Genomic DNA, 57,671 nt, shown 5'->3' with positions numbered 1-57,671 from the left:
CGCGCTACTCCGACCGCACCGGCGAGCGGCGTAATGTGGCGGCATTCACCCTGCTGGCGGCGGCAATTGGCATTGCGATCTCCGGGCTGGTGTCGCCGGTGCTGGCGATTATCGCGCTGTGCGTTGCCGCCGTCGGCGTCATTGCCGTGCAGCCGGTCTTCTGGACCATGCCGACGCAGCTGTTGTCCGGTACGGCGCTGGCCGCTGGCATCGGCTTTGTGAACCTGTTCGGCGCTATCGGCGGGTTTCTGGCGCCCATTATCCGCGTCCAGGCTGAAACCATGTTCGCCAGTGATTCTGCCGGATTAGTGACGCTCGCCTGCGTGGCGATTGTCGGGGTGGTTATTATCTTTTCACTGCGCGTGAACCGCGCCGTGCCGCAGGCTGGCAGCGTACAGCATTAATGTAAGGGAGAACTATGAACGCAATTTTATCGAACCCATTTAAAGCGGGATTATTACAAGGGGAAGCGCAAATTGGCCTGTGGCTGAGCTCGACCTCTTCTTATATGGCTGAGATTGCCGCCACCTCGGGTTACGACTGGCTGCTGATTGACGGTGAACATGCGCCCAATACCATCCAGGATCTTTATCATCAGCTGCAGGCCATTGCGCCCTACGCCAGCCAGCCGGTCATTCGCCCGGTAGAGGGCAATCGCAGCCTGATTAAACAGGTGCTGGATATCGGCGCCAGAACGCTGCTGATCCCCATGGTCGATACCGCCGAACAGGCGCGGGAGATTGTCTCGGCTACCCGCTACCCGCCGCTGGGTACCCGCGGGGTGGGGGCCGGAGTGGCCCGCGCCGCGCGCTGGGGACGGGTCGAAAACTATATGGCGCAGGCCAACGATGAGCTGTGCCTGTTGATTCAGGTAGAGAGTAAAACGGCCCTCGATAATCTGGATGCGATCCTTGAAGTGGAGGGCATTGACGGCGTGTTTATCGGCCCGGCGGACCTGTCGGCCTCGCTGGGCTACCCGGATAACGCCGGTCATCCTGAAGTGCAGCGGGTTATTGAACAGAGCATCCGCCGCATTCGCGCGGCGGGTAAGGCGGCCGGATTCCTTGCCGTCGATCCGGAGATGGCGCACAAAGCGCTGGCGTGGGGGGCGAATTTTGTTGCCGTTGGCGTCGATACCAACCTTTACACCAGCGCGCTGGATAAACGGCTGGCGATGTTCAAGCCGGTAGCCGAACAGGCGGAGGGAAAGGGGAGCTACTAGCCCCCCGGTGTTGGCGCTGGCGTCAGGCCAGCGCCTGTGCCAGCAGGGTGATGGGGTGTTCGCAGCGTTTGCTGGTGGACATCTCTATCTGCCATTTGCAGGTTTCACAGTCGGTCACCACCAGATCCGCGCCGCTCTCCTCAATTTGCCGGAACAGCGGCGCGCCCATCGCCTGCGATGAGTCGTAGTTCTCCGCCTTGAAGCCGTATGTGCCGGCAATACCGCAGCATTGCGAGTCGAGTACCTCCAGCTGCAAGCCGGGGATCAGCCGCAATAGCTCAAGGGTATACAGCGACCAGCCCATTTTTTCCATATGGCAGGGCGTGTGATAGACCACCTTCAGCGGCAGCGTTTTTAGCTTCAGAGGCCGCCCATTATCCAGCTGACGCCATAGCCAGCGAGTCGCCAGCTCAATCCGGTCGCGGATATCGTGATTATCGATATCAAGGAGATGCGGATATTCATCGCGCAGCGTAAAGGTGCAGGTCGATGAAGTCGCAATAATGGGCAGACTATTTTCCCGCATCGCGATGACGTTGCTCAGCGCCTGCTTGCGCGCTTTCGCAAAAAAACCGTTGGCAATCAGCGGTACGCCGCAGCATTTCTCTTTGCTCAATAACTGCACCCCGATGCCCATGGCGTTGAACACGCGGATAAGATCTTTGCCCAGCTGCGGATTGTTGTAGTTCACATAGCAGCCGTGAAAAAACGCCACCTGCTCGGCGTACTGCCCCTGCCGGGCGGCCAGCTGATGATACGCGCGGCGAAAGGTACCAAAGCCATATTTCGGCAGCGTGCGGCGGTGATCGATTTTAAGCGCGGCATCAAGGATTTGGCGTACCGGCCTCAGCCCGGTGGCGGCGTTGACCAGCGGGGCAAACGGCGTGGAGAGGGTGCCCATCAGGTCGGTATGGCTGAGGATCGCATCGCGCAGCGTGGGCTTTTGCCGACCGTGCTCCATGCGTGCTCGCTGGATAATATCGCCAATTTTGACGTCCGAAGGGCAGGCAACTTCGCAGCGTTTACAGTTGATGCAGTATTTCAATGCCTCGTCGTAGAGCGCGCCGTCTTTCAGGCGCAGGCGTTCGCCGTCCGGCCCGGCCTGTTTTGGCCCCGGATAGCGCGGATTAACCCGGCTGACCGGGCAGGCGGTGGTGCAAACGGTGCATTTTATACAGTGTTCAAAGCGCGTGTCGTTCATGATTCACCTCCGGCAAGCTCGCCGATTAACCCAGCGGCATGCAGCGCGGTCACCGCGCAAACGCCGCCGCCGCATCCCAGCGCGATGGCGTCAAAACCACCGAGGATCGCGCCTACGGCGAACAGATTTTCCAGCGTCTGTCCCTGAAGCTGCGGGCGCAGATCCGCATCGGTTTTCAGGCCGAAACGCTGCCAGGGCTGAGAGGCAAAAAAGTCCTGCTGATACCAGCGCTCGCGCGGCAGCGTCTGCTGCAGGTCAAGGCCGAGGATCGGCTCGCGCACGCCGCTGCGCTCGGCGACCAGCCCGTTGCTGAAAAAGCTGCCGCTGGCCAGCACCGCGAAGCGCGGGCGCAGCGGGATATCGCCGTGATTGCGCGTCCAGATCGCGTTAACGCTACCGTTGCGGTGGCTGATATCGATGACTTCATCCCCGGTCAGCCAGGTCCCGCCGCTGCGGATAAATTGCCGCTGCAGCTGGGCGTGCAGGCGCATCCCCGGCACCGACGGCGGCAGCGTAGGCAGCAGGCGCAGCGGGCAGGGCAGGCGCTGCTGCAGCCACTGGTACAGGCGATCGTTGGCGAGGCCAAAGCAGGCGGGCATAATCAGTAAATTATGCCGCTGCGCCAGCGGGCGCAGCGCCGCCAGCAGGGCCGGCCAGTGCGCTTCATCGTCCAGCAGGCGGGCAATATTGGCGGCACGAAATTCGGATGGGCTATCGCGCAGCACATCGAGGAGGGGTAAATCTATCTCATGGGCTTCGGCGGTCACGCCGTGCTGGTTCAAAGAGGCGGCGGCAAGATGCGGCTGGAAGTCGCCGAATCCGCTGATGCCGACTACGCCGACGCCGCTGGCGGGCAGCGGCGCGGTGGCGATTTCCTGCGGCGATAGCCAAGCCGCGCGTAAGGTTCCCAGCGGCGTCACGCGCAGATGCGGCTGGCTGGCGTCACCTTGCATGGCGATACCGCAGTCGGCAAACAACGCCTGACTCTGGCGGGCGTAATCCATCACCCGTTCGGCGCCGAGCCTGGCATAGGGATGTTCGGGAAGCTGGCGGGCCAGTTGGCCGATGCCGTGAGCGACATCGGTAACGGTGTCGCCATTCGGCAGCGTGGTAAGTAAATCCAGCGAGGCGGAAGAGAAGTGCAGGGCGCTTTGGCCGCGGCTGATAATCACGCTGCGCAGGCCGCGCTGGTTGAGCGCCAGCCCGCAGAGCAGTCCGGCGAGGCCGCCGCCGATGATGGCGCAATCAAACTTCATCCTGATGCTCCTTTTGTAATCCGCACAGGCCGAGATAGACCCAGCGGGTGAACTCGCTTTCGCGCAGCGCGTCCCCCCAGGCCACCGGCTGGACGCCTTTCCAGCGTTCGTTCAAAAATTGAGACAGCTGGGTAAGGGATCGAGCGGAAGTGGTGACGTTAAAACGCGCGAGCAGCCCGGCGGCGCGGCAGGCGCACAGTTCGCCCTGACAGGTTCCCATGCCGACGCGGGTGCGGCGGCGCAGGTCGAGCAGGTTTTTCACCGCCAGGTTTTCGACCGCGTACTGAACCTCGCCGGCGGTCACCGCCTCGCATTCGCAGACCAGGCTGCGGTGCTGGCGGCTATCGCCAAGCCAGGCCGGGGTGCGATCGCCGTGGCGATAGATGGCCGACCCGCGCAGCGACGCAGGTAAAGAGATGATTTTGCGTAGCGTGGCTTCCGCCGGCTCCTGCGAGCCCGGCAGCGGCGTATCGGCGGTCGTACAGGGGACGGTATTTCCGAGCTTGCGGCAGAGCGCATCCGTGGCCCACTCCGCCATCAGACGATAGGTCATCAGCTTACCGCCGGTGATGGTGATAAAGCCCTCCAGTCCGTCGCGCCGGGCGTGGTCGAGCAGCACAATACCGCGACTGACGCTGCGCCCGCTGGGATCGTCATCGCTGGCGACCAGCGGACGTATGCCGGAGTAGGCGCGCAGTACCCGCGTCCGCCCCATGATCGGCGCCAGCTTTTCCCCTTCGCGCAGCAGCGTTTCGACCTCCTCGGCCGTTACCCGGTTGTCGTCAATTTCGTCATAGGGAATATGCATCGAAGTAGTGCCAATCAGCGAAATAGTATCGCCGGGCACCAGGATATCGGCGTCAGCCGGTTTGCGGCAGCGGTTGATAACCTGACGGTTAATGCGGTGGTCGAGGATTAACAGCGATCCTTTTGCCGGAAACATCGAGATGCGCAGGTCGGCATACTCTGCGATGCGCTGCCCCCAGATCCCGGCGGCGTTGACCACCACCTGCGCGCGCAGCGTGCGCGATTCACGGAGCTGATGGTTGTAGATCGTGACGCCATGGACGCGATCGCCCTGACGCAGCAGGCCGGTGACTTCGCAGCCGGTGAGGATAGCGGCGCCATGTTCGCGGGCATCGAGCATATTTGCGGCGGTGAGGCGGAAAGGATCGACGGTGCCGTCGGGGACCTGCACCGCGCCGAGCAGCGCCGGGTTAACCGCAGGCTCAATGCGCAGCGCCTCGGCGGGCGTCAGAGGCTGGGCCTCAATACCCGCCTGCTGGCAGGCGGTGATAAAGGTGTGCTGATATGCCGGATCGTCTTCCGGCAAGGTAATAAACAGGCCGCTGGTGGGCTCAATGCAGTGCCGGGCGATGCGGCGTAAGATGCGGTTTTCGCTGATACACTCCCGCGCCGATTCGCTATCGGTTACCGCATAGCGCGCGCCGCTGTGCAGCAGGCCGTGGTTGCGGCCGGTCGCCCCGGTGGCGATATCGTAGCGCTCAACCAGCGCCGCCTTCAGCCCGCGCAGCGCGCAGTCGCGCGCGATCCCGGCGCCGGTGGCGCCGCCGCCAATAATAATGACGTCATATTCACGACTATCGGCCATCTCCCTGTCCTCTGTGTTCGTTTTACATCATTTAGCCATATCGACCGCGTTTAATGTTTGATTTCGAGCATATTTGCGCGTAATTCGAGCGTTTGTTGTGACTTTATGCGCATATTGGAAAGTTCTGTCATATTTCTGTAACAAAGTGTGCGACATTTCACAGTATTAGATTTACGCTTTGCCTACTATCGCGACCAAATCAGAAGTCAGTGAATAAATTACGTTTTTTTGCGACGACGTCAGAAGAACAGCAATGGCCACGGAGGCTGATATGTTAAGTATATTTAAACCCGCAGCGCATAAAGCGCGTTTGCCAACGGCGGAAATCGATCCGCTATATCGTCGATTACGCTGGCAGATCTTTATCGGTATCTTCTTCGGATATGCCGCTTACTATTTGGTTCGTAAGAACTTTGCTTTGGCGATGCCCTATCTTATCGAGCAGGGGTTCTCCCGCGGCGATCTCGGCTTTGCGCTTTCCGGTATCTCTATCGCCTACGGATTTTCGAAATTCATCATGGGCTCGGTTTCTGACCGTTCGAATCCGCGCATTTTTTTACCGGCAGGCCTGATCCTTGCCGCGCTGGTGATGCTGGTGATGGGCTTCGTCCCCTGGGCGACCTCCAGCATTATGGTGATGTTCGTCCTGCTGTTCCTGTGCGGCTGGTTCCAGGGAATGGGCTGGCCGCCGTGCGGACGTACGATGGTGCACTGGTGGTCGCAGAAAGAGCGCGGCGGTATTGTTTCGGTATGGAACTGCGCGCACAACGTCGGCGGCGGGATCCCGCCGCTGCTGTTTCTGCTGGGTATGGCGTGGTTTAACGACTGGCACGCGGCGCTGTATATGCCGGCTTTCGGCGCGATCCTGCTGGCGATTTTCGCCTTCGCGATGATGCGCGATACTCCGCAGTCCTGCGGCCTGCCGCCGATCGAAGAGTACAAAAACGATTATCCTGACGACTACAGCGAGAAGCACGAAGAAGAGCTGACCGCAAAGCAGATCTTTATGCAGTACATCCTGCCGAACAAGCTGCTGTGGTACATCGCCGTCGCCAACGTGTTTGTTTATCTGCTGCGCTACGGCATTCTTGACTGGTCGCCGACCTACCTGAAAGAGGTTAAGCACTTCGCGCTGGATAAATCGTCCTGGGCCTACTTTCTTTATGAATACGCGGGGATCCCGGGCACCCTGCTGTGCGGCTGGATGTCGGATAAAGTGTTTAAAGGCAACCGCGGCGCGACCGGCGTCTTCTTTATGACCCTGGTCACCATCGCCACCGTCGTCTACTGGCTGAACCCGCCGGGTAACCCGGGCGTGGATATGGCCTGTATGATCATCATCGGCTTCCTGATTTACGGTCCGGTGATGCTGATTGGCCTGCATGCGCTGGAGCTGGCGCCGAAAAAAGCCGCCGGCACCGCCGCGGGCTTCACCGGCCTGTTTGGCTATCTCGGCGGCTCCGTGGCCGCGAGCGCCATCGTTGGCTATACCGTCGATTTCTTCGGCTGGGACGGCGGCTTTATGGTGATGATCGGCGGCAGCGTGCTGGCGGTCCTGCTGCTGATTATCGTGATGCTGGGTGAACGACGCCATCACCAACAGATGAAACAAGCTTAAGGAGCGGCGATGAAAAGCACATTAACCACCCTGATGAGCGGAATGCTGCTGGCCGCGACGGCGCTCTCTTTCAGCGCCGTCGCGGGGGAGAAAATCGTTATCGCCCACCGCGGCGCCAGCGGCTATCTGCCGGAACATACCCTGCCGGCGAAAGCGATGGCCTACGCGCAGGGGGCGGACTACCTCGAGCAAGACCTGGTGATGACGAAAGACGACCGGCTGGTGGTGCTGCATGACCACTATCTGGATCGGGTGACCGACGTGGCCCAGCGTTTCCCGCAGCGGGCGCGTCAAGATGGCCGCTTCTACGCCATCGACTTTACCCTCGCCGAGATAAAGTCGCTGAAGTTTACCGAAGGGTTTGAGCCGAAAGATGGCAAGAACGTGCAAACTTATCCGGGCCGTTTCCCGATGGGTAAATCTGATTTCCGTATTCATACCTTTGAAGAGGAGATTGAGTTTGTGCAGGGGCTGAACCATTCGACCGGCAAAAACATCGGCATCTACCCGGAGATCAAAGCGCCGTGGTTCCACCATCAGGAAGGCAAGGACATTGCCGCCAGCACGCTGAACGTGCTGAAGAAATATGGCTATACCGGCAAGCAGGATAAGGTTTATCTGCAGTGCTTTGACGCCAACGAGCTCAAGCGCATCAAACAGGAGCTGGAGCCGAAAATGGGGATGGATCTCAATCTGGTGCAGCTTATCGCCTATACCGACTGGAATGAGACCCAGCAGCGGCAGGCCGACGGCAAGTGGGTGAACTACAGCTATGACTGGATGTTCAAACCGGGGGCGATGGCGCAGATCGCGCAGTACGCTGACGGCATTGGCCCGGACTACCATATGCTGGTGGCGGAAGGCTCGACGCCGGGTCACGTGAAGCTGACGGCGATGGTGAAAGAAGCCCATGCCAGCAAGCTGCAGGTGCATCCGTATACGGTCCGCGCGGATCAGCTGCCAGCGTATGCAGCGGACGTGAATCAGCTTTACGACGTTCTGTATAACCAGGCGGACGTGGACGGGTTGTTTACGGATTTCCCGGATAAGGCGGTGAAGTTCCTCAATAAAAACTAAGCCATTAATCAGGGGCGCTTGCGCCCCTGTTCCAGAGGGGCAGCAGCCCGGCCAGTCGTAACTGTTTTTCCCACTCTGGCTCTGGCCCCAGCTTTTCCGCAACCTCGTTGACCAGCGCCTGAATCACTGGCGAGGCGCGACGCGTCTGGCGATACAGCGCCACAATGTTGCCACCCTCCGGCTGCCAGTCGGGTAAAACAATTTTTAGCTCTCCCCGCATTATCGCTTCAGCGCCTAAAAATAGCGGCATGACCACAATCCCAAGCCCCATTCTGGCGGCCTCCAGCAGGCTGAAGGCGTTATCCGAACGCAGACGATTTTTGACCCGCCAGGTCTGACGCTGCCCGTTATGCAGCAACTGCCAGCAGCCGCCCGGCGCGCGATGGGTATATAGCAGCCCGTCGTGCTGCTCCAGTTCAACAGGATGCAAAGGCGTGCCCCGTTGCGACAGATAGTCCGGGCTGGCGCAGAGCCAGGTCAGGTTGCGCGCCAGCGTTCGGGCGATGAGCGTTGAGTCCGGGACGAGACCGAGGCGGATGGCGATATCAAAGTCGGGCTGGTGCATATTGATCTGCCGGTCCTCCGTCGCGATATCGAGAGACAACCCCGGATGGTCGCGGATAAAACCGGCCAGAATTGTCGATAGATGGGTGGTCATAAACGTATGCGAGGTGGCAATCCGCAGCCCGCCCCGAAGCTCGCTGCGTGACGGGGCCACCGCCTCTTCTGCCAGCGTGACTTCGTCAAGCAGCCGTACGCACTCCTGATAAAATAGCAGGCCCGCCTCCGTGAGGCTAAGCCGTGGCCCGCGCTCCAGTAAGCTGGCGCCAAGCCGTTTCTCCAGCATCTTGACGCGCTGGCTGACTACCGATTTTGATGTCCCCAATTTTGCCGCCGCGCCGACAAAGCTCAGAGACTCAACAACCGAAACAAACGTGCTCATCTCCACGAACTTGTTCACACAGGCGCTCCTTTTTCGGGTCTTGCGGTTGACTATGCCTCGTTCTATGCGCCAGAAAAACGGCTGGCGAGATATTCTGCCGCCATGATCGCATCCGGATTGGTCGCCTGAGAGGGAACGTCCGGGAACAGCGAGGCATCGACGACAAACAGCCCGGCAATACCGAAAACTTTCCCGCAGGCGTCCACGACGGCGATGGGATCGCTTTCGTTCCCCATCGGCGCGGTCGCGCTGAGGTGCAGGTTACTTTTCACCGTCTTACGCTGTTCTTCTGCTATCTGCTGGTCAGTTTCTGCCAGTGTACCGCCTTTTACCATCGGGACTTCGCCAATCACCAGCGTCTGTAGCGGACCTTCCTGCACCAGCGCCCGGGATAATTTCACCGCTTCGACCATTCGCGTGACGTCGCGCTCGTCGCCCAGTAAATTGAGATCGATACGGGGGCCGAGCAGCGGGTTGCGGCTCGCCAAAGTCAGACGCCCGCGGGCAAAGGGGCGCGCCACGGTGAAAAAGAGCTGGAAACCCGCACCATATGGAAATAGTTCAGGATCGACGAAGTGGTTATTGCTGATATAGAGATCCAGTTCGTTGGCTGCCGCCAGCGAAGATTGCGTCCAGAGCGTTGTGCCTATAGGGGGATAACTGGCATGCTCAGCGGACGTTGCCAGCATGATCCCGTTCACGGGTTGTTCCTGCAAGTTGCGCCCAACGGGGAGATCCTGTTTCACCGTGATCTCCAGATGGCGTAAATCGTCCGCAGGGCCAATGCCGGAGCGCAACAGAATCGCTGGCGTACCGGCCGCGCCGGCGCACAGGAATACGTTGTCGGTAGCGATCTGTGTTCCGTCCGCCAGCTGTACGCCGTTCACGCGCGAACCTTCAATCAACGCTTTATCCACGACCGTCATGCCGACAATCGACAGATTCTTGCGCGCGCGAACGTCTGCCGTCAGGTAGACCATGGCGGTATTTTGCCGGATGCCGTTGACAACATTGACCGGGTAGACCGCGACGCCGTGCTGCTGCGCGCCGTTGATATCGTCAACGGCGGCGAAGCCGTGAGCGCGGCAAGCATGATAAAACGCCTGGCTCGCCGGGCTGAGCGTTTCCAGCGCCGGTAACCGCACCGGAACCGGGCCGTGGCGACCATGCCAGCGATCGTCGCCATAGTCGGCGTTTTCAAGTCGTTTGAACCAGGGTAAGACCTTATCGAACGACCAGTCGCTCAGGCCGCGCTTGACCCAACGGTCAAAATCAGATTTGGGGGCGCGAACAAACGCGCCGGCATTGATCGTTGACCCGCCGCCAAGTACTTTTGCCCGCAGGTGACCGGCCGTGTGATCGGTTCCCGTTGCTACCCCGCGCTCCCAGACGTAATCGCCGCCACCAACAGAGTGGCTTTGCGCCAGCTCGTCCGGCCAGGCATCAGGGGCAAAAACGGGGCCGCCTTCCAGCAGCGCTACCTGGCAATCGGGGTTCTCGCTCAGACGTGCGGCGAGTACTGCACCCGCAGAACCCCCGCCGACCACGATGACGTCGTATGCTTTTTTCAGTCCGTTGGCGCAGTTTTCCTGTTTGACGGAAGCCATTTTTTCTCTCCTCATGAATGTCGTGACGCAGAGCATCAGCCAGCGTTGCTGCGACCATTGCTGATGGCCTTATCCGGTGGCTTATACAGGTAGAGTAGGCGGAGTGGGGGGAGGTGAACAGGGAAAGGAAGACGAACCCAGGGTTCGTAAAAAACGAACCCTGTAAAGAATGGGAATGCGTTTCAGACTGGCTTACATCTCAATTTCGATATCGCCTTTTGCCCGGCAGCAGCAGGGCAGAATCTCTCCCGGCTGGACAAACGCCAGCGGTTCGGTGAGCCAGTCAACCTGCCCCGAAACCAGCCGTAGACGGCAGGAGCCGCAGTAGCCTTCGCGGCACTGATACTCCACGTCGATATTGTGCGATTCCAGAGCCGCCAGCAGGGAGGGATGTTCATCCTGACACTCAAGGCGAGTGTCAGAAATCTTCAAAAAAATGCGTTTCATCAGAGCTGGAAGTTGCTCAGATCGTCGGCGTCGACTTCGGAATCGATCTGTCCGACGAGGTAAGAACTGACTTCCACTTCCTGCGGCGCGACCTGCACGTTATCGGACACCAGCCAGGTGTTGATCCACGGGATCGGGTTGGAGCGGGTCTGGAACGGCAGATCGAGACCTACCGCCTGCATGCGGATGTTGGTAATGTACTCAACGTACTGGCAGAGAATATCTTTGTTCAGGCCGATCATCGAACCGTCGCGGAACAGATAATCCGCCCACTCTTTTTCCTGCTGCGCCGCCTGCACGAACAGGTCGTAGCACGCCTGTTTGCACTCTTCGGCGATTGAAGCCATCTCCGGATCGTCGACGCCGGAACGCAGCAGGTTCAGCATGTGCTGAGTGCCGGTCAGGTGCAGCGCTTCGTCGCGAGCGATCAGACGGATAATCTTGGCGTTACCTTCCATCAGCTTGCGCTCGGCAAAGGCGAAAGAGCAGGCGAAGCTGACGTAAAAACGGATGGCTTCCAGCGCGTTCACGCTCATCAGGCACAGGTAGAGTTTCTTTTTCAGCTCGCGCAGGTTCACGGTAATGGTTTTACCGTTCACGCTGTGGGTGCCTTCGCCCAGCAGATGCCAGTAGCTGGTCAGCTCAATCAATTCATCGTAATAGCTGGAAATGCCTTCCGCGCGTTTCTGAATCTGCTCGTTGGTGACGATATCGTCAAACACCATCGCCGGATCGTTAACGATATTGCGGATGATATGGGTGTAGGAGCGCGAATGTATGGTCTCCGAGAACGCCCAGGTTTCCACCCAGGTTTCCAGCTCCGGAATTGAAATCAGCGGCAGCAGGGCGACGTTCGGGCTGCGGCCCTGGATGGAGTCCAGCAGCGTCTGATATTTCAGGTTACTGATAAAAATGTGTTTTTCGTGTTCCGGCAGCGCCTGATAGTCGATACGGTCGCGGGAAACGTCAACTTCTTCCGGACGCCAGAAGAAGGAGAGCTGTTTTTCAATCAGCTTTTCGAAGATGTCATATTTTTGCTGATCGTAGCGGGCGACGTTCACCGGCTGACCGAAGAACATCGGCTCTTTGAGCTGGTCATTTTTCGTCTGTGAAAAGGTGGTGTATGCCATGAGTGGGGATCCTGTCCTGGAATTATACGCCGGGCGGCGCTTCGCTAGCCCGACCTACATTAGACCGTAGGCCCGGCAGGCAACGCGCCGCCGGGCAATATTATCAAATCTTACATGCGCCGCTTTCGCAGCCGTCGTCCTGGATGGACGGCGCCAGGTCATCCTGGGCATCTTCCGCGCCATCGCGCGTGTTGTGATAGTACAGCGTTTTGACGCCGAACTTATAGGCATTGAGCAAGTCTTTCAGCAGCTGCTGCATCGGCACTTTGCCAGACGGGAAGCGCGTCGGATCGTAGTTGGTGTTAGCGGAAATCGACTGGTCGATAAACTTCTGCATAATACCGACCAACTGCAAGTAACCGTCGTTGTTCGGCATTTCCCACAGCAGCTCGTAGCCGTTCTGCAGTTTTTCGTAATCCGGCACCACCTGGCGCAGGATACCGTCTTTTGACGCTTTGATGCTGACGTGACCGCGCGGCGGCTCAATGCCGTTGGTGGCGTTGGAGATCTGCGAAGAGGTCTCGGACGGCATCAGCGCGGAGAGCGTGGAGTTACGCAGACCGTGCGTTTTGATCGACTCGCGAAGCTGCTCCCAGTCGTAATGCAGGGATTCGCTGACGATAGCGTCCAGGTCTTTTTTGTAGGTATCGATCGGCAGAATGCCTTTCGCATAGGTGGTTTCGTTAAACCACGGGCACGCGCCTTGCTCGATAGCCAGCTCGTTAGAGGCTTTCAGCAGGTAGTACTGAATCGCTTCGAACGTTTTATGCGTCAGGTTGTTAGCGCTGCCGTCAGAGTAGCGTTTACCGTGCTTCGCCAGATAGTAGGCAAAGTTAATCACCCCAATACCCAGCGTACGACGGCCCATCGCGCCGCGTTTGGCCGCCGGGATCGGGTAGTCCTGGTAATCCAGCAGGGCATCCAGCGCGCGAACGGCCAGCACCGCCAGCTCTTCCAGCTCATCAAGGCTATCGATAACGCCGAGGTTGAAAGCGGACAGGGTACACAGCGCAATTTCACCGTTTTCGTCGTTTACATCTTCCAGCGGCTTGGTCGGCAGGGCGATTTCCAGGCACAGGTTGGACTGGCGCACCGGCGCGACAACCGGGTCAAACGGGCTGTGGGTGTTGCAGTGGTCCACGTTCTGGATGTAGATACGGCCGGTGGAGGCGCGCTCCTGCATCATCAGCGAGAACAGTTCTACCGCTTTAATGCGCTGCTTGCGGATGCTGTCGTCCTGCTCGTATTGGGTGTACAGGCGCTCAAACTCGTCCTGGTCGGCGAAGAACGCATCGTACAGGCCCGGGACGTCGGACGGGCTGAACAGGGTGATATCGCCGCCTTTCAGCAGACGGGTGTACATCAGCTTGTTGATCTGTACGCCGTAGTCCATGTGACGAACGCGGTTGGCGTCGGTACCGCGGTTGTTTTTCAGCACCAGCAGGCTTTCGACTTCCAGATGCCACATCGGGTAGAAGAGGGTCGCCGCACCGCCGCGGACGCCGCCCTGGGAGCAGGATTTCACCGCCGTCTGGAAGTGCTTATAGAACGGGATACAGCCGGTATGGAAAGCTTCACCGCCGCGAATCGGGCTACCCAGCGCGCGGATGCGGCCGGCGTTGATGCCGATACCGGCGCGCTGAGAGACGTATTTCACAATGGCGCTGGAGGTGGCGTTAATAGAGTCCAGGCTGTCGCCGCACTCGATCAGCACGCAGGAGCTGAACTGACGGGTCGGGGTACGCACGCCGGACATAATCGGCGTCGGCAGCGAAATTTTGAACGTCGACACCGCGTCATAGAAACGCTTGATGTAGTCCAGACGCGTCTCGCGCGGGTAGTTGGAGAACAGGCAGGCGGCAACCAGAATGTACAGGAACTGGGCGCTTTCATAGATCTCACCGGTGACGCGGTTCTGCACCAGATATTTGCCTTCGAGCTGCTTAACCGCAGCGTAGGAGAAGGTCATATCGCGATCGTGCTCGATGAACGAGTCCATCTGCTTGAACTCTTCTTCCGTGTAGTCTTCCAGCAGATGAGTATCGTATTTGCCGTTTTTCACCATTTTCGACACGTGGTCGAACAGCGCTGGCGGCTCAAACTGGCCGTAGGCTTTTTTACGCAGGTGGAAAATCGCCAGACGGGCGGCGAGATACTGGTAATCCGGCGCCTCGCGGGAGATAAGGTCCGCGGCGGCTTTGATAATGGTTTCGTGAATGTCGGCGGTTTTAATGCCGTCATAGAACTGAATGTGGGAACGCAGTTCTACCTGGGAGATGGATACGTTATTCAGCCCTTCTGCCGCCCAATCCAGCACGCGGTGGATTTTATCGAGATTGATGCGCTCGGTGCTACCGTCACGCTTTGTCACCAGCAGACTCTGATTCATGTGGATTATACCTGTCCGTGAAAGAAAATATCCCCCACTTATCCACAGAACGCCGTTGTGACTAACTCTGTGGATAAATACTATATGTAGGGGGTGGTCGATAAAAGAAACGCTATATGGTGAGTATTCTAGTAAGGATTCTTTTGAGTACAAGAGTTGATTTTGACGTTAAATTGAGGTTGCGGAAGGGTAATAATCGCCAAGTCCACGCCACATAAGGCCTGGAGAAGATGTCAATAAATCAGAAAAAAAAATGAAAATTTGATCGAGTGCTGATTTCTTCATCGGAAGAAAAAATCACGCGGCTTGATGCCGCGCAATCATCATAGGAAATACAGCTGACGTTATGCTTTTTTCGCCGTTGTATGCAACATATAGTTAACATCCACCCCTGGCGCCAGCTTGAAGGTATTGGTCAACGGATTGTAATGAAGACCGGTAATATGCTGCTCTTTCAGAATTGTCTCATCTACCCAGCCGATCAGCTCCGCGGGCTTGATGAATTTCTTCACGTCGTGGGTTCCCTTCGGCACCATTTTCATGATGTATTCGGCGCCGACGACCGCCATCAGCCACGCTTTACCGTTGCGGTTAATGGTTGAGAAGAACACCTGACCGCCAGGTTTGACCAGCCGCGCGCAGGCGTGGACGACCGACTGCGGATCCGGGACGTGCTCCAGCATCTCCATGCAGGTAACGACGTCGTACTCTCCGGCATGCTTCGCCGCGTGCTCTTCAACGGTTTCCTGGACATATTCGACCTGAATCCCGCTCTCCAGGGCGTGCAGTTTCGCCACCTGTAGCGGTTCGAAGCCCATATCCAGACCGGTCACCGCTGCGCCTTCCCGGGCCATGCTTTCCGCCAGGATGCCGCCGCCGCAGCCGACATCAAGTACTTTTTTGCCAAACAGGCCGCCGGAGCGCTCCGCGATATAGCCGAGGCGTAGAGGATTGATGCGATGTAACGGCTTGAATTCGCCCTCTAAATCCCACCAGCGCGAGGCGACGGCTTCAAATTTAGCGATTTCATTATGATCAACATTGTGGGCCACCGACGGTTTTTCGGCATTCATGGGCGCTTTTACTCCTGTTCAGTTCAGACCCGCGAGTATATCAGGCCTCAGGGATGAATAAACCGTCTATCCCTGTCGCCTTTCGCCGCGCGAAAATCATTGGGTATAGGTTTACCCGTATCACCGCGGCTGTGTTATAATTTGCGACCTTTGAATCCGGGATACAGTAGAGGGATAGCGGTTAGATGAGCGACCTTGCGAGAGAAATTACACCGGTCAACATTGAGGAAGAGCTGAAGAGCTCCTATCTGGATTATGCGATGTCGGTCATTGTTGGCCGTGCGCTGCCGGATGTCCGAGATGGCCTGAAGCCGGTACACCGTCGCGTACTATACGCCATGAACGTATTGGGCAATGACTGGAACAAAGCCTATAAAAAATCTGCCCGTGTCGTTGGTGACGTAATCGGTAAATACCACCCTCATGGTGATATTGCCGTGTACGACACCATTGTACGTATGGCGCAGCCATTCTCCCTGCGCTATATGCTGGTAGATGGCCAGGGTAACTTTGGTTCGGTCGACGGCGACTCCGCCGCAGCGATGCGTTATACGGAAATCCGTATGTCGAAGATCGCCCATGAGCTGATGGCCGACCTCGAAAAAGAGACGGTGGATTTCGTCGATAACTATGACGGCACGGAAAAGATCCCTGACGTTATGCCGACTAAAATCCCGAACCTGTTAGTCAACGGTTCGTCAGGTATCGCGGTAGGTATGGCGACGAATATTCCGCCGCACAACCTCACCGAAGTGATCAACGGCTGTCTGGCCTACGTTGAAAATGAAGACATCAGCATTGAAGGGCTGATGGAACACATCCCAGGTCCGGACTTCCCGACCGCCGCGATCATCAACGGTCGCCGCGGTATTGAAGAGGCCTATCGTACCGGTCGCGGTAAAGTGTACATTCGCGCGCGCGCGGAAGTGGAAGCTGACGCGAAAACCGGCCGCGAAACCATCATCGTGCATGAAATTCCGTATCAGGTGAACAAAGCGCGCCTGATTGAGAAAATCGCCGAGCTGGTCAAAGACAAACGCGTCGAAGGCATCAGCGCGCTGCGCGACGAGTCCGATAAAGACGGTATGCGCATCGTGATTGAAGTGAAGCGCGATGCGGTGGGTGAGGTGGTGCTGAACAACCTCTATTCGCAGACCCAGCTCCAGGTCTCCTTCGGTATCAACATGGTTGCCCTGCACCATGGTCAGCCGAAGATTATGAACCTGAAAGAAATTATTGCCGCGTTCGTGCGCCATCGCCGCGAAGTGGTGACCCGTCGTACGATTTTTGAACTGCGTAAAGCCCGCGATCGCGCGCACATCCTCGAAGCGCTGGCGATTGCCCTGGCCAACATCGATCCGATTATCGAACTGATTCGCCGCGCGCCGACCCCGGCGGAAGCGAAGGCCGCCTTAATCGCCCGTTCATGGGATCTGGGCAACGTTTCCGCGATGCTGGAACGCGCAGGCGATGACGCCGCCCGTCCGGAATGGCTGGAGCCCGAGTTCGGCGTACGCGACGGCCAGTACTACCTGACCGAACAGCAGGCGCAGGCGATTCTGGATCTGCGTTTGCAGAAGCTGACCGGCCTTGAGCATGAAAAACTGCTCGATGAATACAAAGAGCTGCTGGAACAGATCGCGGAACTGCTGCACATTCTGGGCAGCGCCGATCGCCTGATGGAAGTTATTCGCGAAGAGCTGGAGCTGGTCCGTGAACAGTTCGGCGACGCGCGCCGTACCGAGATCACCGCTAACAGCGCGGATATCAACATTGAAGACCTGATCAACCAGGAAGATGTTGTCGTGACCCTTTCGCATCAGGGCTACGTGAAGTATCAGCCGCTGACCGACTACGAAGCCCAGCGTCGTGGCGGTAAAGGTAAATCTGCGGCGCGTATCAAAGAAGAAGACTTTATCGACCGCCTGCTGGTGGCCAACACCCACGATACGATCCTCTGCTTCTCCAGCCGCGGTCGTCTCTACTGGATGAAGGTTTATCAGCTGCCGGAAGCGAGCCGCGGCGCGCGCGGCCGTCCGATCGTCAACCTGCTGCCGCTGGAAGCCAACGAGCGTATTACCGCGATCCTGCCGGTCCGCGAATATGAAGAGGGCGTGAACGTCTTTATGGCGACCGCCAGCGGTACCGTGAAGAAAACGGCGCTGACTGAATTCAGCCGTCCGCGTTCCGCCGGTATTATCGCGGTTAACCTCAACGAAGGCGACGAGCTGATTGGCGTCGATCTGACCTCCGGTCAGGACGAAGTCATGCTGTTCTCCGCCGCCGGTAAAGTGGTGCGCTTTAAAGAGGACGCCGTCCGCGCGATGGGCCGTACCGCCACCGGCGTGCGCGGCATCAAGCTGGCCGGCGAGGACAAAGTGGTTTCTCTGATCGTTCCGCGCGGTGAAGGTGCCATCCTGACCGTCACGCAGAATGGCTACGGTAAACGCACCGCAGCTGAAGAGTATCCCACTAAGTCGCGTGCGACCCAGGGCGTTATCTCAATCAAAGTGACCGAACGCAACGGTTCCGTTGTGGGCGCGGTGCAGGTTGATGACTGCGACCAGATTATGATGATCACCGACGCGGGCACGCTGGTACGAACCCGCGTATCTGAAGTGAGCATTGTCGGTCGTAACACTCAGGGCGTGATCCTGATTCGTACTGCGGAAGATGAAAACGTAGTCGGCCTGCAGCGCGTGGCTGAGCCGGTTGATGACGAAGAGCTGGATGCCATCGACGGCAGCGCGGCGGAAGGCGACGAAGATATCGCGCCGGAAGCGGATACTGACGATGACATCGCCGAAGACGAAGAGTAATTCTCTGCGGTAATTGTCTGAAAGGGTCGGGGCTTCCCCCGGCCCTTTTTGTTTTCCCGTTGCGGGACCGTTGTTTTATCGTTACCTTAACGCCATTCTGTTGAGCCCCTGACGGCCGAGCATCGCCACATTGAAATATCTAGCTTCTTTCCATAACACGTTAAAGGTTTCACGCTATCTGTTCAGAGCGCTGGCGATACTGCTGTGGGTGCTGGTCGCTTTTGTTTCGGTGTTTTACATCGTCAATGCGTTGCACGATCGCGAATCGGAAATTCGCCAGGAATTTAACCTCAATGCCGATCAGGCGCAGCGCTACATACAGCGTACGGCCGATGTGATCAAAGAGCTGAAATACGTTGCCGGCAACCGGCCGATGGACGGCAGCGAAGGCGGCGATACGCCGGTGCAGCGCGGCGATATTACGATCCCTAATTTTGAACCGCTCTACCCGGATTCCGACTGCGCGCTGATGAGTACGACCTGGCGTAACTCGCTGCAGTCACTGGCGTGGTTTATGCGCTACTGGCGCGACAATTTCTCAACGGCCTACGACCTCAATCGTATTTTTATGATTGGCAGCGACAATCTGTGTATGGCCAACTTCGGCCTGCGCGATATTCCGCTGGAGCGGGACCAGGCGTTAAAAGTGCTGCATCAGCGCATTGAGCAGTATCGCGACGCGCCGCAAAACGAGCGCGGTAACAATCTGTTCTGGATAAGCCAGGGCGTGCGTCCGGGCGTTGGCTATTTCTATGCGCTGACCCCAATCTATGTGGCGAACCGCCTGCAGGCCATGCTCGGCGTAGAGCAAACCATCCGCATGGAAAGCTTCTTTACCCCAGGCAGTCTGCCGATGAACGTGACGATTCTCGACGATAACGGACAGACGCTGATCTCGCTTGCCGGGTCGGACAGCAATATTAAACCGGATGCGAAGTGGATGCAGGAGCGTCTGTGGTTCGGCTATACCGCCGGTTTTCGCGAGCTGGCGATGAAAAAAAGCCTGCCGCCGTCATCGTTAAGCATTGTCTATTCGGTGCCGGTGGATCAGGTACTGGAACGCATCCGGATGCTGATACTGAACGCCGTGGTGCTCAATCTGCTTACCGGCGGGCTCCTTTTTGCGCTTGCCCGCATGTATGAACGGCGGATTTTTATTCCGGCTGAAAACGACGCCCAGCGCCTCGAAGAGCACGAGCAGTTCAACCGAAAAATCGTTGCCTCCGCGCCGGTGGGGATCTGTATTTTACGTACGATCGACGGCACCAATATCCTGAGTAACGAGCTGGCGCATAACTATCTCAATATGCTAACCCATGAGGATCGGCAGCGGCTGACGCAAATTATCTGCGGCCAGCAGGTGAACTTTGTCGATGTGCTGACCAGCAACAATACCAATTTGCAAATCAGCTTTGTCCACTCGCGCTACCGTAACGAGAACGTGGCGATTTGCGTGCTGGTGGATGTCTCGGCGCGCGTCAAAATGGAGGAGTCGCTGCAGGAGATGGCCCAGGCCGCCGAGCAGGCCAGCCAGTCGAAATCGATGTTCCTTGCCACCGTCAGCCACGAACTGCGAACGCCGCTGTACGGGATTATCGGTAACCTCGATTTATTGCAGACCAAAGAGCTACCGAAGGGCGTCGATCGTCTGGTGACGGCGATGAACAACTCTTCCAGCCTGCTGCTGAAAATTATTAGCGATATCCTCGATTTCTCGAAAATTGAGTCCGAACAGCTCAAAATTGAGCCGCGGGAGTTTTCGCCGCGCGAGGTCATGAACCATATTTCCGCCAACTATCTGCCGCTGGTGGTGCGGAAACATCTCGGGCTGTACTGCTTTATTGAACCTGACGTACCGCAGCTGATGTCCGGCGATCCGATGCGCCTGCAGCAGGTTATTTCAAACCTGCTGAGTAACGCGATTAAGTTTACCGATACCGGCTGCATTATCCTGCACGTAGAGCGGGCGGAGGATTATCTGCGCATCAGCGTGCGCGATACCGGGGAAGGGATCCCGGCGAAAGAGGTCGTACGCCTGTTTGACCCGTTCTTCCAGGTGGGGACCGGCGTGCAGCGCAATTTCCAGGGGACCGGACTCGGTCTGGCGATTTGTGAAAAGCTTATCAGCATGATGGATGGCGATATTGCCGTTGAAACCGAGCCAGGTATGGGCAGCCGCTTCACTATTCGTATCCCGCTTTATGGCGTACAAAATACGCCGTCGCCGAATATTGATGGCCTGGCGGAAAAATGCTGCTGGCTGGCGATTGATAACAGCTCGCTGGCGCTGTTCGTCGAGCAGTTGCTGAAATATCACGGTATTCCGGTCCGTCATTTTGACGGGCAAGCGCCGGGCGCGGAGGATATTCTGTTGACCGATAGCGAGACGCATGACGCCTGGGACGGCGGCGCGATGGTGATCTTCTCTCGTCGGCATATCGGTATTCCACAGGAGCGGGCGCCCGGCGAGTGGCTGCATAGCGTGGCCACGCCGCACGAGCTGCTGCCGCTGCTGGCCCGCATCTTCCATATTGCCATGGCCAGTACGGAAAACGGCCCTGCGCTATCCGCGGCGGATGCGCAAACCGCCAGCAATGATGACATGATGATTCTGGTGGTGGACGATCATCCGATTAACCGACGTCTGCTGGCCGATCAGCTGGGATCGCTGGGCTATCAGTGCGTGACGGCAAATGACGGGGTCGATGCGCTGAATGTCCTGAGCAAGCAGCATATTGATATCGTGCTCAGCGACGTCAACATGCCGAATATGGATGGTTATCGCCTGACCCTGCGCATTCGCCAGCTAGGGCTTACGCTGCCGGTTATTGGGGTGACCGCCAACGCGCTGGCGGAGGAGAAGCAGCGCTGCCTGGAGTCCGGTATGGACAGCTGCCTTTCAAAACCGGTCACTCTGGATATTATCAAGCAGACTCTGACGGTCTACGCCGCGCGGGTACGTAAGGGCAGGGAATAAAAGACGTTTCCCGGATAGCGCCGCGCTATCCGGGAAGAGAGACGTTAGTCTTTGTCCGTTGAGCTCAGGGAAACGGAAGAGAGGTAGTTGAGCAGGGCGATATCGTTTTCCACGCCGAGCTTCATCATCGCCGATTTTTTCTGGCTACTGATGGTTTTGATACTGCGGTTGAGCTTTTTGGCTATCTCGGTGACCAGGAAGCCTTCGGCGAACAGACGCAGCACTTCACTCTCTTTGGGCGACAAACGTTTGTCACCGTAACCGCCGGCGCTGATTTTTTCCAGCAGGCGCGAAACGCTTTCCGGGGTGAATTTTTTGCCTTTTTGCAGCGCGGCGAGCGCCTTAGGCAGATCGGTCGGCGCACCCTGTTTCAGGACGATCCCTTCGATGTCCAGATCCAGAACCGCGCTCAGGATCGCCGGGTTGTTGTTCATTGTCAGTACAATGATTGACAGGTCCGGGAAATGACGCTTGATGTATTTAATAAGCGTAATGCCATCGCCGTATTTATCACCGGGCATCGATAAATCGGTAATCAGGACGTGTGCGTCCAGTTTAGGCAGATTGTTGATTAATGCGGTGGAGTCTTCAAACTCGCCAACAACGTTCACCCACTCAATTTGTTCAAGTGACTTACGAATACCGAACAGTACGATCGGATGGTCATCGGCAATAATTACGTTCATATTGTTCATGTATTAGGCTACCTTGCTACAGCAAGCTCTTGACGTAAACGTCAATGTCGCTGATATATTTTTCTATGCCTTGCGCATCTTTTTCACGAATCAGATGCTCAAGCGTTTCACATAACTGCTTGCCGGGTACCAGATTTAGCATAGCAAATGCCCCTTTGAGGCGGTGGGCGGTTTGCGCCAGCGCGGCGAAATCGCCCGTCGCCAGTTCATTATACAGCCTCTTAACATCATCTGGTACCGTGTCAGCAAACAGCGTGTAATAGCCGCTGGCATGCAGTTCGGCGTTACTTTCGTTCCCGGGAGAGGATGGCTGCTCCTCTTCCTCAGCAAGCTGCTGCTCAATCAATTGCAGGATAGCTTCCTGCAGCGCAGCGCTGATATTAAAGTTTACGCGGAGCTGACCAGGACCAATCTTATGAACCCGGGCTTCATCATCGCTTAAAAGCAAGCCCGAAGCAGTAAGATTAGACGGATTATCCGTTAAAAAGAGATCATATTGTTGACTTGTGATTCTGTCATCGGGGGTGATGCAGGTTGCTCCCCAGCTCTCCAGCTGACGGGTCACGATACGGCGGACTTCATTGGCGGTCACATCAAGCATAATCACCACTTCATCCAGCAGATGTTCACCCGAATCACTCTCCTCCGCGCTGGCGGCCATTTTTAGATGCAGGGAGTAGCGGGTACCCAGCGATTCGCGCGCTTTGATATTGAGCTGTCCGCCGAGCTTGCGCGTCAGGCGATCGCAGAGCCAGAAGGTGAGGGCGTTGGCTTTGCCGTAAAGGTCTGCCTGCGTATCGTTGAGGAACGGGAAGTGCATATTGTCGATTTCGTTCGCCGAAACGCCGTTGCCGGTATCCAGAATACGGAAGGTCAGACGATCGTCCGCGGATTCATCTTTACTGACTTCCAGGGTTATTTTGCCAATAGACGTGGTGGTCACCGAGTACTGAATCAGCAGTAAAAGGGTGCGGCGCAGGGCGTCGCGATCGCCGTAGCGCTGCTCATTGGCCGGTAGCGAGTTGTTAATCAGCAGCTGCAGACCTTTGCGTTTGATGATGGGCAGGACTTCAGGTACCACTTCATCGATCAATTCCTGAATTGAGAACAGGTCCTGAACGCTCTTCCAGCTATCGCTCTCCAGCAGATTTGCCAGCTCTATTTCATCAACCAGCTGTACCAGTTCATCGGCATGCTGGGCCAGCCTGCGGCTTTCGGCCATGCCGAGCGCCGCAGCTTCTTCCGCCAGCGTTTGCGCCGGCTGTTTCAGCGCCGCGCCGATATGCTGCATAAACGCCGTACGGCCCTGCTGGTTTTTCTCATACAGGCGCTGGGCCTGCTTGAGTTTCTTATTCACCAGCACCTCGCGGTCCTGATCGCGAATAATAAAGATTTGCGTGCGCGGCGACACCTGGCTGCGGAACTGACGGATTTCATACAGTTCATTGTTCACCGTCGCCTGAATCACGCCCTGGTGCTGATCGGCCATGTTGATGATGTTTTGCAGATTCAGATGCGGCAGCAGATGATCGGCAATCGGATTGCTGATCACCGTCCGGTTAGCTTCCTGATCGTGCACCAGCAGCCCCAGCGGCAGCAGAGAAACAATCTCTTCATGAATGGCGCGCTGGGCGCGTAATTCACTATTGGCGGCCGAGGAAACGGCCGTCCCTACGATGCTTTTGCGGCCGCTGTAGTGACGGAAGGTGGTAAATCCGAACAGCGCCAGCGCCAGCAGGCCAATGTTCAGCAGCAGCGGCAGTAAAATACTCTGCAAGGACTCCAGAATCAGCTCGCTAAAGGGCACCATCCAGACCAGGCGCATACCGGTGGTATTAATTGTGGTGATAATTTCAATCTGCGGGCCGTTAAAGTTAATGCTGACGATGTCGGCGGTTTCTTTATCCGGATTGGCGCTGACGTTCTGCGACGGATCGGGCTCCAGGCGGAAACTCTCCAGCGACATACTGGGAGGGATGAGATCGTTAATGGGCAGATCGAAGGCCACAACGGTCGCCAGGTGGCCGGGCTGGTTAAAGGTGGTGCGTAAGGTGAAGTAGTAGCCGTTTTGCCAGGCGAGGTGGCGCAGCGACGAAAACGTCTCGCGTTCATCTAACGTGTTGGCCTGCAGCAGCATTTCTGCCCGTCGTGATTCAACGACGCTGCTGATGGTCGACTCTTTGAAGCTGGAGGAGAGATCTTTTAACGGCAGCGTTGAAACCAGAATCAGGCTGTTATCCAGGCCGTTAAGGTAATACATCGACCAGGGAATGGTTTCGGCGCCCCACAGGATATCGAGATAGTTGGAGATTTTTTGCGTCATTTCCAGCGTTGAGCTGTCATGAGAGCCAAAAATCAGCGCTTCAGTTTTGCGCCGGGGTTTCTCAAGGTAGTAAACGTCCTGCTTTAAACGCGTCTCTTGTAACCCTGTTTCTGCGGCTGAACTGGACGAGGTCGCGGCAATATTGTCATAAATTTGCCAGGTGGCGTAGCGCCAGGTATCAATGCGTTTATGTAAGTCGTAGCTGACATCGACAACCTGATAGCTTTTATCTTTTAGCCAGGTGTTAACGGCGCTTTGGATCATGACCCCCATCGTCGCCAGCAGGACGATGACCATGAGAATAAAGAAGCGGGTAATGTTGCCGGGTATCAGGGAAAATTTTTTCGGGGTCATCGTGTGAGAGTACGACTCATCAGTATGTGTAAACGGACTGTTGCACCAAGTTAACCGGGGGCAGCGCAGATGCTATGAACAGTATAAAGGTTAACGCCCAAAATCCATACATCTGAATACTATACAACGACTTTTTTGCCTTGAGACTTATCCCAAACCCGCGCGGCGAGCAAAGATGTACGGCCCGAGTGATTTTGTACAATTACTTACGGATTGACTAACGGAAATAGCACTAAATAACAAGAAATTATATAAACAGCTTTGAGTTTATTCGCAAGCTGTTTGATTAATAACCGTTATTTTTTTTCGCCGGTAGCATGGAATAATTAAAGATGTGTAAAGAAGGGTAAAAAAAACCGGATGCGAGGCATCCGGTTGAAATAGGGGTAAACAGACATTCAGAACTGAATGACGGTAATAAATAAAGTTAATGATGATAGCGAGGGTAATTTTAGTCGCAGACGAGAGTTTTGTTTTACCATTCAGTGCTATAGATATGTAACCGTGTAACTCATTGACAGGGATTAAAAATTTTTATTTTTTGATTATTAGTGCTTATTTCGCTACCCATTTAGGGCCGAAAAAAAGTTCCCTCATATTTACAAATTGAAACATCTTGTGGGTATTTTGAAACATCTTAGAAGTTTTAGTATCATATTCTTGTTGGATTATTCCTCGTTTTGCAGCACAATGAAACAGCCGACTGATTAGAAGGGTAATCAGTAAGCAGTGGCAATAATAAAAGGCATATAACAAACAGAGGGTTAATAACATGAAAGTTAAAGTACTGTCCCTCCTGGTACCGGCACTGCTGGTAGCAGGCGCAGCGAATGCGGCTGAAGTCTATAACAAAGATGGCAACAAATTAGACCTGTACGGTAAAATCGACGGTCTGCACTATTTCTCTGACGACAAATCTTCCGATGGCGACCAGACCTACATGCGTCTGGGCATCAAAGGCGAAACTCAGATCAACGACCAGCTGACCGGTTACGGCCAGTGGGAATACAACGTTCAGGCAAACAACACCGAGAGCTCCAGCGATCAGGCGTGGACTCGTCTGGCATTTGCTGGTCTGAAATTCGGCGACGCGGGTTCTTTCGACTACGGTCGTAACTACGGCGTTGTCTACGACGTAACTTCCTGGACTGACGTTCTGCCGGAATTCGGCGGCGACACCTACGGTTCTGACAACTTCCTGCAGTCTCGCGCTAACGGCGTGGCAACCTACCGTAACTCTGACTTCTTCGGTCTGGTTGACGGCCTGAACTTTGCTCTGCAGTATCAGGGTAAAAACGGCAGCGTAAGCGGTGAAGGTTCGACTAACAACGGTCGTGGTTGGAGCAAACAGAACGGCGACGGTTACGGTACCGCTTTGACTTATGATATCTGGGAAGGTATCAGCGCTGGTTTCGCGTACTCTCACTCTAAACGTACCAGCGATCAGAACACAGTTCCTGCTCTGGGCCGCGGCGACAACGCTGAAACCTACACCGGTGGTCTGAAATATGACGCCAACAACATCTACCTGGCGACTCAGTACACCCAGACCTACAACGCAACTCGCGCTGGCAACCAGGGTTTTGCTAACAAAGCGCAGAACTTTGAAGTAGTTGCTCAGTACCAGTTCGACTTCGGTCTGCGTCCGTCCGTGGCTTACCTGCAGTCCAAAGGTAAGGATCTGGAAGGCTACGGCGACCAGGATCTGCTGAAATATGTTGATGTAGGCGCTACCTACTACTTCAACAAAAACATGTCCACCTACGTTGACTACAAAATCAACCTGCTGGACGACAACAGCTTCACTCGTAACGCCGGTGTTTCTACCGACGACATCGTTGCTCTGGGCCTGGTTTACCAGTTCTAAGCACGCTGAAGTTTGAAAAAAGGCGCCGATGGCGCCTTTTTTTATGCCCGGTTTAACCTTGCTGGTGTACTCTTTGCGCCTTAGCCAGAGGAAGCCAATTTTATGGATATCACTTTTTTCCGCGCCGCCCTGTTCGGCGCCTGCGTATTACTTTCAGGCTGTGATTCAGCCACCACTCCCCAGACGCCAAAATCCGCCGCCACCGTGCTGGAAGGTAAAACCATGGGCACATTCTGGCGGGTTAGCGTCATCAACGTTGATGAGGCGAAGGCCGAGGCGCTGCGCCAGAAAGTTCAGGCTCAGCTGGATGCCGACGACCGTCTGCTTTCCACCTGGAAGAACGATTCAGCGCTGATGCGCTTTAACCATTCGCCGGGCACTTCGCCGTGGCCAGTCAGCGAGGCGATGGCGGATATCGTGACGATGTCGCTGCGCATTGGCGCAAAAACCCATGGCGCCATGGATATCACCGTCGGGCCGCTGGTCAATTTATGGGGCTTTGGCCCGGATAAACAGCCGGTCAAAACGCCGGATGCGCAGCAGATTGCCGCGGCAAAAGCGCGCAGCGGATTACAGCATCTGACGGTGATCAACCAGGCCGGCAAGCAGTTTCTGCAAAAAGATATTCCGGATCTGTTTGTCGATCTCTCTACCGTAGGTGAAGGCTACGCCGCCGATCATCTGGCGCGCCTGATGGAGCAGGAGGGGATCTCGCGCTACCTGGTCTCGGTGGGCGGCGCGCTGGCGAGCCGGGGAATGAATGCGGAAGGGCAGCCGTGGCGGGTGGCGATCCAGAAGCCAACCGATCGCGAAAACGCGGTACAGGCGATCGTTGATATCAACGGCCACGGCATCAGCACCTCCGGCAGCTATCGCAACTACTATGAGCTGGACGGTAAGCGCATCTCGCACGTTATCGATCCGCAAACCGGGCGGCCTATCGATCATAAACTGGTTTCGATGACCGTTATCGCCCCGACGGCGCTGGAAGCCGACGGCTGGGATACCGGGCTGATGGTGCTGGGGCCGGAAAAAGCGCGGGACGTGGTACGCGAACAGGGGCTGGCGGTCTATATGATTATCAAAGACGGGGATGGGTTTAAAACCTGGATGTCGCCGCAGTTCCGCACTTTCCTCGTTGGCGAGAAAAATTAAAGCGCAAGATTTCGGGTTTTTGATGACGGACTTCGGCCCACACTGAAGATACACTTACAGCAGGAGTCCGTGATGAAAACGATAATGATTGATACCGATGAGCGCCGCTGGCAGGCGGTATGCGAACGCGATGCCAGCGCCGATGGTCAGTTTGTCTTTGCCGTGCTGACCACCGGCGTCTGCTGCCGCCCCTCCTGCCGCTCGCGCCGCGCGCTGCGGGAAAATGTTCGCTTTTATCCTGATGTGGCAAGCGCGCAGGCGGCAGGCTTTCGTCCGTGCAAACGTTGCCAGCCGGAAAAAACCGATCCGCAGCAGCAGAAGGTAGAGAAAGTGGCTGCCGCGTGCCGTCTGCTGGAGCAGGAGACGCCGATAACGCTGGAAGCGCTGGCACGCCAGCTTGCGGTCAGCCCCTTTCATTTTCACCGCCTCTTTAAATCCGTCACCGGAATGACCCCTAAAGCCTGGCAACAGGCGTGGCGCGCTCGCCGTTTACGCGAAGCGCTAGGGCAGGGGGAGAAAATTACCGATGCGGCGCTCTCTGCCGGTTTTCCGGATAGTAGCAGCTACTACCAGCAGGCTGATGCGGCGCTGGGAATGACCGGCCGCCAGTTTCGCCGCGGCGGGGGGGATATCGATATTACCTGGGTATGCGGCGACGGTCCGCTGGGGCGCTGTCTGGTGGCTGAGAGTGAGCGGGGCGTGTGCGCCGTGCTGCCCGGAGAGGACGACGCCTTGCTTTGTGCGGAATTAGCCAGCCTGTTCCCCAATGCGCGGCTGCATCCGGGCGACGAGATTTTTCGTCAGCGGGTGGCGCAGGTATTTTCCCATCTTGATGACCACCGGCAGCCGTTTTCCCTGCCGTTGGATCTGCGCGGCACGGCGTTTCAGCTTCAGGTCTGGCAGGCGCTGCGTCAGATCCCGGCGGGGGAGACCCGCAGCTATCGCCAGGTGGCGCAAAGTATTGGTCGCCCCCGCGCGGTGAGGGCGGTGGCAAGCGCCTGCGCTGCGAATAAACTGGCGCTGGTTATTCCCTGTCATCGGGTCGTTCGCGAGGATGGGGCGCTATCCGGCTATCGTTGGGGGACGGCGCGCAAGGCGCTGCTGCTGGCGCGAGAATCGTCATCCGAGGAGAAATAATGCTCGATCTTTTTGCCGATACGCCGCCCTGGCAGGAGCCGCTGGCTCCGGGGGCGATAATTTTGCGCCGCTACGCCCGAGAGCGCGCGCCGGCGCTTTTGCAGGCAATCAGCGAGATTGCCTGTCGTTCGCCTTTTCGCCAGATGGTTACCCCCGGCGGCTATACGATGTCGGTGGCGATGACCAACTGCGGCGAGCTGGGCTGGACCACCAACCAGCACGGCTATCTTTATGCTGCCGACGATCCGCTGACGGGCAAGCGCTGGCCGCAGATGCCGCCGCTTTTCCGCGAACTGGCCGCAGAAGCGGCGGCGGCGAGCGGCTATGCGCGCTTTACCCCGGATGCGTGTCTTATCAACCGCTATCAGCCGGGAACGAAGCTGTCGCTGCATCAGGATAAAGACGAGCAAAACCTGCGAGCGCCGATTGTCTCCGTCTCTCTGGGGCTTCCGGCGATATTTCAGTTTGGCGGCCTGCGGCGTAACGATCCGCTGCAGCGGGTGCTGCTGGAGCACGGCGACGTGGTGGTCTGGGGCGGCGAATCGCGGCTGTTTTACCACGGTATTCAACCGCTGAAAGAGGGCATCCATCCGGCTACCGGCGGCTGTCGTTACAATCTCACTTTCCGCCTGGCGGGTAATAAAGAATAAAAATAAGAATTATTCTTGCTGTCATCGTCGAGCAGTTTAAACTGCTGGCTGTTTTTGCTTGCCCGGATTACGCGTTATGGAACTTCTTCTTCTTGTCTGGCGCCAGTATCGCTGGCCGTTTATCTCCGTCATTGCCCTGAGCCTGCTGAGCGCGGCGCTGGGTATTGGGCTTATCGCCTTCATTAACCTGCGCCTGATAACCCTTGTCGATACCTCCCTGACGGTCCTGCCGGAGTTTCTCGGGCTGCTATTGCTGTTGATGGCGGTCACCCTCGGCTCGCAGCTGGCGCTGACCACGCTCGGCCACCATTTCGTTTATCGCCTACGCGGCGAATTTATTAAGCGCATTCTGGATACGCAAATCGAGAAGATCGAGAAAATCGGCAGCGCGTCGCTGCTGGCCGGGCTAACCAGCGATATCCGCAATATCACCATTGCCTTCGTACGCCTGCCGGAGCTGGTGCAGGGGATTATTCTGACCTTTGGCTCCGCCGCTTATCTGGCCTGGCTGTCAGGAAAAATGATGCTGGTTACCGCCCTGTGGCTGGCGTTGACCATCTGGGGCGGATTTATGCTGGTATCGCGGGTTTATAAGCATATGGCGTCGCTACGCGAAAGCGAAGATAAGCTGTATCACGACTACCAGACGGTGCTCGAAGGTCGCAAAGAGCTCACTCTCAACCGCGAGCGCGCCGAATATGTGTTTAATCAGCTCTATCTGCCGGATGCGCGAGAATACCGGCACCATATTGTTCGCGCCGATACCTTTCATCTGAGCGCGGTCAACTGGTCGAATATTATGATGCTGGGCGCGATTGGCCTGGTCTTCTGGATGGCCAACAGCCTGGGCTGGGCCGATACGGCGGTGGCGGCGACCTACTCGTTGACCCTATTATTCCTGCGCACGCCGCTGCTCTCGGCGGTAGGCGCGCTGCCCACTCTGCTCAGCGCGCAGGTGGCATTCAACAAGCTGAATAAGTTTTCGCTCGCGCCGTACCGCGCTGAGTTCCCGCAGCCGCAGGCGCATCCCCACTGGCAGACGCTCGAGCTGCGCGACATCACCTTCCATTATCCTGACAACAGCTTTGCGGTCGGGCCGATCAACATGACCCTCAAGCGCGGCGAACTGGTCTTTCTCATCGGCGGTAACGGTAGCGGGAAATCGACGCTGGCTATGCTGTTGACCGGTTTGTATCAGCCCCTTTCCGGGCAGATCCTGGTCGACGGGCAGCCGATGGCGGCGGATAAGCCGGAAGATTACCGCAAGCTGTTCTCGGCGGTGTTTACCGACGTCTGGCTGTTTGACAGACTGCTGGGGCCGGAAGGGAAGGCGGCTGACCCGGCGCTGGTGGAGAAGTGGCTGGGTTATCTGCAGATGAACCATAAGCTACGGCTCGACGATGGCAAAATCCTCGACCTGAAGCTGTCAAAAGGGCAGAAAAAGCGCGTGGCGCTGCTGCTGGCGTTAGCGGAAGATAGAGATATCATCATGCTGGATGAATGGGCGGCGGATCAGGACCCCCATTTCCGCCGTGAGTTCTATCAGGTGCTGCTGCCGCTGATGAAGGAGATGGGTAAAACCCTCTTTGCTATAAGCCATGACGATCACTACTTTCAGCACGCCGACAGGCTGCTGGAAATGCGCGGCGGCCAGCTGTCTGAGCTGACCGGAAATGAGCGCGAGCTGGCGACCCGCGACGCGGTCGCCCGTACCGCCTGATCGCTTTACGCCGTCCCGGAGGCGCCAGCCGACCTCCGGGCTTCCCGCAGGCTGCTGTTTTTTCCGTCGACTGAATTCATAGCGGTTATTATTTCCGCCTCCTCGCGCTATGCTTAAGACTTCCGGCCTGCTGGTCTGACAGATATTTTTACAAGGATTGCCTGACCGATGTCCGTTTTGCATAAAAAAAGCGCCAGATTGCGTGACGAAGAGCGCGCCCGCCTCATTTGGCTCCTGAGCACCGATAAAGCCGTCACATCCTCGCTGCTGGGTAAATTAACCCTCGCTGAACGTTACGATGACAGCACGCTTGCCGACGATCTGGCTGAAGTGGAGATGCTGGTTTCCCACCTGCCGCCTCCGGACCTTGCCGATGCGCTCGAAGCGCTGCCTTACGATGCGCGCAACGCGCTCTGGCGGCTGGTCGCTGACGATAAGCGCGGTGAAGTGCTGCTGGAGGCATCGGAAAGCGTCTGGGGCGACCTCATCGAGGAGATGAGCGATCACGACCTGCTGTTCGCGCTGCAAAATCTCGATATTGATGAACAGGTCTACCTGCTGCAGCACCTGCCGCGCGATCTGACCGGACGTTTGCTGGCCACGCTGCCCGCGGATAAACGCGCGCGTATTCGCCAGATGATGCGCTACGCCGACAATACCGTCGGCGCGATCATGGAGTTCGAGGTCATTACCGTTCGTCCGGAAGCCACTCTCGCGGCGGTACAGCGCTATCTGCGGCGACTCGGGAAAATGCCGGAGAACACCGACAAACTGTTTGTGACCACCCGCAATAAGCTGCTGCTCGGCGAACTCGAGCTGCAAACCATTCTGCTCAACGATGCGCAGAAGCGGGTGGGGGAAGTGATGGAAGGCGATCCGGTGACCTTCCAGCCGCACGAGGACGCGGAAAAAGTCGCGCGTACCTTTGAACGTGATGACTTACTCAGCGCGGCGGTGATTGATGCCGACGGCAAGCTGATGGGGCGTTTAACCATCGATGAGATCGTTGACGTGGTCTATGAGGAGACGGATAACGATCTACGCCGGATGGGCGGCCTGAGCAACGATGACGATGTGTTTGCCCCGGTGAGCAAAGCGGTGAAGACCCGCTGGGCCTGGCTGGCGGTCAATCTGTGCACCGCCTTTATCGCCTCCCGCGTTATCGATGGTTTCGAGCACACCATTTCCCAACTGGTGGCGCTGGCCTCGCTGATGCCGATTGTCGCCGGAATCGGCGGTAACACCGGCAACCAGACGATCACCATGATCGTGCGGGCGATGGCGTTACAGCATATTCAGCCGGGAAGCTTTTCGTTCCTGATCCTGCGTGAGATGGGCGTCGCGCTGATCAATGGGATCGTCTGGGGCGGGATTATGGGGGCGATCACCTGGTGGCTGTACGACGATCCGCAGCTGGGCGGCGTAATGACGCTGGCGATGATGCTCAACCTGTTGATGGCGGCGATGATGGGGGTGATTATCCCGATGGTGATGGTCAAGCTGGGACGCGACCCGGCGGTCGGCTCCAGCGTGATGATTACCGCTATTACCGACACCGGGGGATTCTTTATTTTTCTTGGGCTGGCGACGCTTTTTCTGATGTAGCCTGCGCTTGAGTGCGCAGACGGCGAGGGATCAGGGCCATTGAGAGCAGGCCTGCCAGAACGCCGATTGCCAGATTGCTGGTGCCGACGGTCGCGCCGACGGTCACCAGCATCACCAGCGTTTCCGGCCACGGATTGCGCGCCAGCTCCGCAGGACGAATGCTGTGCCAGCTAAAGGTTTTTACCGCCACTATCACCATCACGCCGGCGAGCACGGCCATCGGGATTCTCGCCATCACTTCGCTTAACGCGGTTACCAGCAATAGCAGTACCAGGCCTGCGGCAACGGTCGAGACGCGGCTGCGCGCTTTGCCCATTTCAACGTTAACGATGGTCTGACCGATCATCGCACACCCGGCGATGCCGCCGTAAAACCCGGCGAGAATGTTGGCGACGCCCAGACCGGCGCTCTCGCGCGCCTTACTGGAAGGGGTATGGGTCAAATCATCGACCAGCTTCGCCGTCAAAAGCGACTCCATCAGGCCGACAAAAGCGATGCTCAGCGCGCAGGGCCAGATGATGCGCAGCGTGGTTAAGTCGAGGGGCACCATCAGGCTGGTTAACCCCGGCAGTCCGCCGCTCATGGAGCCTTCGTCGCCGACGGTCGGCAGCAGCTGGCCGCTGAAAACGGTAAACAGCGTCAGCAGAACGATAGCAATCAGCGGAGAAGGGATCGCTTTAATAAAGCGCGGCGCCCACAGGACAATCAGCAGCGTCAACACGAACAGGCCGATAATCAGCGGCTGCTTGCTCCAGAAATGCGGTACCTGAGCAAAAAAGATGAGAATACCCAGCGCGTTAACAAAACCGGTCATCACCGGCTGCGGGATAAAGCGCATCAGGCGCGCCATGCCGCATAGGCCAAACAAAATTTGAATAACGCCTGCCAGCACGACCGCCGGCAGAATGTAGCCGACGCCGTATTGGTGCACCATGGGCCCGATAACCAGCGCCACCGAGCCGGCGGCCGCGGTGACCATCGCCGGCCGGCCGCCGAGGACCGACATCGCCAGGCACAATACCACGGAGGCAATCAGGCTAACTTTCGGGTCAACGCCAGCGATGACGGAGAAGGAGATGACTTCGGGGATCAGGGCCAGCGCGGTGAGCACGCCTGCCAGCGTTTCACGCGTCAGCAGCGCGGGCGAGCGCAGTATCTGGCCTAATGCGCCAGCGTGACCAGAGGTAGCGGAATCGGAAACTGGGGGCATAAAAAAAGTTCGCAGAATTTAAAAAATTTTGGCCGGGATCGGTCGCTGCTTACGTGCGGTCGGTCACAAAACCGAGGATAATAGCGCGGATGCATCGCTGACACCAGTACAAAATGTGATTTGTGATACACATTTATTAAACATTTTTATAACAGATCTCAAAACTCAACTTAAAATTTAAACAATATTTAAATTTTTTTTCTTCAGTGTTACCTTTGAAGCCGAGAATCGTTTCACCTGCGCTAAATAAAAAAGCGAGTAAAGTAAGGCTCAAATCCGATGAAGAAAAAGATGGCCGTACCCAGCTCACAGGCGGTTGGTTCCAATAACACTCGGACCAACACCCGCCATGAGCAAGAGACGGATGTATTGTTGATTGGCGGCGGCATCATGAGCGCCACGTTGGGAACCTGGCTGCAAGAACTGGAGCCGGACTGGTCTATTACCATGGTCGAGCAGATGTCCAGCGTCGCGGAAGAGAGCTCGAACGGATGGAACAACGCGGGCACCGGCCACGCGGCGCTGATGGAATTGAACTATACGCCGCAAACCGCTAACGGTATCAATATCGATAAAGCGGTTGATATCAACGAATCTTTCCAGATTTCTCGTCAGTTTTGGGCCCACCAGGTGACCCGGGGCATTCTGAAAAAGCCTAAATCCTTTATTAACAGCGTGCCGCACATGAGCTTCGTGTGGGGCGAAGACAACGTGAACTTCCTGCGCGCCCGCTATGCGGCGTTACAACAAAGCGAGCTGTTCCGCGGTATCCGCTACTCTGAAGATCATCAACAAATTAAAGAGTGGGCTCCGCTGGTGATGGAAGGGCGCGATCCGCAGCAGAAGGTGGCCGCGACCCGCTCGGAAGTCGGCACCGACGTGAACTACGGTGAAATTACCCGTCAGCTGATCGCCGGACTGCAAACCCATGATAATTTCTCGCTTCAGCTGGGTACCGTGGTCCGTCGCTTTAAGCGCAACGCCGACAAAAGCTGGAGCGTAACGCTGGCGGATGCGAACAATCGCCACCAGAAACGGGTTATCAGGGCTAAATTTATCTTTATTGGCGCCGGCGGCGCCGCGCTGACCCTGCTGCAGGAAACCGGTATTCCGCAGGCGAAGGAGTACGCGGGCTTTCCGGTCGGCGGTCAGTTCCTGGTTTGTGAGAACCCGGAAGTGGTGACTCACCATCTGGCTAAAGTCTACGGCCAGGCGGAAGTGGGCGCGCCGCCGATGTCGGTTCCGCACATCGACACCCGTATTATCGACGGCAAACGCGTGGTGTTGTTTGGGCCGTTCGCGACCTTCTCAACCCGCTTCCTGAAAAACGGTTCGCTTTGGGATCTGCTGGCCTCCACCAACACGTCGAATATCATGCCGATGCTCAACGTCGGGCTGGATAACTTCGATCTGGTAAAATACCTGATTAGCCAGGTGCTGCAAAAGGACAAAGATCGTCACGCGGCGCTGTGCGAGTACTATCCGGAAGCGCGCAAAGAAGACTGGCGCTTATGGCAGGCCGGCCAGCGCGTGCAGATTATCAAGCGCGACGCGAAGAAGGGCGGCGTTCTGCGCCTGGGAACCGAAGTTGTCAGCGATGATGAAGGCACGGTAGCCGCGCTGTTGGGCGCCTCGCCGGGTGCTTCCACCGCGGCGCCAATCATGCTGCAGCTGATGGAGAAAGTGTTCAAAGAGAAGATCAACTCAGCGGAGTGGCAGGCGAAACTGAAAGCGATTATCCCGAGCTACGGTACGCGTCTGGATGGCAACGCAGCGGAAATTGAAAAGGCGCTGGCGTGGACCAGCGAAGTGCTGGAACTGCGCTATGAGCCGCTTACCGAGGCTGATAACGTTCCGCAGGCGACGCTGAAGCCGCTGCCGGAAGGGAAACCTATCGCTGACATCGCGCTGTAAGCGCTTCTCCGGCGGCGCAGGCCGCCGGATTCACTCTTCAGGCATTAACGCTCAACGGCTACGCCGATGGTTTCGTCCGCTCTCCAGATACGATATTTCACGTCGATATTCGCCGGGGTATAAACCACGATCGGCAGCTTGCTGTTATAGCGCAGCATGCCCGCATCGCCCAGGCCAGCCATCACAAACTGCTTCTCTTTTTTACCATCCGGGCAGGCCATCATGGTTGAGACGGGTGACGTCACTTTATCAAATACGTAGTAGTCGTAGCCCCAGCCTTCCAGGGTTTTGCTTTCCAGCTGGCCGCCAAGGCGGTGGCGGTTGCAGTCGACTTCCAGCGTCTGGCCAATCATCAGCTCGACTTTCAATGCGGATTCATCCTGCTGCTGCGGCAGCTGAATCACCTGACGCTTCATCCCTTGTTCCGCCTTTGGAAACGGGGCGATTTTCTCCAGCGGCTGCTCAGCTGCAGCGGCGCTGGTGGACATGCAGGCAACGGCCAGCAGGGAGGCAGCAAACGTAGTGATTTTTTTCACGTGGGTAATCCTTTGTTATCAATCATAAACAGCATAATGTTAGCATTTGTTACGTTGATGGGCAGTGGCGTTTACCAAAATTTTCACAGATACCAGTTATAAATTCTGCTTATTGGTGCAGGAGTAGGGGATTTCATCGCGGTTGAGCAAGGGGTATCCCCCCTGACCTCGCTGCCCCCGCGATGTTTTACTAATTACAGAGCCGCTAAGGTGCCGGTCATTGCCTGACAGGAATGCCGCTCTATGCCTGTAAAGTTGTGCAATACCGGCCGCTACTCCTCGTGATTTTTACCCTCTTCTAAGAAATCCTCATCAAGTTCATCGATGTTTCCGGCGTGATCGCGTCCGGACAGCAGGTTCCAGCAGGCGATAAACAGGGCGGCGATCAGCGGGCCGATAACAAAGCCGTTGATGCCGTAGATTTCCATTCCGCCGATCGTGGTGATCAGGATCAGGTAGTCCGGCATTTTGGTATCTTTACCAACCAGCAAAGGTCGCAGAATGTTATCAACCAGTCCTACGATGATCACAAAGAAACCGACGATAAACGCGCCCTGCCAGAGCTGGCCGGTCGCGAAGAGATAGATCGCCGCAGGCACCCAGATAATCGCCGAACCCACCGCCGGGATCAGCGACAGAAACGCCATCAGCGCGCCCCACAGGATGCTGCCATCAATGCCCACGATCCAGAACGCCAGTCCCCCAAGCGCGCCCTGGGCGAGCGCGACCGCCACGGTGCCTTTGACCGTCGCCCTGGCGACGGCGGCAAATTTGGCGAAAAGATGCTGCTTCACGTGATTTGATAGCGGCAGGGATTCCAGGATCAGCCTGACCAGGTACGGGCCATCTTTTAGCAGGAAAAACAGCAGATAAAGCATGATGCCGAAGCTGATGGTAAAACCGAACGTGCCTTTACCAATCAGGAATGCGCTACCGGCAAGGTACTGGCCTCCTTTAAGCGCAACGTCCGAAAGCTGCCGCTGAATCTGTTCCGCGCTATCAAGATTATGCTCTGAGAGGAAGCTCCTTGCCCATTCCGGCAGGTGAGCAAACAGGCTGGCTACCACGGTCGGGAACTGGGTATCGTTATGCTGCAGTTTGGTGTAAACCACGTTGAGCTCGAAGGCCAGCGACGAGAGGATGATCGCCAGCGGGGTAAACACGATCAGACAGATAATCACTATCGTCAGAAACGCCGCCAGGCCGTTACGCTCGCCGAGCCGATCGCGCAGTTTGTTCTTCACCGGGTGGAAGATCACCGCCAGAATGGCCGCCCATAAAATGGCTGAATAATAGGGGGAGAGAACGTCGAAAAAAGCAAGGGTGACGATCAGCACGATCAGGATGAAAAATCCTTTCGTAAGTCCATTAACTCTCATGTAAATCCTTCAGAAAAATGACGTGTACAGTCAAATAATAGAAGTTTTTCCGGGATTTACAATCAGAGTCGCGGTAGCGTTTCGCTTAGAACAGGGTGGAAATATGACATTAAAAAAACCGCAAACTCTGTGAGAGTGCGGGTTCTTAAGGGGTTACCGATTTAATCGGTGAATAATTTGGTCGGCACGAGAGGATTTGAACCTCCGACCCCCGACACCCCATGACGGTGCGCTACCAGGCTGCGCTACGTGCCGATTCGTGGGGAACAATATTACCCGTTCCCCAAGCGAATGCAAGCCGGGAAATGACTGATTGATTTATAAATAATCAATCAGTTAGCGATAAAGCGTTTTTCATCGGTCAGCACCTGCAGCAGCAAGCTGAGCTGCGGTTTTTGATCGTTAATTTTCTCGCCGTCGCTGTTCCACGTTCTGTAAGTGCCGTTGTGATTAAGCACAACCGTGAATTTCGGCGTGGTAATGGCCAGCGTATCGCTATTGGCCGCGGTGACCCAGGCACGACGGCGGGCGGCGCTAAACAGATCCTCACCTTGCGAATACTCGTTGGCCGGGGTAGAGACGTGGAGCAAACGCTGCATCAGCGTCGTCATCACGTCTTTATTATCGGTCAGCGTCGCGATCTCCTGAGCTGGCGTGCCCGGCCAATGGATCACTAAGGGAACCTGCAGCTGCTCGCGCGACCAGCCAAACTGCTCATGCTGTGGGTTCAGCGGCATTCCACGGCCCGCGGTCACGATAACCACCGTGTTGTCCAGCTTGCCCGCTTCCCGCAGCGCGTTCAGCACGCGGCCAATTTGCGTATCGACCGCGCCCGCGGCGTTACCGTAGCGGCGGACGAAGTTTTGCTGCTGCCCGTCGTCAAAGGTAGTGCCGTTGAGCGAAACCCACGAGAACCAGCGGTTTTCATCCTGGGCGTAGCGGTCCAGCCAGTTAATCCACTGGTTTGCCGTCTGCTCGTCGCTTTGCGCTTTCGCGACGGGCAGTGAGAAATCTGACAGCAGCGCCTGACGGTAGAGCGGGCTGCTAAAGCCATCTGATGAGAACAGGCCCAGCTGATAGCCCTGCTGATTTAGCGACGTAATCAGCGCCGCGGGGATGCGCGCAGACAGAACGCCGTCCATATAGCTCGGTGAAATACCGTAGAACAGGCCAAACATGCCGCTGTCAGCGGTGTTGCCGGAGCTCATGTGCTGGGTAAAGTTCACGTTGTCTTTCGCGAACCCGGCCAGCGCCGGCATGTTTTTCTCAAAGCGCGAATAATTAAGGTTATCAACGGTAATCAGCAGCACGTTATAACCGGTACCGAGATCGCGATAACGCAGATCGCTCAGCGGATATTGCACCGAGACGGCTTCCGGCGCGCCTTGTTCCACCAGACGGCGCTGGTAGTCCTGCGCGTCGAGCAGGCCATGTTTTTCCAGGAAACGGCGCGCCGTCATCGGATAGGAGAGCGGCAGGTTGGCCCGCTGCATGGTGATCGGACGATAGAAGTTGGCATCCGCCCAGATATAGACCAGATGGCTACTGATAAATGAGATAAAGAAGAACCAGGCAACGGGTCGGGCGTAGTGGCGGCGACGCGTCAGGCTGCGCAGCTTCTGCCAGCTCCAGGTCGCGAAGAGCATTTCCAGCAGGAAAATGATCGGTACGCTGATAAACATCAGCTGCCAGTCGCGCGCCATCTCGTTCTGGTCGGGGTTGATAACCAGTTCCCAGACAAAGGGATTAAGATGCAGGTGGAAACGGGTGAAAACTTCGCTGTCGATTAGCAGCAGCGTCATGCCCACGGTCGCCAGAACAACCGAGATAAAGCGCATTAAGCGCTGAGAGACGATGATAAAAGTCAGCGGGAAAAGAATCAGCACGTAGCTGGTAAAGACCAGGAAGCTGAAGTGACCAACGAGGCTGACGTACGAAAAGAGGCGTCCGGCAAGCGTCGTTGGCCAGTCGGCGACAAACAGATAGCGACTGCCGAGCACCATAGCCAACAACATGTTGAAAAGGGCGAACCAGTGCCCCCAGCTGACCATCTGGGAGACTTTTTCTCGGTAGGGCTGACGAAGAGTCACCATATACTGTTGTTCGTTATCCTTAGTGCGCTGGATCGTCGTTGATAGATGACTGCAGCGCCTGGGCAAAAGAACGGGCGATGGCCTGACGCTGCGCCGGCGCGACGCTACTGTTGATCAGGTTAGTCACCATATTGCCCAGAACCATCAGTGAAAGGTCAACGGGCGCTTTATGTGTTTCCAGAACGCTCGTCAGCTCGCTGAGCAGCTGTTCGACGTGTTCATCGCTATAGCGGGATAATTGCGGCATAAACTCAAAATCTGTTTGTTCGTGAAAGGGCAACATATTACCGTAGCAGCAGCTTTTTTTCCGCATTTTTTCGCCACGACGCAAAAGCGCGCGGCTTCGCTCGCAAAGAGTCACGCGGCGGTTGCGTCGTTGCCCCCGCGGTGGTTGAATACCGCCCGGTCTAAAAGGAGAGTTTAACATGAGTCTGGATATCGACCAGATTGCCCTGCATCAGTTAATCAAACGTGATGAACAAAATCTGGAGCTGGTGCTGCGCGAATCGTTGCTGGAGCCGACGGCGACGGTTGTCGAGATGATGGCCGAACTGCATCGTGTCTACAGCGCAAAAAATAAAGCCTACGGCCTGTTTAATGAAGAGAGCGAGCTGGCGCAGGCGCTGCGCGGGCAGCGTAAGGGCGAAGAAGCGTTCCTGCCGTTTAGCCGCGCCGCTACCGGGCGCCTGCGCGACGAACTGGCAAAATATCCCTTTGCAGAAGGCGGTATTGTGCTGTTTTGCCAGTATCGTTATCTGGCGGTGGAATATCTGATGGTGGCGGTGCTGAACAACCTAAGCAGCATGCGCGTCAACGAAGAGCTGGATATCAGCTCCACCCATTATCTGGACATCAATCACGCGGATATCGTCGCGCGTATTGATTTAACCGAGTGGGAAACCAACCCGGAGTCAACGCGCTATCTGACCTTCCTGAAGGGGCGGGTAGGGCGCAAGGTGGCGGATTTCTTTATGGATTTCCTCGGCGCCAGCGAAGGGCTGAACGCCAAAGCGCAGAACCGCGGCCTGCTGCAGGCGCTGGATGATTTCGCCGCCGATGCGCAGCTGGATAAATCTGAACGTCAAAACGTGCGCCAGCAGGTATACAGCTACTGCAACGAGCAGTTGCAGGCCGGTGAGGAAATCGAGCTGGAGTCGCTGTCGAAAGAGCTGGCGGGCGTCAGCGAGAAGACCTTTCAGGAATTTACCGCTGAACAAGGCTACGAGCTGGAAGAGAGCTTCCCGGCGGATCGCAGCACGCTGCGTCAGTTAACCAAGTTTGCCGGCAGCGGCGGCGGGTTAACCATTAATTTTGACGCTATGCTGCTGGGCGAGCGGGTGTTCTGGGATCCGGCTACGGATACCTTAACCATTAAAGGCACGCCGCCGAACCTGCGCGATCAGCTACAGCGCCGTACTTCTGGCGGAAATTAATGCGCAAAATCCCGACGTCGAGTCGGGATTTTTTTGCCTGAACCCGTATTACAGGGCGTAGAGGATTTCTACCCCCGCCAGGGTTAGCTGCTGTCGCAGCGCCTCGTCCAGGGTCGTATCCACGATCAGCGTACTGGCTGCCCCCAGCTCGCCGATGGCAAAGGCCGACGCGGAGTTAAGCTTTTCTTGTGACGCCATCACCACCGTTTCGGCAGCCCGCGCCGCCAGCGCGCGTTTAATGCCCGCTTCTTCATAGTCACCGGTGGTGAATCCCGCCCGGGGGTGAACGCCGGTGACGCCCATAAAAAACAGATCGGCGTTGATACGGGAAATACTCTCGAGGGCCGCAGACCCGACGCTGACGACGGAATGTTTAAACAACCGGCCGCCGATCAAAATCACCTCGATGAGCGGTTTTTGCACCAGCGCGACGGCAATCCCCGGGCTATGGGTGACCACGGTACACGCGAGGTTATCCGGTAGCAGGCGCATCATCTCCCCGGTGGTGGTGCCGCCGTCAACAATCACCACCTGACCGGGCTGAATGAGCTCAACCGCGCGCTGGGCAATGCTCTGCTTTGAGGCGATTTGCACGTTCTTTCTTGTTTCAATAGGCGCGATGGCTTCGGAAACCGGCAGCGCGCCGCCGTGGACGCGCTGCAGCTTGCCTTCCGCGGCCAGCTCCCGCAGATCCCGGCGAATGGAGTCCTCTGATACGCTAAAGCGCTGGCTGAGATCTCCGGACATCACCTGTTTTTCCTCGGCGAGGATCTGCAAAATCTGCTGTTTTCTCTGGCTGGCGAGCATCAAAATACCTTCATGAGTGATCTTGTTTGTGCACGATTATGCATGTTATGTTGCTCGCTGTCACCTAAAAGGGGAAAAACATGCACGCTGACGCACCGCGCGTTCGCCATATCCGCGAAACGCTATTATCGGACAACTGGTACACGCTCAAGAAATATACCTTTGAACTACTGCGCCGTGACGGGCGCTGGCAGGAGCAGAGCCGGGAAGCTTACGACCGCGGCAACGGCGCGGTGATCCTGCTCTACAATCGTGAAAAGCAAACGGTAGTGCTGGTTCGCCAGTTTCGCTTTCCGGTGTGGATTAACGGCCATGATGGATTTTTGATCGAAGCTGCCGCCGGACTGCTGGATAACGCTTCTCCGGAGGCGCGCATCGTTGCCGAAGCCGAAGAGGAGACCGGTTTTCGCGTCACGCGCATAGAGCCGGTATTCACCGCTTACATGAGCCCCGGTTCGGTGACGGAGAAGCTTTACTTTTTCATTGCCGAATACTCTGCCGACGATCGGCGCGGCGACGGTGGCGGCCTGGCGACGGAAGGGGAAGATATCGAGGTGCTGGAGTGGCCGCTGGAAAAAGCTCTGCAGGCTATTCGCGAAGGGGAAATCGTCGATGCGAAAACGATTATGCTGTTGCAGCATCTGGCGCTGAACAGGTCAACGCTACTCGGCTGATAAACAAAACGCCCCGAACCTTGCGGAGCGGGGCGCTTGCCATACAACTTTCAGCGAGCGATTAAGCGCGAACGAAGTCGATGTGGGACAGCTTCGGCTTGAACGGGTGACGCTGAACAGCCTGAGCTTTAACTTTCTCTTCTTTGCCATCAACAACGATGGTCAGAACTTCGTTGTAGAACTCAGCGTTGGTCTGCATGTTCCACACTTTGTCGTGATCCAGTTCGATTGCTACTGGCGCAGCTTCGCCGCCATAGATGATGGCCGGGAATTTGTTAGCTGCACGCAGGCGGCGGCTCGCACCCTTACCCTGCTCTTTACGTACTTCTGCGTTGATAGTAAACATTGATGTCTCTCTATATATAAATCCTGCTACAGGCGACCCAGCAGCAGGCAGATTATCTGCTTTGCGAATGCAAAAGCGGGCGGCATTATAGCCGCCATAGGTGTTTGCAGCAACCAAAACCTCAGACGTGAGGGCGATTAGCGTAGTTCGTTGGCCCGGCGGAATCGGCCCTGATAATCAAATACTTTCTCCCGCACCTGCCAGTATTGCCCCTTCATGCGCGCCACGACAAAGTCCGGATGGCGCAGAAGCGCCTGCTGGGCGAGGATATCGGCGGGCGTTATCCAGCGCAGCGGTACGCCCGGCGTTCGGGTATGCGGGCGGATAAAGAGCTGCTCAAAGGCGGTGCGCTGGGCGGGCGTATGCAGGCGGAAGCGCTCACTAACATCCGCGCCATCTTCGTCGTAATAGGTGATTTTTAGCCAGGCGCCTTTATCATCCGCGCCGTGCTGCAGATCCATTCCGCTACAGCGCAGCACCAGCGCATCTTTAAGCTTCAGCGCGGCTTTCAGCATGTCGTCGGGGTCGACCAGGATGGTATCGCACTCGCGGCAGCGGCGGGTGGCGATATCGTTTTCCGCGTTACACTGCGGGCAGTTTTTAAAGCGAAAACGAAAATCACACTGCTCGCGATGGCCTTCGTCATCCTCAAACCAGCCCTGGCAGCGGCGGCCAAAGTGTTCAATCAGCGTGCCGTCGGCGGTGGTTTTCCCCCAGAACGTATTGGCGAAACCGCATGCCGGGCAAAAAACCTGGACCGGCACGTTGTCGCTTTTCCCCTTCGGCGTTCCCACTTCAGGCGCGTAAAGGTCGTGCGGATTACCGGCGTAATCGAGGATCAGGCAGTCCGTTTTACCCGGCGCCAGGCGCAGGCCGCGGCCGACGATCTGTTGGTAAAGGCTCACCGACTCGGTCGGGCGCAGGATGGCGATCAGATCGACATGCGGCGCATCAAAGCCGGTCGTCAGTACCGCGACGTTAACCAGATAGCGGTATTGCTGAGCTTTAAACGCGTCGATGATGCGATCGCGCTCCGGCCCCGGCGTTTCACCGGTGATTAAGGCCGCTTCGCCCTGCGGAAGCAACCCGGTCACTTCGCGGGCGTGTTCAACGGTGGCGGCGAAAATCATCACCCCTTTGCGCGTTTGGGCGAATTCAACGATTTGGCTGACGATATGCGGCGTGACGCGCTGCTGTTTTTTCAGTTCGTGGTTTAAATCAGCCTCGCTGAACAGGCCGTTACTTTGCGACTGCAGGCGGCTGAAGTCATATTGAACCACCGGCATATCCAGCCGCTCCGGCGGCGTCAGGTAGCCGTTCTTAATCATATAGCGCAGCGGCAGCTCGTAGATGCAGTCGCGAAATAGCGCGTTTTCATCACCGCGCACCATGCCGTGGTAGTGGAACTGGTAAATCCACCCCTTACCGAGGCGAAAAGGCGTCGCGGTCAGCCCCAGCAGGCGCAGGTGCGGATTGACCTGCTGAAGGTGGCTGATAATCTGCTGATACTGGCTGTCATCATCGTCGCTGATGCGGTGGCACTCGTCGACGATCAGCAGCGAAAACTCGCCCTGAAACTGGTCGAGGTTGCGGGCGACCGACTGCACGCTGCCAAAGACCACTTTACCGTGGCTCTCTTTACGCTTGAGGCCCGCGGCGAAAATATCCGCTTCCAGGCCGAGCGCGCAATACTTGGCGTGGTTCTGCGCCACCAGCTCTTTAACGTGCGCCAGCACCAGCACGCGACCGCGCGCCAGGCGCGCAAGTTCGGCGATAACCAGGCTTTTACCTGCGCCTGTCGGCAGCACAATCGCAGCAGGTTCATGATGGCGGCGAAACCAGGCGAGCGTCGCGTCGACCGCCTCTTTTTGGTAGGGACGTAATGTAAATGTCATGAATTTATGGCGGTTAATTAACTCGCGAATAGTATGCCACGAATCTTTTCCCTTGAGTGGTGTTAATAGCCCGTTATACTACCCCATGAAATTCTTCTTTTTCGGGCGCGTTGCCCGCTCCAGCACTTGTACAGGCTAAAAAAATCTCATGCGACTTGATAAGTTTATCGCTCAGCAACTTGGCGTTAGCCGGGCTATTGCCGGGCGTGAAATCCGCGGCAGCCGCGTTACCGTGGACGGCGACATTGTAAAAGACTCCTCCTTCAAGCTTCTGCCGGAGCATGACGTCGAGTATGACGGCAATACGCTGGTTCAGCAGACCGGCCCGCGCTACTTTATGCTCAACAAGCCGCAGGGTTACGTTTGTTCCACCGAGGATCCGGATCATCCGACGGTCCTTTATTTCCTCGACGAGCCGGTGGCGCACAAGCTGCATGCCGCGGGGCGTCTGGATATCGACACCACCGGACTGGTATTGATGACCGACGATGGCCAGTGGTCGCACCGCATTACTTCCCCACGCCACCATTGCGAAAAAACCTATCTGGTGACGCTGGAAAATCCGCTGGATGAGTCCACCGCCGAGCAGTTTGCCAAAGGCGTTCAGCTGCATAATGAGAAAGACCTGACCAAACCGGCGGTGCTGGAAGTGGTGACGCCGACCGAAGTCCGCCTGACCATTAGCGAAGGGCGCTACCATCAGGTGAAGCGGATGTTTGCCGCGGTGGGGAATCATGTGATTGGCCTGCATCGCGAACGTATTGGCGATATCGCGCTTGATGCGTCGCTGGCGCCGGGTGAATATCGTCCGCTGACGGCAGAAGAAATTGCCAGCGTTGGCGGCCAACATGCGCGGAGTAAAACGTGACGGCAAAGCAGAATTCTTCATTAGGGATTGTGTTTATTCTTGGCCTGCTGGCCATGTTAATGCCGCTGTCGATTGATATGTATCTTCCGGCGCTGCCGGTGATTGCGGCGCAGTTTAATGTGCCGGACGGCAGCGCGCAGATGACGCTCAGTACCTATATTCTGGGCTTTGCCCTGGGCCAGCTTTTATATGGCCCAATGGCGGACAGCATGGGGCGTAAACCGGTGATACTGGGCGGTACGTTGGTTTTTGCCGCGGCGGCGGTGGCCTGCGCGCTGTCGCAGACTATCGATATGCTGATCACCATGCGCTTTTTCCACGGCCTGGCGGCCGCGGCGGCGAGCGTGGTGATTAACGCCCTGATGCGCGATATCTATCCCAAGGAAGAGTTCTCGCGGATGATGTCGTTCGTCATGCTGGTGACCACCGTCGCGCCGCTGGTGGCGCCGATGGTCGGCGGAGCGGTGCTGGTGTGGTTTAGCTGGCATGCGATCTTCTGGATCCTCGCGGTGGCGGCGCTATTAGCCTCGGCGATGATCGCCTTCTTTATTAGCGAGACCCTGCCGCCGGAACGCCGGCAGAAATTTCATATTCGCACTACGCTCGGCAACTTCGCGACGCTGTTTCGCCACAAGCGGGTGCTGAGCTATATGCTGGCAAGCGGTTTCAGCTTCGCCGGGATGTTCTCGTTTCTGAGCGCCGGCCCGTTTGTCTATATCAATATCAACCACGTTTCACCGCAGCACTTTGGCTACTATTTTGCGCTGAACGTCGTCTTCCTGTTTGTCATGACCATGATCAACAGCCGCTTTGTGCGGCGGGTTGGGGCGCTGAACATGTTCCGCGCCGGGCTATGGATCCAGTTTGCGATGGCGGCGTGGATGGTCGTGTGCGCGCTGTTTGGCGTGGGGTTCTGGGCGCTGGTGTTTGGCGTGGCGGCGTTCATCGGCTGCGTTTCGATGGTCTCCTCTAACGCGATGGCGGTGATTCTCGATGAGTTTCCGCATATGGCCGGGACCGCTTCCTCGCTGGCAGGGACGTTCCGTTTCGGGATTGGCGCCATTGTCGGTGCGCTGCTGTCGATGGCGACGTTTACCACCGCCTGGCCAATGCTGATTTCTATCGCCTTCTGCGCCAGCAGCTCCATCCTCTTTTACCTCTACGCCAGCCGACGGCGCAAAGCCGCGCGCTAAGCGACTTTCAGGGGGCGATATCGCCCCTTTTTTTGATGCATGTCAACCAAATCTGGCTTCTCTGTTCAGCGATTTGTTTATTTTATGTAAAATCAAATCGTTCAAAAAGTCGCATGATTGCGATAAAAAAGTTGTTTTAGATCACAGAAACGGGTACATATAGCCCGAAGATGTTCCATCTGCACAATTATAAACTTTTACATTACAAACCAATAACACGGCTATGCCACTGGTGTAAGCGTTTTCTGTGCAGGAAGAGGACTGGTTGTCAATAATGTGTTAGTATTGATGTAAAATTATTGTGAAGTATTTTGCTTCCGGGGTAAACACGTGAATACACTGCAACTCTCTATCGTACACCGTCTGCCGCAGAGCTATCGCTGGCTGGCCGGTTTTGCAGGTTCAAGAGTTGAACCGATTCCGCAAAACGGCGCCCAGAGCGAAAACAGCCTCGTGGCGTTGAAATTACTCAGCCCCGATGGCGAAAGCGCGTGGCCGGTCATGCATAAGCTCAGCCAGGCGCTTAGCGACATCGAGGTCGACAGCTCTGTCGTTGAATGCGAAGGGGAACCGTGCCTGTTTGTTAACCGTCAGGACGAATTCGCTGCAACCTGCCGCCTGAAAAATTTCGGCGTGGCGATTGCGGAACCTTTCTCCGGCAACAATCCCTTCTGACCGTCAGCTTAACGCCAGCAGCTGACGGGTATACTCCTGCTGCGGAGCGGTAAATACGCGCTCGCACTCACCTTGCTCGACGACTTCTCCCTGCCGCAGCACCATCACCTGATGACACAACGCCCGCACGACGCGTAAATCATGGCTGATAAAAATATAGGCCAGCTGATGCTTTTGCTGTAACGCCTTCAGCAGCGCGAGGATTTGCGCCTGTACGGTTTTATCCAGCGATGAGGTGGGCTCATCCAGCACGATAAGCTGCGGTTTGACGACCAGCGCCCTGGCGATCGCGATGCGCTGACGCTGGCCGCCGGAGAAGGCGGCAGGGTAGCGATGCCGTGAGTATGGATCGAGGCCGACCTCCTGCATCACCTGAATCACCGCCTGCTCCCGTTCGGCCGGCGTGAGCGACGGTTGATGGACGCGCAATCCCTCTTCGATAATTTGCAGCACGTTGAGCCGCGGGTTTAGCGATGAGTTAGGATCCTGAAAGACCACCTGCATGCGACGACGCAGCGGCAGCATCTGCCGGCGATTGCGTCCCTGAAGCGCCTCACCGTCAAAGGCGATCGCGCCATCGGAATGAATCAGACGCAGAAGCGCCAGCCCGGTGGTGCTTTTGCCCGATCCGGACTCGCCGACCAGCCCCAGCGTTTCTCCCGCGCGCAAATGAAAGCTGAGGGCGTTAACGACCCGGTTATGATCGACAACTCGCCGTAGCAGACCTTTACGTATCGGGAAGGCGATAGTCAAATTTTCCGCCCGCAGCAACACCGGGGCATCGGGTGCGAGCGGGACGGGATCGCCCGACGGCTCGCTATCCAGCAGGCGGCGGGTATAAGGGTGTTCGGGGGCGGAAAACAGCGCCCGGCAGCCGTTTTGTTCCACGCAGCGGCCGTTCTGCATCACCGCGACGCGGTCGGCGAGCTGACGAACGATGCTCAGATTATGGGTGATAAACAGCAGCCCCATATTCAACTCTTGCTTCAGCTCCCGCAGCAGCGTGAGGATTTGCGCCTGCACCGACACGTCCAGCGCGGTGGTGGGTTCGTCGGCGATAAGCAGCTCCGGGCGGGTTAACAGCGCCATGGCGATCATCACCCGCTGGAGCTCGCCGCCGGAAAGCTGATGGGGATAGTCGGCCAGCCGCCGGGGCGCGTTGCGGATGCCGACGCGATCGAGGCAGTCGAGGATTTCCCCGCGCGCCGCTTCTTTGCGCATCCCGCGATGCAAAGAGAGCACTTCGTACAGCTGTTTTTCCAGAGTATGCAGTGGATTAAGCGAAACCATCGGCTCCTGAAAGATCATCGCAATGCGGTTACCGCGCACGCCGCGCAGGGTGCGTTCATCCGCGTGCAGCAGCGACTGGCCGTGAAAACGGATGTCGCCGGCAGGATAGCTGACCGGCGGCGACGGGAGTAGCCGCAGCACCGATAGCGCGCTCACGCTCTTCCCGGAGCCGGACTCGCCGACCAGCGCCAGGGTCTCGCCGACGGCAATCTGCAGCGACAGTTCGCTGACGACGGGGGTAGTCTCACCCTGCTGGCGAAAGGCGATGGAGAGGTTATCGATATCTAACAAAGGTTGCGTCATGCTACACCGCCTTGCTTGGGTCAAAAGCGTCGCGAACCGCTTCACCAATAAAAATCAATAACGTCAGCAGGACCGCCACCGACAGAAAGGCGGCGATGCCCAGCCAGGGCGCCTGCAGGTTGTTTTTACCCTGCAACAGTAGTTCGCCCAGCGAAGGGGAGCCCAGCGGCAGGCCAAAACCGAGGAAATCGAGCGAGGTCAGGGTGGTTATCGAACTGCACAGAATGAACGGCAGGAAGGTCAGGGTGGCGACCATGGCGTTAGGCAGCATATGGCGCAGAATAATGGCGCGATCGCTGACGCCGAGCGCCTGCGCGGCGCGGATATAATCATAGTTACGGGTGCGCAGGAACTCAGCCCGGACCACGCCGACCAGCGTCATCCAGCCGAACAGCACGGTAATGGCCAGCAGCCACCAGAAGTTGGCCTGTACAACGCTTGAGAGCAGGATAATCAAGAACAGCGTCGGCATTCCCGACCAGACTTCGATAAACCGCTGCCCCCAGAGGTCAATCTTCCCGCCGTAATACCCCTGAACGGCGCCGGCCATCACCCCCAGTACGCTGGAGAAGAAGGTCAGCAGCAGTCCAAAGAGAATGGAAATGCGCGTGCCGTACAGAATACGCGCCAGCACGTCCCCGCCGTTGGCATCGGTGCCCAGCCAGTTCTGTCCTGACGGCGGCGAAGGGAAGGGCGCGTCGGTGGCGAAATTAATGGTCGTCGCGCCGAAACGAACCGGCGCCCACAGGGCCCAGCCGTTATCCGCCAGCCGTTTTTGCAGCCACGGGTCCTGATAGTCGGCGGCGGTGGCAAAGCTGCCGCCGAAGGTGGTCTCACTGTAGTTTTTCAGGAGCGGAACGTAGAAGCTGCCGCGGTACTGGACCAGCAGCGGCTTATCGTTAGCAATAAGCTCTGCGCACAGGCTACAGGCGAAAAGCGCTAAAAAGAGCCATAGCGACCAGTAGCCGCGGCGGTTGTGGCGAAAACGCGCCCAGCGGGCCTGATTGACGGGACTAAAAAATGACATTAGCGGCCCTCAAAATCGATTCGCGGATCGACCAGCGTATAGCTGATATCGCTGATGATATTCAGCAGCAGGCCAATCAGGGTAAAAATATACAGCGTGCCGAACATGACCGGGTAATCGCGAGATACGGTGGCCTCATAGCCCAGCAGCCCCAGTCCGTTTAGCGAGAACATCACCTCAATCAGCAGCGAACCGGTAAAAAACATACTGATAAAGGTGGCCGGGAAACCGGCAATCACCAGCAGCATCGCGTTGCGAAACACGTGGCCCCAAAGGATCTGCTTTTCGCTGACGCCCTTGGCGCGTGCGGTAACCACGTACTGCTTGCGGATTTCATCAAGAAAGCTGTTTTTGGTCAGCATCGTGAGGGCGGCAAAACCGCCGATCACCGTTGCCAGCACCGGTAGGGTGATATGCCAGAGATAGTCGAGGATTTTTTGGTACCAGGGCAGGCTGTCGAAGTTGGCTGACACCAGCCCGCGCAGCGGAAAGAGATCGAAATAGCTGCCGCCGGCAAAGATAACGATCAGCAAAATGGCAAACAGGAACGCCGGGATGGCATAGCCGATAATAATCAGCGTACTGCTCCAGACGTCAAAATGGCTGCCGTTGCTGACCGCTTTACGGATCCCCAACGGAATCGACACCAGGTAGATGATGAGCGTACTCCACAGGCCCAGGGTGATTGAGACCGGCAGGCTGTCTTTAATCAGCTGCAGTACCGATGAGCTGCGAAACAGGCTATCGCCAAAATCAAAGCGCAGATAATCACCGAGCATTTTAAAATAACGCTCGTGCAGCGGCTTATCAAAGCCGTAGCGGTGGGTTATCTCAGCAATCACCTCCGGGTCCAGCCCGCGCCCGCCGCGATAGTGCCCATCGCTGATGTTGCTGACCCCGGTACGCGCATGGCTGGCGGCCATGCCGCCATCTCCGGCGCCGGGCAAGCCGCCGCGGTCGCCGAACTCAATCGCCGCGATCGCCTGATCGACCGGACCGCCGGGCGCGATCTGCACAATAAAAAAGTTAATGGTGATAATCGCCCACAGGGTGGGGATGATGAGCAGTAGTCGGCGGAGCAGATATGCACCCATCTTAATTCCTTAGCGTCTATCCGCGGGGAGTCTGGCCGCTTTGCTTGCGTCGTACCACCAGTTTTCGAAACCGGAGGAGTAGACCGCGCGGGTCTGCGGGAAGGAGAATTTGTCCCAGTATGCGGTTCGGTCCTGCGCCATATACCACATCGGCAGCATGTAATAGTTCCAGGTCAGCACGCGGTCGAGAGCCCGGCCCAGCGGCAGCAGCTTTTCTTTATTACCCTGCCAGCGAATAATCTGCGCGATGAGCCGGTCGACGGCCGGGCTTTGTACCCCTGAGGCGTTATAGCTGGAGTTAATATATTCGGAGTCCCAGGAGACTTGCAGGTCGGTGCCGGGCCAGGGCGTGGCGCGCCAGACGTTGGGCATCATGTCGTAATCCCGGCTGCGCTTGCGGTTACTGTACTGGGAGTTGTCGACCTGGCGAATATCCATGACGATGCCGAGCCGCTGGAGGTTGTGCTGGAAGGGCAGGACCCAGCGATCGCTGCTGCCGGAAGGAAGCAGCAGCTCAAAGCGTAACGGTTTGCCGCTCTTCGCATTAACCCGCCGCTGGTTTTTCACTATCCATCCCGCCTGGTTAAGGATGGCATCCGCCTTAAGCAAGTTTGCGCGTTCGAAACCATCGCCGCTGGAAACCGGGGGGCGGTATATCTGCGTGAAAACTTCGGCCGGGATCTCTTTTTTCAGCGGCGTTAACAGCGCCAGCTCGTCGGCATCCGGATAATCGCGCGCCGCGTATTCGGTATTCTGAAAGAAGCTATTGGCGCGGCTGTAGGAGTGATAAAACAGCGCCTTATTCATCCATTCAAAATCAAAGGCGAGGGTAATGGCTTCGCGTACCCGGCGGTCGGAAAATACCGGGCGCTGAATGTTAAAGGCCAGCCACTGCGTATTCTGCGCCGAGGTGTTGGTGTATTCATCTTTAACGATATAGCCGTGGGTAAAATTGCGCCCGACGTAGCGGGTAGCCCAGTTCTTGGCAACGTTCTCTTCGCGACGGTCGACGGCGCCGGCCTTAAAGGCTTCGAAAGCGACGTTGTCGTCCAGGTAATAATCGTAGCGCAGCGTATCGAAATTCCAGCGCCCGCGGTTGACCGGTAAGTCGGCGGCCCAGTAGTCCTTAACCCGCGAGTAGGTAATGTACTGGCCCATGCGCCAGGCGGTGATGCGATACGGGCCGCTGGCCAGCGGTGGGGCGGATAGCGGGTCGCTGAGTTTATGGTTTTTCCAGAATTTTTCCGGCATCACCGGTAGCGTCATCAGGCTAAGCATGTTCTCTTTGCCCGGTTTGGCTAAATCAATGCGTACGGTGAGCGGAGCGATGGCTTTTACGGTGGTGCCTTTATAATAGAGGCGAAACTGCGGCACCCCTTCGGTCATAAACTTCCGGAAGGTAAACGCGACATCGCTGGCGGTGACGGGGCTGCCATCGTGATAGCGGGCGCGGGGATTGAGCGCGATCTCCATCCATGAAAAATCATCGGCATAGCGCGTATGCTCGGCGATCAGCGGATAGTAGCTGCCGGGCTCATCATCAGAGGTGGTGAACAGCGTGTCGTATAAGCTTTCGGTACGAATACCGGGGTTGCCGCGCATGGCGTAGCGGTTGAAATTATCAAAAGTACCGATGGCCGCGAGGGTAATCGCCCCGCCTTTAGGCGCGGCGGGGTTGGCATAATCGTAATGGTCAAAGCCCGCGGCGTATTTCGGTTCGCCGATAATAGCGAACCTGTCGCTCTCTTTAATCGTTTGCGCCTGGCTCTGCAGGCTAAATAAGGTCAGCAGGATCAGGCTGATGCGTGCAAAAATAACCAGGATGTCGCCCTCCAATGTCAGACCTGAAGCGGCCTGACCTTTGATAGCAAATAATAAAGGACCCTTAGCGGCTTGTGAAATATTTCGCCGGTTCATCATGGGCGGCGATCAGCGCGTCCAGCGTCAGCGGCCGGCTTAACCAGTAGCCCTGTAAATAGTTTACCCCGTGGTCGCGCAGCCATTCCGCTTGTTCCTGCGTTTCCACCCCTTCAGCGACCGTGGTGAGCTTCAGGCGGCGGCTCAGGGTGATAACGGCATCAAGCACCGGTGAGGTGACGGTCTCAGTGCCGATAGCCTGCACGAAGCCGCGGTCTATCTTCAGGTAATCAAAGTTATAGCGCTCCAGATAGATTAGCGCGCTATGACCGGTACCAAAATCATCAATCGCAATTTCAAAGCCCTGTTCGTGCAGCCAGTCGAAGTTCCCTAAGGAGCGATTCTTATCGATCATCGCGCGCTCGGTGATCTCCAGCACCACGCTAAAATGGCCGGCCGGCATGGCGGCGGCGAAATGCTGAAGGTCTTGCTGAAAGCTGCCTGCGTGCAGATGAAGGGGGGAGATATTTATCCCCAGCTTGCTCCCTGCGGGCAGGAGCGTTTGCAGAACAGGCGCATCCTGCGCAATCAGTTTTAACAGATGGCGGGTGAGCGGAATAATGATCTGCTGGGTTTCAGCAAGGTTGATAAACACATCGGGAGGGATCTCGCCGGCCACGGGATGTCGCCAGCGCATCAGTACCTCAACGCCGCTGATGCGCAGCGTCTCTGACCTCACCACCGGTTGATAAACCACATAGAACTGATCGTTTTTGATCGCCAGCAGCAGCTCTTTGCGCGGGTCCGATTTAATCGTCAGGATGTAGTAGCTTAAAAGCCCGGCCAGCAGCCCGCACACGACGCCCAGCAGCAGAGCAAACTGCGTATTCTCCGCCAGCCAGCTGTTCGCGTAGAGATAAACCTTCAGCGGCAGGCCGTCGATTTGCGTCTGGCGAATGGGCGGCGAGAGCAGCGTCTGCGGGTCGATAAGTTGGTTGCTGAAGGTGGAAATGGCGGTGTCCTTAATGGCCAGCGCCAGGCCGCTGAAATCATTCTGTCGGGCTGAGTAGAGAATATAGGGCGTCAGGTTGGCATTAATCGAGACAAAAATACCGTCTTTCCCGCCGTGTGGGCTGCGGACCCACAGCGCCAGCGCGGCGCTTTTCGGCATCATTGGCGTCCCGGGCAGAATCGCCATATCGACCGCTTGAGTAAGATTAAGCTGCGGAATGAGCTGGGTTAAGGGCGTGTTCATAGCGCCTGTGGCGGAGGAGCAAAAGGCAAGGCCATTTTTGACCAGCAGGATGGCGCGGACGTTCGGGCTGAATGCTGCATGGGCGGTTAAGCCTGAGGCAACGTTTTCACAGGGTTGATCGACCAACGGCTGCATGCCCTGAATCGTCTGATTCAAATCGTGAAAGTAGTCCTGCAGATACGTATGAACGTTGTGAATAATGGCGTCGAAACGCTCCGCACGGTTGTGATAAATCACCATAAACTGGATGCTACCGGCCAGCAGGGCGACGGCTATTCCAACACATATGCTGGTCAGCCAGATTTTTCGCCGGGGAGCGAGATGACGGGTAGGCATAGGCTATATAGTCAGTCCGTATTGTTGATTTGCGCCAGGGGGCTGATAGAAATCGCTTTTTCTATCCCTGCTTAAAGACATCGCTTATTTTACGAAGTTTCCTGGCTGGCGAGCAAAAAAAAACACCGCCTCGGCAGTGTTTTTTTTATTTCTTTCGTTGGCCAAGGGATTAACCAACGGCAGAAGACGATTACGAACGGCTCAGAACGCGTCGCGCTTCGTTATAGCGCTTTTTCCAGTACGGCTCATCCATGCTTGAAATTGTCACACCGCTGCTGGTGGAAGCATGAACAAACTGATTGTTGCCGATGTAGATCCCTACATGGCGGCCCGTGGAACCTGCGCGGAACAGAACTAAATCACCGGTGCGCAGCTGCGCGCGGCTGATCGATTTTCCGGAATCCTGCTGCTCTGAAGTCGAGCGCGGCAGTTCCAGGCCAAACTGTTCACGGAAAGTCCGTTGCACAAAGGCGGAACAATCGATGCCTTTACGGGTGCTGCCGCCGAGGCGGTAACGCACGCCCTTCCAGCTGGCATATTGATCCATCAAGCGGGACTTAACGTCCAGGTTGCGGACCATCGTTTCAAATTCATCCTGAGAGGCTTGCAGTGATGATAAATCGCCACTACCCACAGCAAGCGTCTCAGAATGCATATTCCTGGCGGTACTATTTGAACTACACGCGGAAAGCAGAACCGCAACTGCAATCGCGGGGGCGACCCGCAAGATATATCTCAAAATCGGCTGAGATTTGACCATGCTGTGTGTTATCCCTTGTTGTCCTTAACGACAATGTCGTTATAAAAAATGCCAAACGTGTTAGAGCCTAATTACCTGGTCGCAATGAGACAATTCCGTAAGCATAAAACTGTGGACTGACGCACAAATTTATTCATTCTCTGAATTGATGTCGCTGACGAGGCAAAACGAGATTGAGGTTACCCGATCAACCGGGGGATGGCGAGCGGTTTTACGCATTTTCTTATAAGTATTTTTGCGACAAAAAGTGAATCATCGGCAAAGGGCAAAATAGCGGCAGCAATGGGTAAAAAATACGCAATTTACTCATTTCTAACATGATTACTATGACGGGAAGATGATGCCGGATGAGAAAAAACGCGCGGACAAAAAAAGGGACCCAGAACGATCCCTTATGAATGATATTAATTAATTGTAAAGATAGATTTAATTTTTAGTTTTTCTACCCGGAAGATAACGCTCAAATAACGCAATGACATTATCACTCAGCGGGGTCATCAATACCCAGGGGGCGCCAATGAGTACCGCCGTTAATGAGCCGACGGCAATATCGGTAAACCAGTGAGCGCCAATCATTACGCGTGGAAAAGCGAACACTACGAATATGACCAGCGCGATGGCAAACGCCCGGCGACCGAAATAGCGCCACATAAATGATGCAAAAATCAGCAGCATCATACCGTGATCGCCTGGAAAGCTATCTTTAGACGCATCTTTAGTGGGGAAGGAGATCACATCGCTCACTTTGGTGATATCGGTAAAAGAGAGCGAAGGGCTGGCGCGCTTAACCGGCATCAGGTGCTGGGCAAGCTGATTGATGATGACGGCGGCCAGCAGCATCGCCAGGCCGATGATAATCACCCGGCGGCGTCCGGCGCTCTGCTCTTTAAACCAGAAGCTTAGCATCAGGCTGCCCATCGCCAGTAGCGAGCAGGCATCAAATGCGCGGTTGTTGATAATCGCCAGCAGCCAGGTGTAAGCGGTGCTCACGCCAACCAGGTGGTTAAAGAAATAGAAGATCGCCGAGTCCAGCGGATTCCAGAAACCATGGTTAACGGGAAGGTACCATGAACAAAAAAGCGCAACACCCGCCGCGTTCAGCAGCAGGATTAGGGGAATTCGATTTTTAATCATAACTATCGTGTGTTGGGTAAACGACGGCAACCATAGCCGTCTTAACTTAAACGAATCCTCAACAAGGAGGCCTGCAGTGCGTTCCAGTCCGTTTCGGTATCGGCAATCAGCTCGATACGGCTATCGGGAGGGGAAACGTTCTGCGTCTCAATATGCAGATCGCGCTGCTGGCGGTTGATGCGTACCACTCCTTCCGCGATGCGCATCACGCCTTTCACGCGCCCGACCGGCGCCAGGCGCGCCCATTCGAGCAGGGCCACGGTGTCGAAAACGGTTTCGGCGTCAAAAATCCAGCCGCAGGCGTGATAGCCCTGGCCGCTATTGAGGCTGCGACGCCAGCGCTGATGGGCAGGGAGGCTCAGTGCCGCAAGGCCCTGTTTCTGCCCGTGGCCGTGCGCGTGTTCGGGGCTGGCGGGAAGCGGCGCAAGATTGCGGCGCGGCAAATCAAGCAGTGCCGGGTCGATATTCCCCCGCGTGGCGCTGACGAACCGCCGATCGCCGGCATAGGTCTGCCACCAGGCGGCGAATGCGCGTTGGCTTTCCTCCGTTTCGCGGTCGGCTTTATTACTGATAATGACGTCAGCGGCGGCCAGCTGGTCGCGAAAGTTGTCGTTGGTTACAATTTTTTCGTCCAGCAGCTGGCGCGGATCCAGTACGCATAAGGTGGCGCGCAGGTCGATCCACGGCTCGTATATTGCGGCGGTCAGCATATCGA

45 protein-coding genes and 1 tRNA gene (2 of these 46 cut by a window edge) are annotated in these 57,671 nt (G+C 56.7%); 18 read left to right on the top strand and 28 right to left on the bottom strand.

Annotated features, from left to right (window positions below; translation table 11 throughout):
- Both ABLU87_RS08460 and yfaU read left to right on the top strand, forming a co-directional pair.
- Positions 1–404, top strand: the end of a protein-coding gene (locus ABLU87_RS08460; RefSeq protein WP_348865982.1) for an MFS transporter. The gene continues 886 nt to the left of window position 1, outside the view; the window shows 404 of its 1,290 coding nt (coding positions 887–1,290); the start codon falls outside the window, past its left edge; it ends in the stop codon at positions 402–404.
- Positions 405–418: 14 nt separating this feature from the next.
- A complete protein-coding gene (yfaU, locus tag ABLU87_RS08455) occupies positions 419–1,222 on the top strand; it encodes a 2-keto-3-deoxy-L-rhamnonate aldolase (protein WP_014839099.1) in 804 nt (267 codons plus the stop codon).
- Positions 1,223–1,244: 22 nt separating this feature from the next.
- Here yfaU and glpC read toward each other — a convergent pair whose 3' ends face one another.
- Genes glpC through glpA form a run of 3 tightly spaced genes read right to left on the bottom strand, consistent with a single transcriptional unit; the run spans position 1,245 to position 5,291 of the window.
- Complete coding sequence (gene glpC / locus ABLU87_RS08450; protein WP_128334784.1) at positions 1,245–2,423, bottom strand: anaerobic glycerol-3-phosphate dehydrogenase subunit GlpC; 1,179 nt, start codon at positions 2,421–2,423, stop codon at positions 1,245–1,247.
- Positions 2,420–3,679 carry a glycerol-3-phosphate dehydrogenase subunit GlpB gene (gene glpB / locus ABLU87_RS08445; RefSeq protein WP_128334783.1) on the bottom strand — a complete coding sequence of 420 codons (1,260 nt, stop codon included), beginning with the start codon at positions 3,677–3,679 and terminating at the stop codon, positions 2,420–2,422. The genes glpC and glpB overlap by 4 nt, the downstream gene beginning before the upstream one ends.
- Positions 3,669–5,291, bottom strand: coding sequence for an anaerobic glycerol-3-phosphate dehydrogenase subunit A (gene glpA, locus ABLU87_RS08440; protein WP_047723184.1), 1,623 nt, complete (start codon positions 5,289–5,291; stop codon positions 3,669–3,671). The genes glpB and glpA overlap by 11 nt, the downstream gene beginning before the upstream one ends.
- A gap of 271 nt (positions 5,292–5,562) precedes the next feature.
- On the opposite strand from glpA, the gene glpT reads away from it, so the two are divergent.
- On the top strand, positions 5,563–6,909 hold the full coding sequence (glpT, locus tag ABLU87_RS08435; RefSeq protein ID WP_004852762.1) for a glycerol-3-phosphate transporter: 1,347 nt from the start codon (positions 5,563–5,565) through the stop codon (positions 6,907–6,909).
- A 9-nt stretch (positions 6,910–6,918) separates the two neighbouring features.
- A complete protein-coding gene (gene glpQ / locus ABLU87_RS08430) occupies positions 6,919–7,986 on the top strand; it encodes a glycerophosphodiester phosphodiesterase (protein WP_025106702.1) in 1,068 nt (355 codons plus the stop codon).
- Between the two features lie 4 nt (positions 7,987–7,990).
- Here glpQ and ABLU87_RS08425 read toward each other — a convergent pair whose 3' ends face one another.
- The 6 genes from ABLU87_RS08425 to ubiG form a co-directional block, all read right to left on the bottom strand.
- Complete coding sequence (locus ABLU87_RS08425) at positions 7,991–8,947, bottom strand: LysR family transcriptional regulator (protein WP_025106703.1); 957 nt, start codon at positions 8,945–8,947, stop codon at positions 7,991–7,993.
- A gap of 44 nt (positions 8,948–8,991) precedes the next feature.
- Positions 8,992–10,536 carry a GMC family oxidoreductase N-terminal domain-containing protein gene (locus tag ABLU87_RS08420; protein ID WP_128334782.1) on the bottom strand — a complete coding sequence of 515 codons (1,545 nt, stop codon included), beginning with the start codon at positions 10,534–10,536 and terminating at the stop codon, positions 8,992–8,994.
- 192 nt (positions 10,537–10,728) lie between these two features.
- Positions 10,729–10,983 carry a class I ribonucleotide reductase maintenance protein YfaE gene (yfaE, locus tag ABLU87_RS08415; protein ID WP_004104002.1) on the bottom strand — a complete coding sequence of 85 codons (255 nt, stop codon included), beginning with the start codon at positions 10,981–10,983 and terminating at the stop codon, positions 10,729–10,731.
- On the bottom strand, positions 10,983–12,113 hold the full coding sequence (gene nrdB / locus ABLU87_RS08410) for a class Ia ribonucleoside-diphosphate reductase subunit beta (RefSeq protein ID WP_004852757.1): 1,131 nt from the start codon (positions 12,111–12,113) through the stop codon (positions 10,983–10,985). The genes yfaE and nrdB overlap by 1 nt, the downstream gene beginning before the upstream one ends.
- 103 nt (positions 12,114–12,216) lie before the next feature.
- A complete protein-coding gene (gene nrdA / locus ABLU87_RS08405) occupies positions 12,217–14,502 on the bottom strand; it encodes a class 1a ribonucleoside-diphosphate reductase subunit alpha (protein ID WP_004852755.1) in 2,286 nt (761 codons plus the stop codon).
- A gap of 344 nt (positions 14,503–14,846) precedes the next feature.
- Entirely contained in the window at positions 14,847–15,575 is a 729-nt protein-coding gene (gene ubiG, locus ABLU87_RS08400) for a bifunctional 2-polyprenyl-6-hydroxyphenol methylase/3-demethylubiquinol 3-O-methyltransferase UbiG (protein ID WP_014230217.1), read from the bottom strand.
- 185 nt (positions 15,576–15,760) lie between these two features.
- On the opposite strand from ubiG, the gene gyrA reads away from it, so the two are divergent.
- Both gyrA and rcsC read left to right on the top strand, forming a co-directional pair.
- Entirely contained in the window at positions 15,761–18,394 is a 2,634-nt protein-coding gene (gyrA, locus tag ABLU87_RS08395) for a DNA topoisomerase (ATP-hydrolyzing) subunit A (protein WP_014839094.1), read from the top strand.
- 130 nt (positions 18,395–18,524) lie between these two features.
- Positions 18,525–21,371 (top strand): two-component system sensor histidine kinase RcsC, encoded by a 2,847-nt coding sequence (gene rcsC, locus ABLU87_RS08390; RefSeq protein WP_128334781.1) that lies wholly within the window; start codon positions 18,525–18,527, stop codon positions 21,369–21,371.
- 44 nt (positions 21,372–21,415) lie between these two features.
- On the opposite strand, the gene rcsB is transcribed toward rcsC, so the two are convergent.
- Positions 21,416–22,066 carry a response regulator transcription factor RcsB gene (gene rcsB, locus ABLU87_RS08385; RefSeq protein ID WP_004103995.1) on the bottom strand — a complete coding sequence of 217 codons (651 nt, stop codon included), beginning with the start codon at positions 22,064–22,066 and terminating at the stop codon, positions 21,416–21,418.
- A gap of 16 nt (positions 22,067–22,082) precedes the next feature.
- Positions 22,083–24,743, bottom strand: coding sequence for a phosphotransferase RcsD (gene rcsD, locus ABLU87_RS08380; protein ID WP_064391605.1), 2,661 nt, complete (start codon positions 24,741–24,743; stop codon positions 22,083–22,085).
- 772 nt (positions 24,744–25,515) lie between these two features.
- On the opposite strand from rcsD, the gene ABLU87_RS08375 reads away from it, so the two are divergent.
- The 6 genes from ABLU87_RS08375 (at position 25,516) to mgtE (ending at position 32,877) form a co-directional block, all read left to right on the top strand.
- Positions 25,516–26,610, top strand: a complete 1,095-nt coding sequence (locus ABLU87_RS08375; RefSeq protein WP_048260705.1) for an OmpK36 porin — start codon at positions 25,516–25,518, stop codon at positions 26,608–26,610.
- Positions 26,611–26,712: 102 nt separating this feature from the next.
- Positions 26,713–27,765 (top strand): FAD:protein FMN transferase ApbE, encoded by a 1,053-nt coding sequence (apbE, locus tag ABLU87_RS08370; RefSeq protein WP_128334727.1) that lies wholly within the window; start codon positions 26,713–26,715, stop codon positions 27,763–27,765.
- Between the two features lie 72 nt (positions 27,766–27,837).
- A complete protein-coding gene (gene ada / locus ABLU87_RS08365; RefSeq protein ID WP_128334728.1) occupies positions 27,838–28,902 on the top strand; it encodes a bifunctional DNA-binding transcriptional regulator/O6-methylguanine-DNA methyltransferase Ada in 1,065 nt (354 codons plus the stop codon).
- Positions 28,902–29,552 carry a DNA oxidative demethylase AlkB gene (gene alkB / locus ABLU87_RS08360; RefSeq protein WP_048260709.1) on the top strand — a complete coding sequence of 217 codons (651 nt, stop codon included), beginning with the start codon at positions 28,902–28,904 and terminating at the stop codon, positions 29,550–29,552. The genes ada and alkB overlap by 1 nt, the downstream gene beginning before the upstream one ends.
- Before the next feature lie 76 nt (positions 29,553–29,628).
- The gene (locus ABLU87_RS08355) at positions 29,629–31,272 is read left to right on the top strand and encodes a multidrug ABC transporter permease/ATP-binding protein (protein WP_025106712.1); all 1,644 of its coding nucleotides are present in this window, start codon (positions 29,629–29,631) and stop codon (positions 31,270–31,272) included.
- Positions 31,273–31,440: 168 nt separating this feature from the next.
- On the top strand, positions 31,441–32,877 hold the full coding sequence (gene mgtE / locus ABLU87_RS08350) for a magnesium transporter (protein WP_014230209.1): 1,437 nt from the start codon (positions 31,441–31,443) through the stop codon (positions 32,875–32,877).
- On the opposite strand, the gene ABLU87_RS08345 is transcribed toward mgtE, so the two are convergent.
- Complete coding sequence (locus ABLU87_RS08345) at positions 32,840–34,087, bottom strand: SulP family inorganic anion transporter (protein WP_014230208.1); 1,248 nt, start codon at positions 34,085–34,087, stop codon at positions 32,840–32,842. The two genes, mgtE and ABLU87_RS08345, sit on opposite strands and share 38 nt — an antisense overlap.
- Before the next feature lie 279 nt (positions 34,088–34,366).
- On the opposite strand from ABLU87_RS08345, the gene mqo reads away from it, so the two are divergent.
- Complete coding sequence (gene mqo, locus ABLU87_RS08340) at positions 34,367–36,001, top strand: malate dehydrogenase (quinone) (protein ID WP_025106713.1); 1,635 nt, start codon at positions 34,367–34,369, stop codon at positions 35,999–36,001.
- Between the two features lie 44 nt (positions 36,002–36,045).
- Here mqo and eco read toward each other — a convergent pair whose 3' ends face one another.
- From eco to ABLU87_RS08315, 5 genes are all read right to left on the bottom strand, one after another.
- Positions 36,046–36,537, bottom strand: a complete 492-nt coding sequence (gene eco / locus ABLU87_RS08335; RefSeq protein WP_014230206.1) for a serine protease inhibitor ecotin — start codon at positions 36,535–36,537, stop codon at positions 36,046–36,048.
- A gap of 272 nt (positions 36,538–36,809) precedes the next feature.
- Positions 36,810–37,916, bottom strand: coding sequence for an AI-2E family transporter (locus tag ABLU87_RS08330; RefSeq protein WP_009653963.1), 1,107 nt, complete (start codon positions 37,914–37,916; stop codon positions 36,810–36,812).
- A 178-nt stretch (positions 37,917–38,094) separates the two neighbouring features.
- Positions 38,095–38,171: transfer RNA gene (locus ABLU87_RS08325), tRNA-Pro, on the bottom strand.
- 77 nt (positions 38,172–38,248) lie between these two features.
- Complete coding sequence (gene yejM / locus ABLU87_RS08320) at positions 38,249–40,009, bottom strand: LPS biosynthesis-modulating metalloenzyme YejM (protein ID WP_048260716.1); 1,761 nt, start codon at positions 40,007–40,009, stop codon at positions 38,249–38,251.
- Positions 40,010–40,028: 19 nt separating this feature from the next.
- Positions 40,029–40,256: a YejL family protein gene (locus tag ABLU87_RS08315; RefSeq protein WP_004133900.1), complete on the bottom strand. Its 228-nt coding sequence runs from the start codon at positions 40,254–40,256 to the stop codon at positions 40,029–40,031.
- A gap of 178 nt (positions 40,257–40,434) precedes the next feature.
- Between ABLU87_RS08315 and yejK the strand changes: the two genes are divergently transcribed.
- The gene (yejK, locus tag ABLU87_RS08310; RefSeq protein ID WP_004122954.1) at positions 40,435–41,442 is read left to right on the top strand and encodes a nucleoid-associated protein YejK; all 1,008 of its coding nucleotides are present in this window, start codon (positions 40,435–40,437) and stop codon (positions 41,440–41,442) included.
- A 48-nt stretch (positions 41,443–41,490) separates the two neighbouring features.
- On the opposite strand, the gene ABLU87_RS08305 is transcribed toward yejK, so the two are convergent.
- Positions 41,491–42,249: a DeoR/GlpR family DNA-binding transcription regulator gene (locus tag ABLU87_RS08305; RefSeq protein WP_064404463.1), complete on the bottom strand. Its 759-nt coding sequence runs from the start codon at positions 42,247–42,249 to the stop codon at positions 41,491–41,493.
- 80 nt (positions 42,250–42,329) lie between these two features.
- Between ABLU87_RS08305 and ABLU87_RS08300 the strand changes: the two genes are divergently transcribed.
- Positions 42,330–42,923: an NUDIX domain-containing protein gene (locus ABLU87_RS08300; RefSeq protein WP_009654037.1), complete on the top strand. Its 594-nt coding sequence runs from the start codon at positions 42,330–42,332 to the stop codon at positions 42,921–42,923.
- A gap of 61 nt (positions 42,924–42,984) precedes the next feature.
- On the opposite strand, the gene rplY is transcribed toward ABLU87_RS08300, so the two are convergent.
- On the bottom strand, positions 42,985–43,269 hold the full coding sequence (gene rplY / locus ABLU87_RS08295; RefSeq protein ID WP_004103955.1) for a 50S ribosomal protein L25: 285 nt from the start codon (positions 43,267–43,269) through the stop codon (positions 42,985–42,987).
- A gap of 137 nt (positions 43,270–43,406) precedes the next feature.
- Positions 43,407–45,164, bottom strand: a complete 1,758-nt coding sequence (locus tag ABLU87_RS08290; protein WP_128334730.1) for a DEAD/DEAH box helicase — start codon at positions 45,162–45,164, stop codon at positions 43,407–43,409.
- A 148-nt stretch (positions 45,165–45,312) separates the two neighbouring features.
- On the opposite strand from ABLU87_RS08290, the gene rsuA reads away from it, so the two are divergent.
- The 3 genes from rsuA (at position 45,313) to ABLU87_RS08275 (ending at position 47,900) form a co-directional block, all read left to right on the top strand.
- Complete coding sequence (rsuA, locus tag ABLU87_RS08285; RefSeq protein ID WP_064391617.1) at positions 45,313–46,032, top strand: 16S rRNA pseudouridine(516) synthase RsuA; 720 nt, start codon at positions 45,313–45,315, stop codon at positions 46,030–46,032.
- A complete protein-coding gene (locus tag ABLU87_RS08280) occupies positions 46,029–47,225 on the top strand; it encodes a Bcr/CflA family multidrug efflux MFS transporter (RefSeq protein ID WP_014230177.1) in 1,197 nt (398 codons plus the stop codon). The genes rsuA and ABLU87_RS08280 overlap by 4 nt, the downstream gene beginning before the upstream one ends.
- A gap of 330 nt (positions 47,226–47,555) precedes the next feature.
- Positions 47,556–47,900, top strand: a complete 345-nt coding sequence (locus ABLU87_RS08275) for a YejG family protein (protein WP_004122937.1) — start codon at positions 47,556–47,558, stop codon at positions 47,898–47,900.
- Positions 47,901–47,903: 3 nt separating this feature from the next.
- On the opposite strand, the gene yejF is transcribed toward ABLU87_RS08275, so the two are convergent.
- The 8 genes from yejF to ABLU87_RS08235 all read right to left on the bottom strand — a co-directional run.
- On the bottom strand, positions 47,904–49,493 hold the full coding sequence (yejF, locus tag ABLU87_RS08270) for a microcin C ABC transporter ATP-binding protein YejF (protein WP_128334731.1): 1,590 nt from the start codon (positions 49,491–49,493) through the stop codon (positions 47,904–47,906).
- A gap of 1 nt (position 49,494) precedes the next feature.
- Complete coding sequence (locus ABLU87_RS08265) at positions 49,495–50,520, bottom strand: ABC transporter permease (RefSeq protein WP_004852714.1); 1,026 nt, start codon at positions 50,518–50,520, stop codon at positions 49,495–49,497.
- Positions 50,520–51,614 carry a microcin C ABC transporter permease YejB gene (locus ABLU87_RS08260; protein ID WP_004122930.1) on the bottom strand — a complete coding sequence of 365 codons (1,095 nt, stop codon included), beginning with the start codon at positions 51,612–51,614 and terminating at the stop codon, positions 50,520–50,522. Before ABLU87_RS08260 ends, ABLU87_RS08265 begins: the two co-directional genes overlap by 1 nt.
- Positions 51,615–51,623: 9 nt before the next feature.
- Positions 51,624–53,429 carry an extracellular solute-binding protein gene (locus ABLU87_RS08255; RefSeq protein WP_128334738.1) on the bottom strand — a complete coding sequence of 602 codons (1,806 nt, stop codon included), beginning with the start codon at positions 53,427–53,429 and terminating at the stop codon, positions 51,624–51,626.
- A gap of 70 nt (positions 53,430–53,499) precedes the next feature.
- On the bottom strand, positions 53,500–55,062 hold the full coding sequence (locus ABLU87_RS08250) for a cyclic di-GMP phosphodiesterase (protein WP_014839070.1): 1,563 nt from the start codon (positions 55,060–55,062) through the stop codon (positions 53,500–53,502).
- A gap of 190 nt (positions 55,063–55,252) precedes the next feature.
- A complete protein-coding gene (gene mepS / locus ABLU87_RS08245; RefSeq protein ID WP_004122922.1) occupies positions 55,253–55,822 on the bottom strand; it encodes a bifunctional murein DD-endopeptidase/murein LD-carboxypeptidase in 570 nt (189 codons plus the stop codon).
- A 426-nt stretch (positions 55,823–56,248) separates the two neighbouring features.
- On the bottom strand, positions 56,249–56,962 hold the full coding sequence (locus ABLU87_RS08240) for a phosphatase PAP2 family protein (RefSeq protein WP_025106743.1): 714 nt from the start codon (positions 56,960–56,962) through the stop codon (positions 56,249–56,251).
- Positions 56,963–56,997: 35 nt separating this feature from the next.
- Positions 56,998–57,671, bottom strand: the 3' portion of a protein-coding gene (locus ABLU87_RS08235; protein WP_128334732.1) for a GTP-binding protein. 304 nt of this gene lie beyond the right edge of the window; 674 of the gene's 978 nt are visible here — the last part of the coding sequence; its start codon lies off the right edge, out of view; it ends in the stop codon at positions 56,998–57,000.

Origin of the sequence: Klebsiella sp. CB_Kp196 (assembly GCF_040061575.1) — a bacterium.
GTDB classification, from domain to species: Bacteria; Pseudomonadota; Gammaproteobacteria; order Enterobacterales; family Enterobacteriaceae; genus Klebsiella; species Klebsiella michiganensis.
Note: the sequence above shows the minus strand (reverse complement) of the source record. Positions and strands in the feature narration are given on the sequence as shown.

Coding starts and splice junctions, on each gene's coding strand:
- yfaU (WP_014839099.1), top strand. CDS start 419: ATGAACGCAATTTTATCGAACCCATTTAAAGCGGGATTATTACAAGGG.
- glpC (WP_128334784.1), bottom strand. CDS start 2,423: ATGAACGACACGCGCTTTGAACACTGTATAAAATGCACCGTTTGCACC.
- glpB (WP_128334783.1), bottom strand. CDS start 3,679: ATGAAGTTTGATTGCGCCATCATCGGCGGCGGCCTCGCCGGACTGCTC.
- glpA (WP_047723184.1), bottom strand. CDS start 5,291: ATGGCCGATAGTCGTGAATATGACGTCATTATTATTGGCGGCGGCGCC.
- glpT (WP_004852762.1), top strand. CDS start 5,563: ATGTTAAGTATATTTAAACCCGCAGCGCATAAAGCGCGTTTGCCAACG.
- glpQ (WP_025106702.1), top strand. CDS start 6,919: ATGAAAAGCACATTAACCACCCTGATGAGCGGAATGCTGCTGGCCGCG.
- ABLU87_RS08420 (WP_128334782.1), bottom strand. CDS start 10,536: ATGGCTTCCGTCAAACAGGAAAACTGCGCCAACGGACTGAAAAAAGCA.
- yfaE (WP_004104002.1), bottom strand. CDS start 10,983: ATGAAACGCATTTTTTTGAAGATTTCTGACACTCGCCTTGAGTGTCAG.
- nrdB (WP_004852757.1), bottom strand. CDS start 12,113: ATGGCATACACCACCTTTTCACAGACGAAAAATGACCAGCTCAAAGAG.
- nrdA (WP_004852755.1), bottom strand. CDS start 14,502: ATGAATCAGAGTCTGCTGGTGACAAAGCGTGACGGTAGCACCGAGCGC.
- ubiG (WP_014230217.1), bottom strand. CDS start 15,575: ATGAATGCCGAAAAACCGTCGGTGGCCCACAATGTTGATCATAATGAA.
- gyrA (WP_014839094.1), top strand. CDS start 15,761: ATGAGCGACCTTGCGAGAGAAATTACACCGGTCAACATTGAGGAAGAG.
- rcsB (WP_004103995.1), bottom strand. CDS start 22,066: ATGAACAATATGAACGTAATTATTGCCGATGACCATCCGATCGTACTG.
- rcsD (WP_064391605.1), bottom strand. CDS start 24,743: ATGACCCCGAAAAAATTTTCCCTGATACCCGGCAACATTACCCGCTTC.
- ABLU87_RS08375 (WP_048260705.1), top strand. CDS start 25,516: ATGAAAGTTAAAGTACTGTCCCTCCTGGTACCGGCACTGCTGGTAGCA.
- apbE (WP_128334727.1), top strand. CDS start 26,713: ATGGATATCACTTTTTTCCGCGCCGCCCTGTTCGGCGCCTGCGTATTA.
- ada (WP_128334728.1), top strand. CDS start 27,838: ATGAAAACGATAATGATTGATACCGATGAGCGCCGCTGGCAGGCGGTA.
- alkB (WP_048260709.1), top strand. CDS start 28,902: ATGCTCGATCTTTTTGCCGATACGCCGCCCTGGCAGGAGCCGCTGGCT.
- ABLU87_RS08355 (WP_025106712.1), top strand. CDS start 29,629: ATGGAACTTCTTCTTCTTGTCTGGCGCCAGTATCGCTGGCCGTTTATC.
- mgtE (WP_014230209.1), top strand. CDS start 31,441: ATGTCCGTTTTGCATAAAAAAAGCGCCAGATTGCGTGACGAAGAGCGC.
- ABLU87_RS08345 (WP_014230208.1), bottom strand. CDS start 34,087: ATGCCCCCAGTTTCCGATTCCGCTACCTCTGGTCACGCTGGCGCATTA.
- mqo (WP_025106713.1), top strand. CDS start 34,367: ATGAAGAAAAAGATGGCCGTACCCAGCTCACAGGCGGTTGGTTCCAAT.
- ABLU87_RS08330 (WP_009653963.1), bottom strand. CDS start 37,916: ATGAGAGTTAATGGACTTACGAAAGGATTTTTCATCCTGATCGTGCTG.
- yejM (WP_048260716.1), bottom strand. CDS start 40,009: ATGGTGACTCTTCGTCAGCCCTACCGAGAAAAAGTCTCCCAGATGGTC.
- ABLU87_RS08315 (WP_004133900.1), bottom strand. CDS start 40,256: ATGCCGCAATTATCCCGCTATAGCGATGAACACGTCGAACAGCTGCTC.
- yejK (WP_004122954.1), top strand. CDS start 40,435: ATGAGTCTGGATATCGACCAGATTGCCCTGCATCAGTTAATCAAACGT.
- ABLU87_RS08305 (WP_064404463.1), bottom strand. CDS start 42,249: ATGCTCGCCAGCCAGAGAAAACAGCAGATTTTGCAGATCCTCGCCGAG.
- ABLU87_RS08300 (WP_009654037.1), top strand. CDS start 42,330: ATGCACGCTGACGCACCGCGCGTTCGCCATATCCGCGAAACGCTATTA.
- rplY (WP_004103955.1), bottom strand. CDS start 43,269: ATGTTTACTATCAACGCAGAAGTACGTAAAGAGCAGGGTAAGGGTGCG.
- ABLU87_RS08290 (WP_128334730.1), bottom strand. CDS start 45,164: ATGACATTTACATTACGTCCCTACCAAAAAGAGGCGGTCGACGCGACG.
- rsuA (WP_064391617.1), top strand. CDS start 45,313: ATGCGACTTGATAAGTTTATCGCTCAGCAACTTGGCGTTAGCCGGGCT.
- yejF (WP_128334731.1), bottom strand. CDS start 49,493: ATGACGCAACCTTTGTTAGATATCGATAACCTCTCCATCGCCTTTCGC.
- ABLU87_RS08265 (WP_004852714.1), bottom strand. CDS start 50,520: ATGTCATTTTTTAGTCCCGTCAATCAGGCCCGCTGGGCGCGTTTTCGC.
- ABLU87_RS08260 (WP_004122930.1), bottom strand. CDS start 51,614: ATGGGTGCATATCTGCTCCGCCGACTACTGCTCATCATCCCCACCCTG.
- ABLU87_RS08250 (WP_014839070.1), bottom strand. CDS start 55,062: ATGCCTACCCGTCATCTCGCTCCCCGGCGAAAAATCTGGCTGACCAGC.
- mepS (WP_004122922.1), bottom strand. CDS start 55,822: ATGGTCAAATCTCAGCCGATTTTGAGATATATCTTGCGGGTCGCCCCC.